The organism is Streptomyces sp. NPDC034049 (genome assembly GCF_055575575.1).
This window is the reverse complement of record NZ_JBVISJ010000003.1, coordinates 55,531-109,952: the sequence shown is the minus strand read 5'-3', so window position 1 is coordinate 109,952 and position 54,422 is coordinate 55,531. Positions and strand designations below refer to the sequence as shown.

Genomic DNA, 54,422 nt, shown 5'->3' with positions numbered 1-54,422 from the left:
AAGACGAGCGCGGCGACGGTGCCGTAGACGAGGAAGTCGTAGAACTCGACGGCGGTGCCGAGCAGCCCGGAGAGGGCGACCCGGCGCAGTTGTCGGGTTCGTTCGCGGGCCGTGGGCGGTGATGCGACGGGGGACGTGGGCATCGCGGTCTCCCTTGACCGGGGGAAGGACACCGTGAACTTAGGCGCTTGGCTTGCCATCGTCAAGAAACTGCACAACATTAGCCTCCCGGCTCCCGGCACTCGAAGAACCGGCGCACGGAGGAATTACGAACGGACGGACAGTGGGAGTACGTCTCGACGATTGCCGCCACCGAGGCCGCACATCGGCCGAAGGTGCAGGTCCTCGTCCTGATCATGTGGGCACCACCATTGATTCCTCATGTCGTCCGTCGAGCCGTGGCAGCGACGGACGGCGTGAGTTCGTGATCACAGCGGACAGCGGAAAAGGCCCGGGTCGATGACCTGGGCCCTTGTCGCGGAGCGGGTGACGAGTGCTGTGGAGTGGGTGACGAGGATGGTGAACGCGGAGACGGTCGTCTCCGCAACCGCCTCGGCTTCCGCGGCCACTTCTCCACCAAACCCGCGCCTGCTCCGTCACCCTCGGCGCCCCCCGCCAGGAACGCGCCGACCACAACGAAGCACTCACCCGCGAACGCGCGGCCTTGGCCGGCCACCCCCTCCCGGCCCCGCACACCGTCCTCGTCCTCTCGCACTGGCGCTTCGCCCACGCTCTCCACGCGCTCCGGGGCCACGCTCAAGGACACCGGGTTCGCGCCGGGCAGTCCTCGGAGAAGGCGGCGCTGATCTACCAGCACTCCGACGACGAGCGGCAGGAGGTGGTGGCCGCCGGGCTGGATGCGACCGTGCGGAAGGCGCGCGCTGCCACCAGGGACAGGGGGCCCGACGCGACGGCGCTCGTGGGGGTGCATGGTGTCTGACCTGCGTCTACGCGGTTTGAATCTCCGTGCCGTCAGCCCGGATCGCACCGTGATCGACCGTGGTTCTCCGTGCTTACGGGCGCGCCAAGGGCACGACATCCGGCAGACGTGTTCGCGGGCCGCGGGGAACTGTTGCCTCTCCGCTCGCGCGCCGACGACGCACGGGCCGGCCGGGTGCCTTCGCTCATGCGTATCCGGAGAGTCGTCCAGGAGAAGCTGTCGGCGGGTGTGTCAGGCGAGCGCCGCTGACCGGGCCCTGCCGACACGCGTAGGCAGGACAAGGCCACCTTGGCGGTCTGTTGCCGCATCTGAGCTGGTGTCAAAGGCTGGTGTCGATCAGGATCTGCTCGGCCTGCTTGGGGCTGCCGGATCGGACCGCTTCGGTCATCGCGGCCCGGGCCGCCTCGGGGGGCGTGTCGGGTGGGACCACGAGCAGGGAGAAGTGGTCCTGGTCCCCTCGGGTCACGAGCGCGGTGTCGTCGCCCACGGAGAAGACGTCGATGTGCACCACACGGTCGTCGACGGTCATCCGTGTCGGTATCTCGTCCCAGGCCGCGGAGTCCAGGCCGATCCGTGTGATCGGCCCGAGGCGCTCGGTCAGTGCGCTGATCAGACCGGGCAGTTCGGCGGTGAGATCCCTGGAACGGGGCCACCACGCGCCGTCGAGGATGCTCCGGCGTTCGTGAGTGGTGGTGAGCCGCAGGAGTGCCGTTCCGGGACGCACGGATTCGTGCGCACCGTCCGCCAGAATTCCTGCCGGAGGCGCAGAGTCGGGATCGGGCATCGTGCTCACCTGCCTGTTCGGGGCCCTCCTCGCGTCCACGCTACTCCTGCCGGGTCAGGCGCGGTCGCTGAGCGCGGCGGCAATGATCGGCTCGGCCGCCTCCTCGGTGGTGCCGGGCGGCACGACCAGCAGGTCCCAGCGGCCGTGGCCGGGGGCGAGCAGGACAACGGTGTCCGGGACGTGCACTGCGACCGTCTTCCGTAGCCGTACGACCTGGTTGGCGACGAGCATCCGGCCAGGAGCCGCGGACCAGGCCGCTCCGTTCACCGTGACTCCGGAGATGTGCCCCCAGGCGCGCGGCAAAGCGGCGAGCAACTGCGGAAGCTCTGCCAGGAGGTCGTAGGAATGCGGCCACCACACGCCGTCGAGGCGACGTGACAGCGCGCTGTGGGGCGCGAGGCGAAGGCGGAGGAGAGGGCGGGTGGGCGGTGAGGGCAGTGAGGGCAGTGAGGGCAGTGAGGGTGGCGCTGTGGTGATCATGGTGTTTCCTTCGACGGGTTGTGGAGAGCGGCTGGTTCGGGTCAGGCCCGGCGGGCGGCGAGCCGGTCCGACGTGGGCCAGCGCACGTCGTGCACCCAGCCGAGGTGTTCGAGGAGGCGGATGACGGCGGCCGACGGGTCGATCTGGCCCCGGTCGACGCCGTGCCGGGCGCTGGTGGGGTCGGCATGGTGGAGGTTGTGCCAGCTCTCGCCGAAGGAGAGCAGGGCCAGCGGCCACAGGTTGGTGGCCCGGTCGTGGCGCCGGGTACGGAAGGGGCGCTTGCCCAGCACATGGCACAGGGAGTTGACGCTCCACGTCACGTGGTGGAGCAGGGCGATGCGGACGAGCCCTGCCCACAGCGCGGCGGTCAGCGCGTGGACCCAGGTGCCGCCGATCGCCCAGCCGATCGCGAACGGCAGTGCGAGCGTGAGGACGGACAGGGCCGGGAAGGCGCGGGCGACAGCGCGTATGTCGCGGTCGGCCAGCAGGTCGGGGGCGTACCGCTCGGCGGGCGTGGGGTCGTTGCGGAACAGCCAGCCGACGTGGGCGTCCAGCAGTCCGCGCAACTGGCCGCGCAGCTGGGTGCCGTAGCGGTACGGGGAGTGCGGGTCGCCGGGCCGGTCCGTGAAGGCGTGGTGGCGGCGGTGCGTGGCGACCCAGCTGATCACGTCGCCCTGGAAGCTCATCGACCCGGCCACCGCGAGTGCGATGCGCACCGGCCGGACCGCCCGGTAGCCGCCGTGGGTCAGGCCGCGGTGGAAGCCGACGGTGACGCCGAGGCCCGTGACCGCGTAGAACACCAGCGCGAGGACGATGTCGGCGGGACGGATGAGGCTTCCCCACAGCCACCAGCCCGCCGCGCCGAGCGCCAGGAACGGCAGGACGACGATCGCCGCCGTCACCGCCACGTACACGCGCTCGGCGCCGCTGCGGGCGGGCGCCGGGCCGTCGGACGGGAAGGGCACCGTTGCGTCGTAGGCATGAGGCGGGCGGGCGGGGCCCGGCGGGGCCTCTGCCGGTGAGGGAACGGTGGCGGAAGAATCGAACGGCATGACGGGGGCTCCTCGGCCTCGGTGAAGGAAGTTCCTCTACCGGGCCGAGACGAGAGGCCGGGGGAGGCGCGGCCGGGTGCTCGGCTGCCGTGGTGACGTGGAGGGGCGGGTGTCAGGTGAGGCCACGCTCTCCTACGCCGCTGGTGGATGGGGTGGCGTTCCGGCTGCGTGCCGGTCGCCTGCGGATACGCGGTGCCACGACATCTGTGTCGAGGGCGGGCGGCAAAGGCTGCGCTGACGCGGAACCTGTCCGGGCGCTGAACCGCCCGGTGTCGTGGTGCGCCGGGAGTGAAAGCCGGTCCGTCACCGGTGTGCGTCGTGCCCTCCTGTCCCTTCAGCGTACCTGGCGGGAAGTGAAAAGGGGGTCACGGACCGTAACAGTTGCGGGATGGGAGAGCGCGTGGGGCGGGGGGCGCCTCAGTTGCTCCGCCCTCGTCTTCCCACTGCTCCGTCCGTCCCGGCTCGCGTTCGGCCTCGTCCTCGGCGTGGAGGCGTCGCTCGGCCGCCAGGAGCTCGCTCGCGGTGAGGTGGAGCGCGGGGTCGGCTGCCGCGGCCATGAGCCGCGCGGCCGTGGCGGTATCGGTCTGGGGCGGGACGACGAGCAGGTCCCAGCGTCCGACGCCGTACGAGAAGAGCCGGATCATGTGCGGGTCGAAACCGGCCGAGAACCACGCGGCCTTCACCGTGTGCCCGGTCACCGGCAGGTCGCAGGGCGCCGCCGGCCAGGTGTCGCGGTGGGACGCCATGCGCGACACGCGTCCTCGCGTCGCGTCGAACGCCTCGGTGAGCGCGGGCAGTTCGGTCATCAGGTCGTCGGTACGGGGCCACCAGGCGCCGCACACCGGACCGGGCGGGAAGGTCGGCGGGCGCAGGGCGAGCCGGGCAGGGCGCGGTGAGGTGCGTTCCGGGCGGGCCGGGGCGCGGTCGTCGGCCCTGGGCGGTGGGCCTGGGCCGGTGGGCGGGTTCATGGTCACGGTTCCTGTCCTCGGGCGGCCGTCGTACGACGGCCGGTGCTGCGGTGGGGCCGGGGGTCAGCCCGGCTCGTCGGTGTGGGCGCGCCGTGCCTGGGTGTGGCTGGTGGTCAGCCAGGGCGACTCGGCGGAGGGTTCGTCGGCGACGTGCCCGGTGTCGACGGTGAGATGGAGCAGGGTGTCGCGCCCGTCGGGGCCCGCGGGGTAGCTGCGCGGCTCGTCGCAGCGGAAGTGCCGGCGCAGCAGCTGCGCCACCCGTTGGGCGATGTCGGGGCCGGCGGCGATGATGCGGACCTCCGCGAGTCCGCCTACGGGGGGATCGCCGTCTCCGCCCACGGGGATGTCACCGTCCGCGGTCTCGTACGCCGGCGGATCTTCACCTGTGCCGCGTGTGCTGCCGGTACCGGTGCCGGTGCCGGTACTGGTGCCATGGCTGCGGCGGGGCGACGCGTGCATGGATGTGACCTCTGTCCTGTGGGGCATCCCGGCCTCAACGCCCTGCGAGATTCGGCTTGTTGTGCGTGGCCCGGTCCCGGTGGCGGCGCGGCCGGAAGCGTCCCCGGCCGCCGTCGCGATGGTCACGACGCTCGTGCGCGGCGGGCGGGGCGGAGTGCGGTGGGGGCGGCGCGGTGTTGTCGGCGGCGCGGTCGGCGGAGGCTGGGCGGCCGGGAAGGAAGCGGCTGTAGGAGTGCGAGGCGATCCTCTCGCCGTGTGCGGAGTTGAGCCGGCGGATCACGTACGCTCCGCCGGCGATGAGCACGAGGAACGCGGCGATGGTGAGGACGATGTCCATGGCGGTCACGGCCTGACGGATAGTCGAACGCGAGAAGCGCTCGGGAGAAGCGGACCCGCCGTCCCACGGGCGCGTGATGTTCGTGGCGCAGTGGTGCCGGTGGTGCCGGTGGTGAAGAGCAGCAGTACGGCCCTGCACGGGTCGGGCTCTGGCCACGCGTCGGCGGCGGGGAACGTGTCGAAGGCCGAGGCCATCGCGCTGACCTGTCTCCGGAAACCGCCGCGCTGTGCGGGGTTTCCGGCGAAGTGTCTCGCCGAGGACGAGACCGGCGCGGGAGCCGGTGTGCGACATGCCCTCGGTACGTCCACCGTACTCCCGCGCGCCCCCGTCCGACGGGGAGCGGACGCACCGCCGTACCCACCTCGGCCTCCAGGCCACCGTCGGTCCACAAGGGGGGCGCGGCCCCGGGAGTACGGTTGAAGACACCGAGGGCATGTCGCACACCGGCTCCGACACCGGTGCCGCTCTCGGCGACCGACGACGCCGGGCCGGATCCGCCCGTGCCCGGGGCAGGGCTTGCCTCATGATCGTGAACGTGCCGTTTCCGCCGACGACCACGGAGCTCCCTGGGCGGCCCGCCGGCCCGGACCGGCGCGGTACGGGTACGGGGAAGCCCAGCCCGTCAAGGCCGGAACGAGGCTCCTCGCCCCGAGAGGGGCAACGTGTCCGTCCGCTGTCCCGGCGTCAGATCGAGGACCATCTGCAGGAGCTGGGCGATCTGTACGCGGAGACGTCCGGCGGCGGCCCCTGGGCGTGGAACCAGGCCCGCGGCGCCTTCCTGCGGCGGCTGGCGGCCGACGTACGGCGGCCGGGATTCGAGCTGCTGGTCGCGGAGACCACCGCGCTGACGGGATGCGCCTACGGTTTCCCCGTGCGCGGCGACGGTCCCTGGTGGGAGGGCTTCGACGGATACCTTCCGGGGCGGCTGCTCCGGCTCGCCGCCTCCGGACGCCTCTTCGTGATCTCCGGGATCCACGTCCCGTCCCGCGTACGCAGGCAGAACCAGGACCGTGCCTGGAACCTCGCCAGGCGCCTGCAGAAACGGCTGCTCGCCGATTACGGTGCCGCCGTCGGCGTCACGCTGGTGAACCGTTCCGACCACAGGACTGTCGACGCGTTGCGGTCCTGGGGGTGGCGGTACATCGAAGGCGACACACCTCGGACGGCCCCGCTCGGCCCGTTCCGCGTCCTGGTCCTCGAGACCTGAGCACCTGAGAGCCTGAGCACCACGTCCCGCGTCACGGCTCTCACGGCTACGGCAGGCGCAGGGCGAGGAGGGCCACGTCGTCGGTGCTGCCGGGCGGCATGCGAGCGGGCAGCTGGTCGCACAGCGTGTCCAGCGGTTCGTGGGCGAGAGCGAGGGCGTGGCGGCGCAGACGGGCGAGGCCGGTGTCCAGGTCGCTGCCGGGGATCTCGATCAGGCCGTCGGTGTAGAGCAGCAGGGTGGAACCCGGCGGCAGGGACTGCGTGGCGCTCGGCCGGCTGCCGCCGGTGCCCGGAGGGGCGCCGAGGAGGAGTCCCTGTCCCGCTTCGAGGTACTGCGCCTGTCCGTCCCCCGTCAGCAGGAGGGGCGGCGGATGTCCCGCGCTGGTCCACCGCAGCGTCCACGGACCGGTGTGCGGGTCGCCTTCGAGCACGCCGAGGACGAGAGTGGCCATGGGGACGGTGGTGATGGCGGGCATGGCGTCGTCGAGGCGGTCGACGACGGTGCCGGGCGGGCCGCTGCGGTCCCAGGCCAGTGAGCGCAGGATGCCGTGCAGTTGCGCCATGCCGGCCGCCGCGGTCAGGTCGTGGCCCACGACGTCGCCGATGACCAGCGCGAGTGTGCCGTCCTTCCGCTCGAACGCGTCGTACCAGTCGCCCCCGACCTGCGAGCCGGCCGGAGCGGGCTGGTAGCGGGCGGCCAACCGCAGCCGGCCGGGTTGCGGCAGCGGGGCGAGCAGGTTGCGCTGCATGGCCTCGGCGACGGCGCGCTGGCGGCCGAAGCGGCGGGCGTTGTCGATGACCAGGCCGACCCGGCGGCCGATGTCGCTCACCACTGTCAGGTCGTCGGCGTCGAAGGGGTGCGCCGGGTCCGTGCGCACCAGCGTCAGGGCGCCGGTGACCTGCCGCCCGGAGCCCAGCGGCACCGTGACGGCGGACGCCGCGCCGGCGGCGCGCAGGAAGCCGCTGTGGACGGCGGCCAGGGCAGAGGCGGCCGGTGCGGCCACGTCCGCCTCGCGCTGCAGGACGGGATCACCACCGTTCAGCACCTGGACCAGAGGGGAGCGGTCCTCCTCCCCGGCCTCGGGAAGGCGCTCGCGCCAGTCCTCCTGCGCGGCGTCCCGGCCCTCGGGACCCGTCGCCGCCACACGGTGGACCTGGCCGGAACCGACCCGGAGGTCCACCGCCGCCCAGTCGGCGAGGCGGGGAACCAGCAGGCGGCCCAGCCGGGCGAGGGCCTCATCGGTCTCCAGCGTCTGACCGAGCACGTCGGTGATCTCCGCGACCAGCGTCAGCCGCTCGTTGAGGTCCTCCAGAGCACGTGTATAGGCCGCACGCTCCCGACGCGCGCTGCGGTCGCCGGCGGTGTCGGTGACCAGCACGGTCATGCCCATGAAGGCGCCGTCGACCGTCAGGGGAGAAGCGGACCAGGAGATCGCGACCAGGCGACCGTCACCGCGCAGACAGATGTCGCCCTCCCCCCGTGCCTCGGCCCTCGCGGCCACGGCCCGCAGCAGGGGGCACCGCTCCCGGGGGATCGTGCCGCCGTCCGCGTCCCGGTGCAGCAGGTCGTGTGCGTCCTCTCCGCGCATCGCCGCAGCGGAGCGGCCCAGGAGCCGCTCGGCTGTCGGGTTGGCCGCGAGGATACGTCCGGCCGGATCCGTCACGATCAGGGCTGTACTCAGCTGCTCGACGACCTGCCGCCAGAAACCCGACTCGGCCGCCGACCACCACCGCCCCTCGTCTCCCACATCCTCCACAACGCCGCCCCTCCAGTCATGGAAACCCTCGTCGAAGACCGCGGGGGCATCGGCAGACCGACACGCCGGTCGATCGATGGTTCCCCGACTTGGCTCGATCAACTCGGCGACCTTGCCTCCGGCCCATGGTGTACCACGGGTACGGGTAGCGGTCGTCGCCGAGCCGGTCGGCGGCGTACGGCGGCCTTCGGCGTACGACCTGCTCCGGCGCGGGCGGTGCCGGTCAAGGCGCGGCGCCCGGCCTCGGCCGGAAGGGCGATGCGTTCCCATGGCGCGAGGTGCTGCTCCCGCAGCACGGGCCTCGGAGGCCACGAGCCCAGATGACCGTGTGCCCTCATTGCTCCTGAGTGACAACGAGGAGGGCGGTTCGCCCTCGCTCGACGCGTTGTCGGGTTCGTCGAGGAGTTTGTGGTGCGGTGAGCACAGGCGCGGACCGTTGTCGACGTCGGCCGGGCCGCGAAGGCCCACCAGCGCACGTGCGCGGCTTCCAAGCCGACCGGCACCGCGCCGATCTTGCCTCTGTGGTCGCAGCAGGCCCCTGGTACTCGTAGGCGGTCAGCACCGGCTCTCGCCTCCGCTGGTCCCGCTGCCTCCGTGCCGTTGAGGGGTGTTGGACCTTCCTCGGCTCCAGTTCCAGGCCGACGGATTCGCGCAACTCGTCGTGGAGCGCGGGCGGGAAGCGAAGGCCTAGGGGTGTTTCGAAAGTCCCGTGGGTGCTGTGCGGGACTTTCGAAACACCCCTAGCAGTAACCGTGCGATCCGGGTGAGCAGTTGGCGGTCGCGTCGCAGCGCTGACCCCGGTTCGGGTGCGAGCTGTCCGGCGGCCCCCGCTTCCCGAAGCTCCCGGAGCGCGGAGCCCGGAGCTTGGTGCCAGGACTGCCGGGCCCGCCGTGTCCCAGACTGTGGTGAGACCGAGCCACGCCCGTTGCTCCCTACGGCTCTCGACCGGGCGGGTGTGCGCCCTCCGCTACACGTCACTGCCGCCGATGGCTGCCGCACGCTCCTGGGCCCGGACGTGGGCGTGCCGGAGCGGTGCTCCGGCCTGATGGAGACTGGCGAGGGCCAGGCGGTAGGAGGTGAGCAGCCCGGTCTCCACGTAGTCCAGACCCAGTTCCTGGCAGTGGCGCCGCACGACGGTCCGGGCCTTGCGCAGGTTGGGGCTGGGCATGCTGGGGAACAGGTGGTGCTCGATCTGATGGTTCAGCCCGCCCAGTGCGATGTCCGTGAACAGGCCGCCGCGCACGTTGCGTGAGGTGAGCACTTGGCGGCGCAGGAAGTCCGGGCGGTCCTCGCCTGTCAGGATCGGCATGCCCTTGTGGTTGGGCGCGAAGAGGGAGCCCAGGTAGATGCCGAACAGGCCCTGGTGGACGGCGAGGAAGGCGATCGCCATGCCGGGCGGCAGCAGCCACAGCAGGACGGTCAGGTAGAGCGCGAAGTGCGTGAACAGCAGGGTGCCGTCGAGAGTTCGGTGTTTGAGCGAGCGGTTGGCCAGCGCCTTCACGCTCGACACGTGCAGGTTGAACCCCTCCAGGGTGAGGAGCGGAAAGAACAGGAACGCCTGCCAGCGGCCGATCAGACGGGGGAGCCCCTTGGCGGCCCGGGCCTGATCCTGGGACCAGACCAGCAGGTCGGGGTCGAGGTCGGGGTCGAGTTCCTCATGGTTGGGGTTGGCGTGGTGGCGGGTGTGCTTGTCCTGCCACCAGCCGTAGCTCATCCCGACGCCGGCGCCGGCGATCCGCCCGGATGCTTCGCTGGCCCGGCGGCGGCGGAACACCTGACGGTGGGCCGCGTCATGGGCGAGTAGGGCGACCTGGCCGAAGACCACGGCCAGAAAGGCGGCGACCGCCAGGGTCCACCAACTGTCGCCGACGAGTGCGACGGCGGCCCACCCACTGACGTAGAGCGCGGCCACCCCCGCGATCCGCAGTGCGTAATAGCCGGGACGGCGCCCCAGCAGGCCGGCATCAGCGATCTTTCGCGACAATCGGGCGAAGTCGCTGCCTGACGTCTTCGGGAGAAGGGGGCGAACCGTCGGATTGCTGCTCATGATGAGACTCTCTCCGCAGGAGGCAGTGGCTCGGCGCCGCCTGGGGAGCCGCTGGGACCGGGCCGCAGTTGGGAATGCGCTGCCCTCCGCAGCGGGAAGCGCATCGCGCGACCGCGGAGCGAGGACGACGTTTGCTTCGTCAGCCGGCGGCCGTGCAAACCTCCTGTCTGGCTGCGAGTGCCCTGCCGGGCAGGTCTTACACCGTGACGGGGCAGGCTTCTGCAGCGAGAGGTACGGGCGCCTTCATGGCGAACGACGCCGGCCGGTGATGCGCGTCCGGCTGATCGCTGAGGGACGCTCAGCGCGGTGACCGTACAGGTCCGTACAGGTCCGTGCGGCTCCGCACGAGTCGTTTGCAGCCGGTGGAGCGGGGTGGGCAGACCGGGGCTGACGCCATTCGCGGTCGAGACACCGTCACCTCGGCACCGGCGGCCCTTGACGCCCGGGCGGCCAGGCCGCGGTTTCTGTGATGAGGACGGCGGCGGTAACCGAGCCCGTGGTGGCAGTGGCGCTGGTGATGACTGCGTCGGCTACGGCGTCCCGGACGGCGCGGGCCACTGCCAACGGATGGTGTCCGGGGGCGACCGCGAGTTGGATCTCGACGTGCCGGCCGGGTGGATCGTCATGGTCCTCCATCTTGACCGGGCGGCTACCCGGCACGGCGGCGAGGCGGGCGACGCCCGGAACACCCGTCACGACGTCCGCGAGCTCCCCGGCGGGCCCCCGCATGGATCCTGTTCCGGTCACCGGGGGCGAGCTTCGCGTGGCTGTGGCTGTGGCTGCGGCTTTCGGCGCCGGCCTCATGGGCTCCGCTGTGGTCCGCGACTTCACGACTGCCTGCGGACCCTCAAGGAGATCCGTCACCCGCAGGTCGGCCGTCACGGTGACCAGGCCGAGCCGTTCGGAGGCGCAGTTGAGCAGTGCGCTCCTCAACTGGTCGGCGGTGTGAGGCAGTGGCTCCCCGAGTGATGCCGCGAAGGTGGCCTCGATCCTGAGCGGGCCGGGCGGTAGCGCGCTGGCCGGCGGACGGACAGCCGGCTCGGACACGGGCTCGTGCGGTGCCGACCCGATGCGCAGGGTCTCCAGCCGGACACCGGGAATTTCGTCGGCCGCGCGCCCGAGGTCCCGGACGGCCGCTTGCTCGGTGATCCATGTCCCGTCGTCGGGCCCGCCGAGCGGGAGCAGTCTGCCCAGGGCGAGCTGATGTCGTACTGCCTGCGTCCACGCCTCGATTGCCACCGTCCCCTCACCTCCTCCGCAGCCCGAACTAGGGCGAAATGCACTAGAATGACTTTAATCATACCGGTGAGTGCTGTGTGCGCCTCAGAGGGAGGAATCCCGATGACCGAGAACACCGGCGTAAGGCAGGGCCAGGCGCCCGGTTCGCGCGGCCGGACGACCATCGCCGACGTGGTGGTGGAGAAGATCGCCGGAATGGCGGCACGGGACGTGCCCGGCATCCATGCCCTGGGCAGTGGATTCGCGCGCTCGATGGGATCCATGCGGGAGCGCATGCCTGGCTCCGACAGCGGCAGATCCGTCACGCGCGGGGTCAGTGTCGAGGTCGGAGAGCTGCAGGCGGCCATCGATCTGGAGGTCGTCGTCGACTACGGCGTCTCGATCACGGACGTGGCCGGTGCGGTGCGGGAGAACGTGATCTCCGCGGTGGAGCGGATGGCGGGTCGTGAGGTCGTGGAAGTCAACCTCATGGTCAGCGACGTGAAGCTGCCGGACGAGGAGGACGAAGGGGAAGAGCGGCAGCGGATCCGGTAGCCGGGGCGGAGCAGCCCGCTTGAGTGAGGAGCACGTGATGAGCAGGGCCGTGGTGGGCTTGATGGCCGGAATGGCGCTGGGTTTCGCCGCGTATTTCGGTGACTTCTGGGCTTTCGTGCTGGTGCTGGGGCTGGGTGTCCTCGGTCTCGTGGTCGGGCGGTTCATGGAAGGTGACCTCGAGCCGGGCGACTTCGTCCGCCGCCGGGACCGGCAGGAGCGGATCCGCGACGACCGGCGACGCACTCGGGGAGACTGGCGGCAGTGACCGGTGAAGCAGATCGGCGTACGGGCGTCCCCCGCGGGGAGCGCGGCGCGATCACCGTCGCCGACCGGGTCGTCGCGAAGATCGCTTCCCGGGCGGCGCGCGAGGCGCTGACCCGGTTCACCGAGTCGACCGGCCACGTACCACCCGGCCGCCGGCCGCCACACGTGAACACATCCGTGCGGCGGGCACCGGAGCGGAACAGCGCGGGACGAGACGCCGAACCCGCCGCCGAACAGCAGGCGGTGCTCGGCGAGGCGCGGGTGCGCATCACCGTCGAGCTCGGCTATCCGTCCGACATCGGGGCGCAGTGCGCCGCGGTGCGCCGGGAGGTCACCGAACGGCTCAGCACATGGGCCGGCATGGAGGTGTCCGACCTCGTGGTGTCGGTCGAGAGGCTGCACTCGGTGCACACGCGGCACACGGACCAGAAGAGGGTGAGATGAGCGCGCACACCTGGCGGCGGCCGACCGGCGACAGCGCCCCTTCCTCCGACCCTGGACCGGCGGTGCCGTCCGCCGATGGCTCTCCGGGGCCGGGCGCGGATGCGACGGAGGCGAGAGACGGATCACGCCGGTCGGCGCGCCGTTTCTGGTCGGCACGGCGGATCCCCGCGGCCCTGGTGGCCCTGCTGTCCGCCGCGGCCACGGGACTGCTCCTGTACGACGTGGTCTCGGTGCGGGCGGGCCGAAGTGCGATGCGCTGGCGGCGGCGGCTCGCCGAGGAGCTGGCCACACGGCCGCTGGACGACACCTGGATGATCGTCGGGGCCGCGGTCGCGATGGCTCTCGGCCTGTGGCTCTTCCTGCTGGCGGTGACGCCGGGTCTGCGCAGGCTGCTGCCCATGCGGAAGCCCACCGGTGCCCCCGGGACAGAGGAGGTCCGCGCCGGACTCGACCGCCGTGCGGCCGCCCTGGTTCTGCGCGACCGGGCCATGCAGGTACCCGGTGTCCAGTCGGCACGGGTCACTGTCGGCCGCCGGAAGGTCAAAGCCCTGGCGCGGGCACATTTCCGCGACCTTGAGGAGGTCCGCACCGACCTGGACGCCACGCTGGGGGAAACCGTGACGTCCTTGCGTCTCGCCCGGCGACCCAAGGTGACCGTGCGCGTCCGGCGCCCCAAGAAGGACTGAGGCGATCTTGATGCTCAAGACAGTGAACCGGGTACTGCTGGGGCTGCTCGGCCTCGGACTGTTCGCTCTGGGCGGCGGCGTACTGCTGGGCGGCCTGGATCTGCAGCGGCACTGGGATTTCGGCGTGCCGGGCTGGTGGCCCTTCCGCGGGCCGGGCGATGTGGTGCTGGGCACCGAGGGACGCACCCGGTGGCGAGAGGAAGGCTGGTGGTGGCCGACCGTCATCGCGGTGCTCGCCGTGCTGCTGGTCCTGCTGCTGTGGTGGCTCCTCGCGCAACGCAGACACCGCCTGGGCCAGGTCCTCGTCGACATCGAAGACGGCCCGGCGGCCCGGCTCGACGGCCGCACGCTGGAGCACGTCATCGAGGAAGAGGCGCAAGCCCTGGACGGGGTCTCACGGGCGCATGTACGGCTGGCGGGCCGACGTACCGCTCCCACCGCACGCGTACGGCTGCTGCTGGAACCTCACGCCGATCCCGCGCGGACTCTGGGGCGACTGAGCCGGGAAACGCTCGCACACGCACGAGACTCGGCCGGCCTGGACCGCCTTCCGTCGAAGGTGCGGCTACGGGAAGCCCGCCACCGCGCCCGACGCGCCGCCTGAGATCCCTGGGACGACGCCCCGCGGGGGTACCGGCCGCGAGGCGTCCCGGACTCCTGAATCCGACGTCCGGCATGCGGAAGGCCAAACCCGACGCACGCAGCCCGGCGCCTTCACTTCGCGTTCGGCGTGCTCGAAGACCCTGGCCCTGACGGGTCGTCGTCGGCATCATCCTGAGAGCCCCGGGGGGCGGGGGCACACCGTCGGCGGACGCCGCCGACTCGTAGCGGCCTTGTGCACCGAGGGCCGTCACGTACCGCTCCTCGGCCGGCGCGACATCGAGTACGGGATCCGCGTGTCCCGCCGTAGCCGGGAGAACACGCGGATGCCGTACGGTCCCTTTCCAGGAGGCATCCCGCCATGATCGTCTTCCTGACCCTGCTCATCGCCGGAATCGCTCTGGTCGCCATCGGCGCGGCCGTCGATGGCATGCTCTCTCTGATGTCCACCGGCGTACTGCTTCTCATCGCCGATCTGCTCTACCTGGCGGCCCGCTCCATCTGGCGTTCCTCCGGCCCCCGGCCCGCTGACCATTCCTGAATGCCCTGGACCAGTCCGGGCCCCGCCCGCTCCTCACGTCACTGGCGGACCTCGAACAGTTTGACGACCACGAAGTCCTGTCCGGTCACGGCTGTCGATTCCCCGGCCTGCCCCGGCCTGCCCTGGTGGCCACGGCACTCTCATCCGACGTTGCCCCCTCTCCCGCCCTCAGGGAGACAGGTACGAGCCTGATCGCATACGCGACCATGAGTACGAACCCCGGGCAGCGGCAGGCTTCAGTGAGGGAGCCGGTGCGTCGCGGGCTCAGTCGAGGGCAGCCAGATGATCGGCGTCGCCGCCTCGCCACTCGACGAGGAAGATGGTCGCGTCGTCGGTCGTGGCGCCGCCGCGTTCGTGTTTGAGGGCGTGGGAGAGGGCTCGCACCACCGCCCGTACCTGCGTGCGGTCCCGGAGGATCCGGTTGGTCCACTCGATGAGTTGTCCTTCTCCGAACTGTTCCCCGCCGGTGTGGTGCTCCTCGATCAGGCCGTCGGTGAAGCACAGCAACCGGTCGCCGGGTCGCAGCATCCGCTCGCTGACCACCGGCTCCTCACCGCCGAAGCCGACCGGCAACGTGGTCGGGCTCTCCAGCCGGTCCACCACGGCGCGGTCCCGGATCAGGAACGGGGCCGGATGCCCTGCGTTGACCCACTGCAGTCGGCCTGTGGCGATATCGAGGATCATCATCTGCGCGGTGACGAAGTGGTCGGGGCCGAACTGCTCGTTGATGGCCCGGTCCATGAACGCGTACACCTGGGACAGATCGGTATGGGCCCGTCGCGTGTGGCGATAGGCACCGATGGCCACCGTCGCCATGGTCGCCGCGTCCAGCCCGTGGCCCATCGCGTCGATCATGGCCACGTGCAGGATGTCGCCGTTGAGGGCGTAGTCGAAGCTGTCGCCGGCCACGTCATAGGCGGGCTCCAGGATGCCGGCCACCTCGACCTGCGGAATCGTCATCGACAGCGGGGGCAGCAACGACCACTGGATCTCCGCGGCCACACTCATCGGGGCGCTGCGGCGGGCCTGGAAGAACCGGTCGGTGTAGGCGTCCTTGGTGACGATCATGTCCGCGACCAGGCCGGCGAGTCTGCGCAGCAGCCGCCGGTCGTCGTCATCGACGCTGTCCAGGGTGACGGCCATCACCCCGATCTGGTCGCTGCCGTCCAGCAACGGCAGGTACATCCGCACGCTGCCGTCCCTCGGCACCTCCACCGTTCTGCGGCTCAGGAACGCCTCGCCGGCGGGGGAGTCCTCGACCCCCTCGGGGCCGCCTACCTTCAGTCCTCGGCCCGGCAGCGGCACCAGGAGCACCTGTTCGTAGTCCTGCAGGAGGATGGAGACCTCCCGCCCCCCGACCCTGGCCACCTCTTCCGCGACGAGCGGGGCGATCAGCTCCGGCGGCATCTCGTGGGCCCGGTCCAGCAGCACACCCAGCAGCCGTTCGCCGAATCCCTCCGACCGGTCCACCCCCACCCGGCCCGGCTTGTGCTCACCGTCCGTCATCGCTGTCCGCTTCCCTTCCTCCCGGGGCATCGGGAAGTGGTCGGGGTGGCCGGCCGCGTCCACGCCGGGGTTCGCCGGGCGGCCCGATGCCCCGGCCTCGTCGCACCGCAGCCGGCGCGGGGCGGTGCCGGCCGGAAACGGCGCCGGGTGCCTCCAGCCCCCGACCACGTATCCGGACGTGGTGCCCGCCGCGACGCGCACCCCGCCCCTCTCGGATGTATCGCAGGCAACCGAGATCGGCGCGGGACTACGCCGCCGCCCGGCACAGGCTCGCATCGCGGCCGGCCCGACGAGCCGATTGCGCCAGCGGTGTCCGGGGGACCCGCTTCCACCGTGCCGATCCTGCCCCCCTCCGGGTCCACGATTCGTCGTCGCGCCAGTCCGACATCGACGGAACAGATCACGCCGTGCTGCGGGTGGCCGCGTCCGCGGTGCTCCAACGACCCCGGCGTATACACACCGGGGTCGCCCTTCCGGGCCGGTCGCACGTGAGAGTGTGCCGACCCGTTTTCATCGTACGTCTGGTGGACATGTCGGGCATCCGGTGTTTCGTGGCTCTCGTGCCACAGTGAGCACGTCACAGCCTTCCCCAGGGCCGCTCCCGCACGACCGCGCGGGGATTCCTGGTTCCGACGTACGGTCACGGCTTCGCGATCACCAAGACGGCGGCTCACCCACACACGGACGCCCAGGGCCTCGCCTGCCACCTTCGCAGCACCGGCTCGCCAACCATCACTCCTCGCTCAGGGTGACGTTGTCTCACGCGGACCGGTCCCAGCGCCCTACTGACGCCGACGCAGACCACGCCCGTCGACCGACCGCTGCCTCCGCTGCACAGGAGCGCCCGTTGTGAGGGCTGGTGCTGGGGACTGTGCGCTGTGCGCCGTGGTCCGTCGGAGGACGGAACTTTCTCCGTCCCTTCGCACCCGCTCCCCCGGCATGGGGAACACGCAATGACCGAGTCGGAGGATCCAGCCGGATCGAACCCGCCCTTCCGCAATTCATCACGATTCCAGCCCGCGGTCGAAATCGCGTCGACCTGGGACGCGGCCCCTGAATGTCCGGGCGAAGCGCTTATGGCCTGCGACTTCCGCTCATATGAATTGTGCGGTGTCGCGCCCTTGGCTTTATATGATATCCCGATTTGGGTGTGACTGTGTCCGCCGAAGGCACTCGAATGCGTCGCGTATTGGCGGTCTACACGGTGCCCTGCCGGTTAATCTGAAGCGAATCCCTTTTCCTGAGTGCCGCCGGCAGCCCATGGAAAACCTGCGGCGCTTGCCGGAGGGGAGGGGTTCCAGCTCGCGGAAACTCGACAAGGACAACAAAAACATTCACCGTACCTCCCTTGAGGAGTAGTCCCCTCGATGACGCAGAACATCTCTGGTGCGTATCGGCGGCGCGCAATGCCCGCCTGGATCGCGTCGGTCGTCACGGTGTTGATCGCTGCTACCGCAGTGGTAATGGTGCCGACGCATGCAAATGCCATCACAACCCCCGTTCCCCTTGGTGCTGCTGAGAGCTTCGCGGTGTTGGGCGGCGAGGCGGTCACCAATACCGGTTCTTCCCTGATCAGTGGCGACGTTGGGGTGTCACCAGGGACTTCGATCACCGGGTTCTGTAACCCGCCACCGCCCGGGATCCCCGCATCTCCGCCGTGTGCCAATGTGATCAACGGAACCGTTCACGTGACAGACGGGTCGGCCAACGCTGCCCACGCCGCGCTGCAGAACGCGTACGGCGTCGCCGCAGCCCGGGGCCCCGTCGATGGCACCCTCAACTCGGAGCTCAGTGGCGCGGGTGGCCCGACGGGGCTGGGTCCGGGCCTGTACGACTTCGTTCCTGGTGTGGTCACGAACTCCGGTGTTCTCACGCTGAACGGCGGCCCCGACGCTGTCTGGGTGTTCCAGGTCCCCTCCGGACTGACGCTGGCATCCGGCAGCCGCATGGAGTTCACCGGCGGCGCCAACGCATGCAATGTCTTCTGGCAGATCGGAAGTTCCGCCAGCTTCGGCAGCGACTCCTTCTCCGTGGGCACCTTCATGGCCCACACCTCGATCACCATGGAGAACAGGGCCGTGGTCGAGGGTCGGGTACTGGCCGGCGCTGTGGCTGAGTCCGGGATCGTGTCGATGATCACCAACACGATCACCCGGCCGACCTGCGGGACCGGCACCACCACCACTGGCACGACGACCGGCACGACCACTGGCACGACGACCGGCACGACCACCGGCACGACCACCGGCACGACGACCGGTACCACCACCGGCATCACCGGTGGGGGCCTCGTCAACGGTGGCCTCGTCAGCGGTGGCCTCTTGGGAGGGCCCATCCTCTCGCCCGGCGCGACCTCGGGCAACGTCGCCGGCACCACGTCCGGGAACACTGAGGGCAACACCTCCGGGAACACCTCCGGGAACACCGCCGGGAACTCCACTTCCGGGAGCACCGTGGGCAACACGGCCGGGAACACCTCCGGCGGTAACGGCGGCGGGCACGACGACGCGCCGGCTGGGCCGGATCACGGTGGCAACCCTGGAGGACCGGGCCACGACGGTAACCCTGGAGGACCGGGCCACGACGGTAACCCTGGAGGACCGGGCCACGACGGTAACCCTGGAGGACCGGGCCACGACGGCAAGCCTGGAGGACCGGGCCACGACGGCAAGCCCGACCACGGGCAGCACGTCCACCACGGCAAGCCCGACCATGGCAAGCCCGACGAGAACTACGGCTACGACGAGGTGCCGAAGGGCTACGAGAGCTAGGCATCGCACTGCGGTCGGTCCGTTCACCGGATGACGGCGCGCGGCGGAGTTCACATCGAGTCCGCCGCGCGCCGTCGGTGGCAGTCAGCGAAGAAGCCAGGCGCGAGCAGCTGATAGAGAAAGACAGAAAGACAGGTAGGCGGTGTCGAGCGGAATCGACTCAGCGGACGTGGAGGAAATCCAGCAGTCCGACTCCGGTCCGGCCAGGCAGGAACGTCCTGACACCACGGCCGCGCCGCGCACGTCGCGGAGGGGTGCACGGGCGCTGATGAAATCCGGACTGTGCGCCGCCGTGGTCCTGTGCTTGGCGACGAGCGTCGTTCACGTGATTCTCGTGTTCCTTCACGTGGCACCGGCCAACACCGTCTCCAAGCGGTACAGCCCGCTGATCCATTCATGGGTGTACCCCCTCTTCGAACAGAACTGGCGGCTCTTCGCTCCGGACCCCGAATCCATCAACCGGCGGATTCTGGCGAGAACCGCGCACACCGGCTCCGACGGATCCGTTCAGGTGAGTCCCTGGTTCGACCTGACCGCCGTCGACAGTTCCGCGGTCGAACATCAGCCGTTCCCGAGCCACACGGCGCAGAACATGCTGCGCCGCGCCTGGACCGGCTACGTCGACACACACGGAGGAGACGACAAGGCGCCAACGGAACGCGCCCTGATGATGCGGAAGTACCTGACCAACATCGCCGCCGACCGCGTCGCCGCCCACAACAACGGCACCATCGACTTCATTCAGCTGCGTGTGCTCACCCTGTCCATCGGCGCGCCCGGCCCCGCCGCCGACAAGCGCCCGCCGACGCCGGTCGGGAACCGGCTCCTGCCCTGGTGGAAGGTGACCCGCCATGGAAACTGAGGCGCAGAGGACCGCGTCCGCCGACGCCGCCCGGTGGATCGCCGCCCGGATCAACGCGGCACGGGGCCTCCTGACCGGCCACCCCGTGTCCCTGTACGCCGCGTCGGTGCTGCGCATCGGCTACGGACTGCTCTACCTGCTCCTTCTGCTACGCGAGTTCCCGCACCGTGCCGAGATCTGGGGCCCCGGCTCCGCGTGGACGCCCGCCTTGGCGCGCCAACTCTTCGAGCAGACGGGCTGGTTCAGCATCCTGACCCTGTCCGACAGCCGTACCTACTTCGAGCTCTGCTATGTGCTGGCCCTCGTCACGGCCGCACTGTTCATGCTGGGCTGGCGGACCCGCGTCCTGTCCGTCCTCTTCGCCGTCATGGTGACCTCGTTCCATGCCAGGGCGATCTTCATGACGGACGGGGGCGACAACCTGGTCCTGCTGATGTCTCTCTACCTCGTCCTCACCGCCTGCGGCCGGCGCTGGTCCCTGGACGCGCGCAGAAACAGGCTGAAGCCGGTTCGTGCGGGCAACGCGCCGGAACGTCCGAGGAGCCCCTTCGCGAGGCAACTCCGCGATGCCCGCACCACCTTGGTCACGGTGGTGCACAACTGCGGCATGTTCGTCATCGCGGCACAGGTCTGTTTCCTCTATGGATCAGCCGGTCTGTACAAGGTCCAGGGACCTTCCTGGAGCGGTGGCACCGCGCTCCACTACGCCCTGAACCTCGAACTCTTCCGGCCCTGGCCCGCCCTCTCCCACTTCGTGGACGAGCGCACGCTCGTGGTCGCGATCGGCGGCTACCTGACCGTGCTCCTGCAGGTGGCCTTCCCGTTCGTGCTCTTCGGCAGGCTCAAGTACCCCGTTCTCGCCATGCTGTTGGGCATGCACATCGGCATCGCGGTGCTCATGGGGCTGCCTCTCTTCTCCGGCGCGATGATCGTCGCGGACGCCGTGTTCCTTCCCGACCGCTTCTACACCTTCCTGCCCCGCCTCTGCCGACAGGTGATCCGGCGGACGGACAGCCGGCGTCCGGCACCCGGGCGAGCGGCAGGATCCGGAACCGTGCCTGCGCAAGGTGGGCCCGGCGGCGCAGTCGGCTCGAAGCGTCGAGTCTTCCTCCCCGCCAGACGGAACGACGCCACGCCCGTGCCCGAGCCGGTGTCCCCCGAGGTCCCCCCGAAGTCCGGGTGACTCGGCACGGCACGCCAGAGAGCTGCGGCCGTGCCGTAAGAGTCCACCGGCCATAGCGGTCGACCTGCGCGGATTGATCATGCGGGCGCCGTGGTGCGGGCCTGGCCGCACCGCTGTTGACCGTGGTTGTCCGCTCTTGCGGGCGCGGATAGGGCACGGCCCCGGCTCGAGCGGCATGACAGCAGTGCCGTGGCCGTGGAGAGCCGTACCGGATGTCGACTCGGCGATGTACACAGGAGATGTTGTACGCGCGAAGAGTTCGGCGCAGTTGCCGTCCGACGTGAGGCTCTCGCCGGACGGACACTCATCGGTACCGCTGCCGGCAGCGGTCCATCCGGCGGTCTGACACGTGGGCTGCCGACCGAGTCCGGGGCGCCGAGAAGTCCGCGCTTCCCGGGCGGGGACGTCAGAGGCGGGCGTACTGCTCCGTCTGTTCGGCGAACTCCTGGGCCGCGGTGGCGCTGACCGTGGGCTGTGTGTCGCGGATCGTGTCCAGGTAGTCGTGCGTGGAGGGGGGGAGGCGGGTTCCGGTGTCGAAGGTACGCTCGAATCCGGCCTGGGAGACGGTTCGTGCCACGTGGGCGATGTCGGCCGGTGTGAAACCTTCGCTGGCGGACGCGAGCGCCTCTCTGTCGGCCTTCGCGCCCGCTCGTGTCAGGTAGCTCTCCCACAGCGCGGTCCTGGCGCGGTGGTCGGGTGGACCGAGCGGCAGTACGTAGTCGAAACGGCCGTGCCGCAGGAACGCGGAGTCGAGCGTGGTCACGTTGTTCGTGGCGCAGACGAGCAGCCGCCCGTCCTGCCTGCGGAACCGGACGATCGCCTTGAGCAGCTCGTTGACGACGCCGATCGCGGTCGCGTCCGCGCCGCTACGGGCGCCGGCGACCTCCTCGACCTCATCGATGAACACCAGGACGTGGTCGAGCCGGGATATCTCGTCGAAGCGCCTGCTCAGCCCGCTCGCCAGGCCGTACTCGGCGGCCAGACGTGCGGGGAACAGCTCGAGGAAGGGCCATCCGAGGCGGCTGGCGATCGCCTGCGCGAAGGTGCTCTTGCCGGTCCCGGGCGGACCGAACAGCATCACCGCGCGCGGCAGCTCCACACCGTGCTCCGCGGCCAGTTCGGGATGGGCCAGTGGCAGGACCAGACGGCGCTCGATGAGCTGCTTCTCCTTCTGCATGCCCGCGACCTTCTGCCACAGTCCGCCGGGCGGCAGCTCCGCTCCGAGCGAGGAGAGCATGTCGGCCGCCGGCCGGGGCGCCGGTCTGCGCTTCTCGAAGAGGACCAGGCCGGATCGGGCGCCGAACTCGCAGTTGCGCAGCGCGGTGGCACCGGTCTCCCCCTCGGGCAGGGCGGCGTGTACCGCGCGGACACCGTCGGTGAAGAGCCGTCGCTCAAGGGCCGTGATCAGGGAGCTGCCCAGCCCCTGGTGCCGCCAGGCAGGTGTCATGCAGATGCGCAGGATCCATGCCCGGTCACCCTCCACCCTGCTCACCGCGGCGCCGACGACCACGTCGTTCGCCGTGGCCACCACAGCGGGGTGGAGGGCCTGGAGGGCCGTCACGGCGTCCGAGAGCGGGAAGAGGGCCGGTTCTTCGGTCGTGCCGCTCTCCACGTCGACACGGAGGACTCCCTCGAGATCGTCCGGGGAGTAGTCCCGGACCCGCCAACCCGTCATGACCAGCTCCGTGTGTTCGGCCGTGTTCCCATCATCGGCCGTAGCGTGGGGTACGCGCGCGGCAAGCCCCGGCCCGGTCGAGCGGGACCGCGCCACTCGATCAGCAGGAGATTGAGATGACAATTATTTGTGTCATCTCAGTCGCAGGATCAGGAGCGGCCGGTCAGGAGAGGCCGGAGGCCCTCAGGACCGCTCGCGTGGTCTCGTCGTCGATCCGGTGCCCGAGCTGCACCAGGACGTCCGCGCCTTGGAGGAGCGTGCCGCGTTCGACGGAACGGCGGACGCCGGTGTCGAGTTCGTGCCAGATCAGAGGGTTGGCGGCGAGGACGTCAGGGTCGACTTCCAGGCGGTGGCCGTGTGCGTCGTGCAGGACCAGGCGGGAGGAGACCACCCCGTACTGGCGTGCTGCCACCAAGGCGTCCGTACATACCGTGTGCTCGCGCCAGAGGCCGCTGACCGTCAGCCGGCCCGGGCCCGCGGTCACCCGGGGTGGCAGCAGGACGGCGAGGACGACGGCGGCCAGGGTGATCCACAGCAGGGCGCGGGGGAGTGTCAGGCTTCCCGCGTCCCGGTCGACCAGCAGGGACATGGCGCAGAACAGCAGGGCGCAGGTCGTCGCGAACCGGGCGCTGCCGCGCCAGTGGCGGTCACCGGCCGCGCTCGGAGGTCTGTTCCGCTGCATGCCGGCGACGCTAGGCGGCCGGGCGGCGCCGACGACTGCCGCTGACGGGATCCTGACGGCGTAGCGGTGAATCCTGACGGGGTCCTGACGGAGTCCGGATGGGGCTCTGACGGGGCTCTGGCGAGATCTTGACGGGGCCTGAGGGGCCGAGAGAGGGCTGCGAGGTCGCCCCGGTGTCAGCCGGTGTGGACGCGGGGGCGGCGGGCGCGGTCTGGTTCGGCCTCGCGCAGGACCTCGCGGGTGACGGGGGCGACCTCGCCCTGGCCGAAGAGGAAGAAGCGGAGGAAGTTGGCGAAGGGGTTGCCCTCGGTCCACTCGAAGTAGATGTGCGGGGTGCGGCCCGTGGAGTCGCGGACGTGGAGGAGGAGGGCGGCCAGCGAGTTGGGGACGGAGGAGGAGTCCAGGGTCAGGACCCGGTAACGGTCGTGCAGCACCTCTCCGCGTACGGTCAGGCCCGCCTCGAACTCGGAGGGGTCGGTGACCGTCACCTCGACGAAGACGAAGTCCTCCTGCTCCGGCACGGCGTTGTCCTGCCGGATCTGTTCGATCTTGTCGCGGTACTCGGCCATGTCGCGCCGGTCCGGCTCGTTGGCGATGAAGCGGATACGGCGATGGGCCATGTCCCGGACGAAGCGTTCCGCCGTGTCGTCCAGCTCGACGCTCGTCACGCGGAGTTCGAAGGCGCGGGCCAGGCGGGAGAGCAGGGAGACGAGGATGATCGCGGCGATGAAGCAGGCGCCGATCTTCACGCCGTCGGGGCGCTCGATGACGTTCAGGACGGTGGTGTAGAGGAACACCGCCGAGATCACTCCGAAGGCGATGGTCCAGCCACGCTGGCCGGCCTTCCGCGCCGCTATCGTCACCGCGATCGCCGCCGAGCTGATCAGGACCAGGACACCTGTCGCGTACGCGCCGCCCTGGGCGTCCACGTCCGCGTCGAAGATCCAGGTGACCAGGAAGCCGACGAGGGTGAAGACGATGACCATGGGGCGGACCGCGCGGGCCCAGTGGGGGGCCATGCCGTAGCGGGGGAGGTAGCGGGGCATGAGGTTGAGCAGGCCCGCCATGGCGGAGGCGCCGGCGAACCAGAGGATGGCGATCGTCGAGACGTCGTAGAGGGTGCCGAAGGCGTTGCCCAGGTACTCGTGTGCCAGGTAGGCGAGGGCGCGGCCGTTGGCGTCGCCGCCGTCCTCGAACTCCTTCTCCGGGATGAGGAGGGTGGTGATGAAGCTGGTGGTGACCAGGAAGACGCTCATGATGACGGCGGCGGCGGTGAGCAGCTTCTTCGTGTCCCGGATACGGCCCTTGGGGTTCTCCTCCGTGTCGCCCTCGTCGCCCTGCACATGGGGCATGACGGCGACACCGGTCTCGAAGCCGGAGAGGCCGAGCGCGAGCTTGGGGAAGACGATCAGGGCCACGCCGACCATGACGAAGACGTTGCCGTGTTCGGCGGTCAGCGCGGTCGACCAGTCGGTGATCACGTGGCCCTCGGTGATCACGTGCCACAGGCCGACGACTACGACCACGACGTTCAGTGTGAGGTAGGCGCCCACCAGGGCCACCGCGACGCCGATCGCCTCCAGGAAGCCCTTGAGGAAGACCGCGCCGAGCAGGGCGATCAGGATCAGGGTGATCAGGAGTTGCTGGTCGTGCAAGGCGCTGTTCAGATGCGGGTTTTCCACCAGGTGAGTCGAGGCGTCAGCGGCGGAGAGCGTGATGGTGATCAGGAAGTCGGTGGCCGCGAAACCCAGCAGGGTCAGGACGAAGAGCTTGCCCTTCCAGAACGTCAGCAGGCGTTCCAGCATCGAGATCGAGCCCTGGCCGTGGGGGCTCTCCTCGGCCACGCGGCGGTATACGGGGAGCGCGCCGGCGAGGGTGACGATCACGAGGACGATGGTCGCCACGGGAGAGAGGAGGCCGGCGGCGAGGGCGGCGATGCCGGGCTGGTAGCCGAGGGTGGAGAAGTAGTCGACGCCGGTCAGGCACATCACCCGCCACCAGCGCTGGCCCTTGTGCGGCGGTTCCGGTTCTGCGTGCGGACCCTTGTGGCCGCCGGGCTTGCCCATGTCGGACAGGCCCTGAAGCATCCAGGTCCGCAGTCGGCTCGGCGGTGGGTGCTCGGTGGTGGCCATAGGCGTGCTCTCCCGTCGTGCGGCTCAGGATGGGTTTCGAGCCATCACGGCGGACGGCCGCATCAGCGTAAGCAGAGCGTGACGTCTGGGCCCATGGGATGGGTCACGTGAGCGCGTCAAGCTTCCGTTAAGACCTGCCGTGAGAACGCCGGGGGCGCATCATGATGAGGGCGTTTGCACGGCACGAGCGGAGACTGGCCCGTACGGGGACGCATGCCGGCAGGTCTCGGCGACGGGCACTCAGCGTCATGTCGTACGCGGCTCCCCGGCCGCTTCGCGTGAAAGCCAGGCGCCCGGAGCACGTCTGTTTCCGGAGCTGTGCCGTCCCCCGGGGGCTTCGAGGGAGTCGCGGCGGGCTCCCCGCCGGCCGGGCTTTCCGACGCACCGTCTTCACCCTGTCCGGCCAAGAGGTGCCAAGACCGTGTCAAGGTCCCGGGCGCAGGCGCCAAGGAAGCGCTGACACGCGCCCGTTCCCTCCCGGGAAGCGATTCCGTAGGGATCTGTGGGGAGAAGCAACCCGCCTCCTGAGGGAGTTGAACCCGTGTGCGGAGCGCGTCGGCGGCGATGAGTGACGTACGGCCCGGACGAATGAAGGTCTACCTGGGGGCGGCCCCGGGAGTGGGCAAGACCTACCGGATGCTCGACGAGGGGCGGCGGCGTGCCGAGCGTGGGGCGGATGTGGTCGTGGCGTTCGCTTCGGCGCAGCACCTTCGGACGGAAGTGGCGGCGGGCGCGGGAGGCCGTAGGGATGCCGGAGGGCTTCCGGTTCTACGACCTACGGCACACCGGGCACACGCTTTCCACGCGCTCCGGGGCCACGCTCAAAGACACCATGGTCCGTGCCGGGCAGTTCTCGGAGAAGGCGGCGCTGATCTACCAGCACTCCGACGACGAGCGGCAGGAGGAGGTCGCCGCCACTCGCGCTTTCCGGGGGGTGTCGTCAACATAGCCACACTCAGGCCGCGCAAGTCCAGCCCGACCCGGCGCAATCTCTTACGGCAGAACGTCTGCCGAAAAGCAGGCTGGAGAGGGTTGGGCCAAAACCGTGAGCCACGAACGCCGGTTGACCAAATAGTTGTCCCGGAAGCCGAGCCAGAAGGATCACATCGGCAAGTGTTGACGCGCTGCCGACGGTGAAGCTACAACACAACACCCCACGTCAGTGCACTGTCAGAGCACCGATCGACGTGTCGGTTTCCGACCCTTCCCGGCCCCGGGAATCCGCTTCGCGGCCAACCGTGCGAACGGAACATAGACCACGATCGCCGGTTAACCAAACCGGCGAATGGACGCTTCAATTGGAGTCATGCCCGCACGCTCACTGGAAATCGGACCCGCAGGAATACGAGCCGCCCGCACCATCGAAATCCTCCGCACCGAACGCGGTTTGTCGCAACGCCAGCTCGCCCGACGCGTGACCGCACTCGGCCACCCGATGTCCAACACCATGCTGTCCCGCATCGAACGCGCCCAGCGCCGATGCGACGTCGACGACCTCATCGCGATCGCCGAAGCGCTTCACGTCTCCGCCCCCGTGCTGCTGCGCGGCGGGCCCGTCGCCTGAACCGCCACCTGCGCCGCCATACCGCGGCTCGCATCGCTCCTACCGCTCCAGAGTGAGGACCCACCGCTCTTGCACCGACCCGAAATACCCCCTGCCGTCGCCCATACCCAGGACCGCGCCCCGAAGGTGGTGATCGTGAATGGCTGACCGCCTCCTGACCGTCGCCGAGGCCGGCGAACTGCTCGGCACGGGCGAGCGCTTCGTCCGCCGCCTCATCGCCGAGCGCCGCATCCGCTACGTCAAGCTCGGCCGCCCGGTGCGCATCCCGGAGAGCGCGGTCGCCGAGTACGTCGAGGCACGTACTGTCGAGCCGGTCCGCTGTGTCCGTGTCCGCTACGGGAAGGCGGCCTGATGGCGGGACGCAAGCCGCAGCGGCGGCGCGAGTTCGGCACGACGCGCAAGCTGCCATCCGGCAGGTGGCAGGCCCGCTACATCGGTCCGGACGGCCAGCGATACACCGCCCCGGAGACGTTCGAGACCAAATCCGACGCCCAGGACTGGCTCAACCTCGCCCGCGCCGACATCGAGCGCAACCACTGGCGCGACCCGGACGCCGGCGCCGTGAACTTCGAGAAGTACGCACTCCGTTGGACAGGGGGACTTGGCCGCCGGGTCACCAGCCGGTCAGCAACAGATGGTTGAGGAGGAGGGCCAGGACCGCCTGCAAGGTCAACCAGGCGCGGCGGCGGTCCAGGAACGCGCCGGCGGAGAGCAGCCAGAGCGCGAACGGCAGCCAGATCCGTTCCGTTTCCGCCTTGCTCATCCCGGACATGTCGGCCGCGAGCAGCATCGCCAGGGCCGCGCAGAGCAGGAGCCCCACGGAGCGCTCGGCGACGGGCGTCGCGTGCCATCGGGCGAGGCGGGCGCCCGCCCTGCGCAGCCCCGCCACCGTGGCCGGTCCCACGACGAGGACCGTGCAGGCGAGGTTGGCGAACAGCCAGTAGCCGTACGGGCGGAAGCCTCCGGCGCCCTGGTGGTACCGCTCGACGAGCAGGTGATACGCCTCCCACCAGTTGAAGCCTGCCACGGTGAAGGCCACCGGGACGACGAGGAGGCCGGCGACCGCGTAGGGGAGGCCCGGCAGCCGTCGGGACCCGAGCAGCAGGACGGTGGTGGCCATGGCGGCGAAGAGGGTGAGGCCGTACGACAGGTAGACGGTGAGGCCGAAGAGGAGTCCGGCGGCGAGCGCGGTGGCCGCCGGGCGGTGGCCCGTCACCGCGAGCGCGAGGAGGGCCGTGGCCCAGGCGGCGACCGCCGCGAAGTACCCGTCCGCCGATGTGCCCATCCAGACCGCCGCAGGGGCGAGGACCAGGAAGGGGGCAGCGCGGCGGGCCAGGGCCTCGCTCGCCAGCGTCCGTATGGTGACGAGGACCGCGACCGCGGTGGTCGCCCCGACCGTGATGACGAAGATGCCCGCCCAGGCTCCGCCGGCCAGGCCGATCCGGTCGAGGAGGACGAAGGTGAGGGTGGCGCCCGGCGGGTGGCCGGCGACGTGCGGGGGCCAGTGGTCGGGGGAGCCGAGCAGGATGTGGTCGGTGAAGCTCCGCAGGGTGGCGGGGATGTCGTCAAAGCGGTCGATGACCTGGAGGTACTCGTACTTGGTCGTCAGGCGGCGGGCGATGCCGCGGTGCCAGCCGTCGACGAGGGCGAGGGAGAAGGTCCATGCCAGGGCGGTGGCCCACGCGCTCCACAGCAGCGGACGCCAGGGCAGCCTGGCGGCCAGCGGAGGGCCGTACGCCACGACGGCGGCGGCGACGGTGATCGCGGCGGGGGTGCCGGGGCCGGTGTGGGGCAGCCAGTTGGCGTACAGGGGCGGCCAGCCGACGTGCAGGACGTCGTCGGCGCGCTTGATGGCGACACCGACCAACGCGGTCACCACCACGAGCAGTGCGGCGGCCGAGACGGCGTAGAGGTCGCGGCGGAGATCGCGGCGCGGATCGCGGCGAAGATCACGGTTCACGCTCGGAGACGTTAGGCCGGGCGGTTGCCCGTGGGCTCCCGACAGGCGCGGACGTCAGCCTTTCGTCATGAGTCGCGCACCCTCTGACCGGGTGCTCCGGGCCTAGCGTCGGGGCATGGCACGGTCTCCCTCCTCTCCCGCCTTCTGGCGCAGCCCGCTGCGCGGCCCCTGGTTCACCTCCGTCCTCGGCGTGGTGCTGCTCGCCGGTGTCACGGCGCTGTTCGTGACGGGGCTGCTGTCTTACGCCGCCTACAACCCGAACCTGTCACCGGTGAACGACAAGACCGGGAACAAGGGGATCCTCGGCTTCTACCTCTTCGCCTGGCCGACGAATCCGCACTGGCTGTACCGGCTCACCCAGGGCGTCCACGTCACGCTCGGGATCGCCCTGGTCCCCGTGGTGCTGGCCAAGCTGTGGTCGGTGGTGCCGAGGCTGTTCCAGCTGCCGCCGGCGCGTTCGCTCACCCACGCCCTGGAGCGGGTCTCGCTGCTCCTGCTGGTCGGCGGAGTGCTGTTCGAGTTCGTGACGGGGCTGCTGAACATCCAGCTCGACTACGTGTTCCCCGGCTCCTTCTATCCGCTGCACTTCTACGGGGCGTGGGTGTTCTTCGCGGCGTTCGGGGTCCATGTGGTGCTGCGGGCGCCGACGGCCCTCCGCAACCTGCGCCGGATGCGGGGGAGCGGAGAGGAGCGGGCCGAGGACGCGGAAGCGGACTCGCGGTCGGCGCCCGGGGGAGCCGTTCCGCCACCGGTGTCCGCGGAGGAACCCTCGCTCGTGGCGCCGGACCCCGCCGAGCCCACGGTGTCGAGACGCGGTGCCGTGTGGTTGGTCGGGGGTGGCTCGCTGCTGCTCCTCGCCACGAGCGCGGGGCAGAACTTCGACGGGCCGTTGCGGCGTACGGCCCTGCTCGCCCCGCACGGCGGTGCCGAGCCGGGCAGCGGGCCCGGCGGCTTCCAGATCAACAAGACGGCCGCGTCCCGGGGGATCGACCCGGCCGAGACGAGGGAGGAGGCGTGGCGGCTGGTCGTCACCGGGCCGTCGGGGACCGTCCGGCTGAGCCGCGCCCAACTGCTGGAACTGCCGCTGCACAGCGCGGCGCTGCCGATCGCGTGTGTCGAGGGCTGGTCCACCTCCGACCAGTGGTGGCGGGGCGTGCGGCTGCGTGACCTCGCCGCGCTCGTCGGGTACGAGCCGGGCTCGGCGCCCGACGTCCTGGTGGAATCACTCCAGCGGCGCGGCGCCTTCCGCCGGGCCGCGCTGCGCGACAACCAGGTACGCGACGCGCGTTCCCTGCTTGCCCTGGACGTCAACGGCGAGCCCCTGACCCCCGACCACGGCCATCCGGCGCGGATCATCGTGCCCGCCGCGCCCGGTGTGCTCAACACCAAGTGGGTGGCCCGGCTGACGTTCGGAGACCTGTGATGAGAGCACCTGGGACGACAAGGCTTCGGGCGCGGGTCGGCAGTCCGTTCCAACTGCTGCTCCTGGCCTGCTCGTTCGCGCTGGCCGGATACGCGGGTGTGCGGCTGCTCTCCGACGACTGGTTCGCGGTCGCGCTGTGGTTCGTGGGCGCGGCGGTGGTGCACGACCTCGTGCTGCTGCCGCTGTACGCGACCGCCGACCGCGCGCTCGTCCGGGCGTCGGGTGAGGCCGGCGACCGGGAACTGGTGGCGTACGTCCGTGTGCCCGCTGTCCTGTCCGGGCTGCTGCTGTTGGTGTGGTTCCCACTGATCAGCGGCCGGGTGGCGGACCGTTACGAATCCGCCACCGGCCTCTCCGCGCACGGCTTCGCCGCCCGCTGGTGGCTGATCACAGCCGTGCTGTTCGGTGGTTCGGCGCTGCTGCTGGCGCTACGGGTGCGGCGGCGGGCGCGGCTGCGCAGCACGACGAAGGAGCGCCCGCCCGCCGTCCACTGATCGACCACGCGCCAGCCGAGCCGACGGGCGTGGCGCAACAGCGCCGGCGTACCGAGCCGGGCCCAGGGGAAGGCGCCCTCGTCCGCGCCTGCGGCCTCGGCGCCGCCCACGAGGCGGACCTCGACACGCTCGTCCACGTCCACGGGGACGGTCTCGGCGATCAGGAGGCCGCCGGGACACAGCAGTTCGTTCACGCGGGACAGGAGGGCGTGGGGGTCGCCGCCGATGCCGAGGTTGCCGTCGAGAAGCAGGACGCTGTTCCAGCGGCCCTCTCCGGGCAGCGGTTCGAACACGGAGCGCCGCAGCGCCTGGCCGCCGAGCCGCAGGGTGTGCGCGACGGCGGCCCGACTGACGTCGATGCCGAGCACCGGCCGCCCCCGGGCGGCGAGTTCCGCGACCAGCCGCCCCGGCCCGCACCCCACGTCGAGGACGGCGCCCTCGCACCTCCCCAGGGCCTCCAGATCGACGGCGTCGGCACGGGCACACCAGCGCTCCACCTCCAGCGGCAGCAACCAGCCGTCGCCGCGGCGCAGATAGAGCGGCCCGCGGCCGGCGCGCAGGGCGTCGGCGTACGGATCACCGGACCAGGTTCGCCGCACGGGACTGCGCCGCGTGCCGCTCGTCGGCCGGTCCTCTGCCACCGGCAGGCCCCTGTTCCCGTGCGTACCGTTCACCGGCGCGGTCCTCTCGCCCGTGCCGCTCATCGGCCACTGACCGCTCGCAGCCGGGCCAGTTCCGCCGCGAACCGGGTGCGGGGCGCGAGTGTGGCGACGGCCTCGGCGTCGGCGGCGGTGTCGACGTCCCTCAGACGCGGCAGGTCGCGGACCCGCAGCCCGGCGGCCACCAGCCGGGCGCGCTGGACGGCTCCGGTGACGGGCGTCGACATGGGCACCCCGCGCAGCAGTGCAGGGTTCGGCTCGGCGAGTCCGAGGGCCCAGAACCCGCCGTCCTCGGCCGGACCGAAGCACGCGTCGCATCCGGTGAAATCCAGGGTCAGCAGTTCGGGGGTCACCTGCGGGGTGTCCATGCCGATGAGCAGGGCCGGCCCGTCGCATCCGGCGAAGGCTGCGGCCAACCGCTCGTCGAGGCCGCCCGCGCACTGCGGTACGACGTCGAAGCCGGGCGGCAGCCAGGGACCGGGCCGGCCGTCCAGCACCAGGACGCGTCGGAGGGCGGGCGTCGCGGCCACTACCCGCAGAGTGTCCGCGAGGGCCGCCTCGGCGAGCGCCGCCGCCCCCGCCGGGGTGAAGGGCGGGGTGAGCCGGGTCTTCACCCGGCCCGGCCGCGGCTCCTTGGCGATGACGAGGAGCGTGGTCATCGACGTACCCCTCCCGCCGTGTCGTCCTGCCGTACGGCTGGTTCGTGCAAGACGCGGCTCATGTCCCGCACCGCCTGCCAGGTGCCCCGCCAGGTGCCGGTGACCTTGGAGGCGCCGGTACGCGGCAGGTACGGCACGTCGTGCTCGGTGACGCGCCAGCCCGCGTCGGCCGCGCGCACCACCATCTGCAAGGGATATCCGCTGCGGCGGTCGGTCAGCCCGAGGGCGAGCAGCGGTTCACGGCGGGCGGCGCGCAGCGGGCCGAGGTCGTGCAGGCGCAGGCCGGTGCGGCGGCGCAGCATGCGGGCGAGCGCGAGATTCCCGGCCCTGGCGTGCGCGGGCCACGCGCCCCGCCCCTGCGGGCGGCGTCGGCCGAGCACCAGATCTGTACGCCCGTCCGCCAATTCGCCGACGAAGGGGATGAGAAGCGAGGGATCGAGTGAGGCGTCGCAGTCGCAGAAGGCCACGATGTCGGCGGTGGCGGCGGTCAGTCCCGCGTGGCAGGCGGCGCCGAAGCCGCGGCGCTCTTCGTGGACCACGGTCGCGCCCAGTGCGCGGGCGATGTCGGGCGAGCCGTCGGTGGAGCCGTTGTCCACGACCAGGGCGCGCCAGCCGGCCGGGATATGGGCGAGTACCCAGGGCAGGGCGTCGGCCTCGTTCAGGCAGGGGAGCACGACGTCGACGTGGGGGCGGGGACGCACCGAATCGACGTCCGATGGTGGAGGAGAGGTCGTCACGGCTTTCACCCTACGAGGACGAAGTTCGCAAAACGGTCAGAGTGTTCTTACGGAACGCGGACGTCAGGAGCTGGGGGTGTCCGCCGGGCGGCACGGGGGCCGGGCTTGGTGCGACGCTGGGCCGCATGGAACAGCAGCCACACGAGCCGGGGCGACGGACGGCGGCGCGCGTCCTGGTGGTCGACGACGACCCCACGGTCGCCGAGGTCGTCGCCGGATACCTCGACCGCGCCGGACACGCCGTCGACCGCGCGGGGGACGGACCGACCGCACTGGCCCGCGCCGCCGAGCACTGGCCGGACCTGGTCGTGCTGGACCTGATGCTGCCCGGCATGGACGGCCTGGAGGTGTGCCGCCGCCTGCGGGCACAGGCCCCGGTGCCGGTCATCATGCTCACCGCGCGCGGAGACGAGGACGACCGCATCCTGGGCCTGGAGGTCGGCGCCGACGACTACGTGACCAAGCCCTTCAGCCCCCGCGAACTGGTCCTGCGCGTCGAGTCCGTACTACGCCGCGCCCGGCCCGCGTCCGGAGCGGCCCCTCTGGGCCCGCTGCGCTCGGCGGGCCTGACCGTGGACCCGGCCGCTCGTCGCGCCACCAAGGACGGCGTCGAACTCGCCCTGACCTTGCGCGAGTTCGACCTGCTCGCTTTCTTCCTGCGCAACCCAGGCCGTGCCCACAGCCGCGAGGACCTGATGCGTGAGGTGTGGGGCTGGGACTTCGGCGACCTGTCCACGGTCACCGTCCACGTCCGCCGACTGCGCGGCAAGGTCGAGGACGACCCGGCGAGCCCGCGGCTGATCCAGACGGTCTGGGGAGTCGGCTACCGCTTCGACACCGCGGCCACCTCGACCGACGGTGCTCCCGCCGGACTACGAGCAGCCGGCACCCCTACCCGAACCCCGGTCGTCGCGCACGAACCGCCCGCCCCCCACCGGAACGGGGAGGCGTGAACATGCGTGACACCCTGCTCATCGCCCTGTTCGCGTTCCTCGGCGCCGTCGCGGCCGGACTGCTGGGCGCGGTCGCACTGTGGCTGCTGCGACGCCGCTCGCTCATCGCGTCGCTCGCTGTGGTGGCAGCCGTCGCGGTGACCGCGATGCTCGCCGGCACCCTGGCCGTGGCGTGGGCGATGTTCCTCTCCTCGCATGACCTGTGGGTCGTCACCACGGTCGTGGCGATGGCGGCGGTCGTCTCGCTGGCCACCGCGCTGCTGCTCGGCCGCTGGGTCGTCGCCCGCAGCCGCGCCCTCCAGCTCGCCGCCCGCTCCTTCGGCGACGGCGGCTCGTTCACCGCGCCCGCCGGCCCTGCCACCGCGGAACTCGCCTCCTTGAGCGCCGAGTTGGCGGCGACGAGCGCGAAGCTCGCCGAGTCCCGACAGCGGGAGCGCGCCCTGGAATCCTCGCGGCGCGAACTCGTCGCCTGGATCTCGCACGACCTGCGCACCCCGCTCGCCGGGTTGCGCGCGATGGCCGAGGCCCTGGAGGACGGCGTCGCCGCCGACCCCGCCCGCTATCTCACCCAGATCCGCACCGAGGTCGAACGCCTCAACGGCATGGTCGGCGACCTCTTCGAACTCTCCCGCATCCACGCCGGAGCCCTCTCCCTCACACCGTCCCGGGTATCCGTCTACGACCTGGTAGGCGACGCCCTCGCCGGGGTGTACCCACTGGCGGACGAGCACGGGGTCCGGCTGGTCGGCGACCATGTCGAGCCCCTGCCCGTGGAGGTGGACGGCAGGGAGATGAGCCGGGTGCTCGGCAACCTCCTGGTCAACGCGATCCGCAGGACCCCCGCCGACGGCACCGTCATGGTGGCCGCCGAACGCTCCCCCGACGGCGTGCTGCTCTCCGTGTCGGATGGTTGCGGAGGCATCCCCGAGGAGGACCTGCCCCGCGTCTTCGACACGGGCTGGCGTGGCACCCACGCCCGTACACCCCCGGCGGGCGCCGGACTCGGCCTCGCCATCGTGCGCGGGATCGTCGAGGCCCACCAGGGCCGCACCACGGTCCGCAACATCCCCGGCGGCTGCCGATTCGAGGTGGTGCTGCCCGCAGCCGCTTCCTGAACACGGGCAGCACCACCGGTACTTGGTCGTTCACGGGCCGGCGCGGTTCGCGCCGGCCTACGAGCCCCGCATCCCGGCACGGGCGAACTCCCGCATGCCCTCCGTGAACCCGACCTCCGGTTTCCACCCCAGCTCCGAGCGCAACCGCGACGAGTCCGCCGTGATGTGCCGCACGTCCCCGAGCCGGTACTCCCCGGTCACGACGGGCTCCGGACCGCCGCAGGCGTCGGCCAGCGCCGCCGCCATCTCCCCGACGGTGCGCGGCTCACCGCTGCCGGTGTTGTACGCCGTGAGCGTCCCGGCCCGCACATCGGCCTCCAGGGCCATGACGTTGGCACCGGCCACGTCCCGTACGTGCACGAAGTCCCGCCGCTGCCGACCGTCCTCGAACACCCGGGGCGCCCGGCCGTCCGCCAGGGCCGAGCGGAAGAAGGAGGCCACCCCGGCGTAGGGGGTGTCGCGGGGCATCCGGGGTCCGTAGACGTTGTGGTAGCGCAACGACACCGCCGACCCGCCCGTCGTACGCGCCCACGCCGCCGCGAGGTGCTCCTGGGTGAGCTTGGTCGTGGCGTACACATTGCGCGGGTCGACCGGTGCGTCCTCCCGCACCAGCCCCGGCGCCAACGCGTCCCCGCACACCGGGCACAGCGGCTCGAAGCGGGCCGCGGCGAGATCGTCGAGCGCGCGGGGCCCGGGCCGCACCACGCCGTGCCGACCGCACTCGTACCTCCCCTCCCCGTACACGACCATCGACCCCGCCAGCACCAGCCGCCACACCCCCGCGTCCGCCATGGCGGCCAGCAGCACAGCCGTACCGAGGTCGTTGCGGGAGACGTATTCCGGCGCGTCGGCGAAACCGGTGCCGAGACCCACCATCGCCGCCTGGTGGCACACGGCGTCCACCCCGTCCAACGCCCGGTCTACCGCCTGCCGGTCCCGTACGTCAGAGCCCGCGTCCACGGCCACGTCGAACACGACGGGCTCGTGCCCGCCCTCCGCCAGCACATCCACGACATGGGACCCGATGAATCCGGCACCGCCGGTGACCAGTACACGCATAGGGCCACGCTAGGGCGCCCCGGCCGGACCTCCCGCGCCCACGCCCGGCACGTCACGCTTCCGTAAGAGTGTGCGAGGCCGAGCCGGACGTAAGGATTTCGTCATCGGCCGTCCCCACCCGAAGGGCTGTCCCTTGCGTTGTATGGACGGGGACGACAAGGCTCACGGAACGGGAAGAGGGACGACATGGGGCGCGGGCGGTTGGGGCCTTTGGCCGTAGGGGTGTTGGTGGCTGTGGTCGCGGGGGTGGGCGTCGGCCTGTACTGGTTCCAGCCGTGGAAGCTCTGGCAGGACGAGACGGTGACGGAGTCCCTGCCCGCCGTCGCGGAGCCCACCGGAACCCCGGCTGCGACCCCTGACACGGAGTCGTCACCCTCCCCGTCGGCACCGGTCTCCGGACCCGTGACGCTGGCGAGTGGCGATCTGATCAGCCACGAGCACACGACCTCGGGCAGTGTGAAGCTCGTTCGGCTGGCCGACGGCGCGCATGTGGTCCGGCTGGAGAACCTCGACACCAGCAACGGCCCCGATCTGCGCGTGTGGCTGACCGACGCACCGGTGAAGGAGGGGCGGGCCGGCTGGCACGTCTTCGACGATGGCGCATACGTCAGCCTCGGCAAGCTCAAGGGCAACAAGGGCAGCCAGAACTACGCCGTGCCCGAGAACGTCGACCTGTCCCGCTACGGCAGTGTCAGTATCTGGTGCGACCGCTTCGACGTCTCCTTCGGCGCCGCCGAACTGGCCGACGCCTGACGGTTCCCACTCATCGCACGACGCATGCACGGGAAAGCCACGGGAGAAACCGGGCTCCCCACGAGACGCTGCCTGTTGCTCGCCTTCAGCAAGGGAGACAGCCATGGCAGAGTCACCTGCCCTTGCCCCGGACACCCTGTACCGCTTCGACGATCTCACCGCCCTCTACATCAACTGCACCCTGAAGCCCTCCCTGCAGCTCAGCCACCCCCAGGGCCCGAGCGACGCTCGGTGCCCCTGGGGGATCACACGCCCGCCGCCGTGGCGGCCTGTTCGTCGGGTTCGCGGAGCATCCGCATGACGGTGGCGGGCGAGGGGCTCTGGCCCTTCTCCGCGCCCGTGGTGATGACAAGCCGCTTGGCGATGTCGCGCAGACACATCTCTTGGTCGCGCAGGTGCAGGGCCATGGACAGCGTGGACTGGTCGGTGACGCCCGCGCCGGCGATGGTCCTGCCGCGTTTACGTGCGGACTCGTGGCCTTCGAAGGTGCGGTCGCCGATGTACTCGCGCTCCATGCCGGACACACCGTGAACACGATCCCGGAGGGTTGTGCGAGCCCTTGAGCTCCCCGGTGAGGAATTCCAGGCCGACGCCGCTCGCCTTCAGCTCCTCGGCGAGCATGGCGAGTTCGATGCCGCGGCCGAGCCGCTTGTGCTCGTGGACGACCAGGGTGACGGCGACACGGGAGGAGCGGATCTCCCCGGCGAGCTCAACGGCTGCCTCCAGCTCGTGGCGCCGGGTGGCGCGAGTGGAGATCTTCTCCGAGAAGACCCGGGTCACTCCGGCCTCGGAGAGGGAGTCGAGCTGTGCGTCGAGGGACTGCCGGGCAGTCGAGGCGCGGGCGTAGCCGAGGCGCGACGTGTCCGCCCGGTTCGGCGTCGGCGCTCACTGGCCGGGGCAGCTCGGTCCAGACCGACCCCGGCTTGCGTACGGCGGGGGTCGGCACACTGAGTGCCTTGGCGAGTTGGGGCACGAGGCGAAAGCGGGCGGTGTGGTACTGGATGGCAACCTTGCCGGTCCGGCACGGCCGGGGTCACCACTGGGTGATGAGCGGAGCGTCCGGTTCGTGCTGCCGCCAGGCTTCGGTGAGACGGGCGAGGCGGTTGGGCGCGGCAATGCCGTGCATGGTTGCGATCTTGCCGTTGATGATGTCGAACATCGTGGAGCCGACGACCTGGTCGCCGAGCACGAAGAGGATGGCGGGGGCGCCGTTGACGAGCGCGTAGTGGATGGCCGGCGTGCCACCGGCCAGTCGCCGCTTCGCGTCTGTGGGTTTGAAGCCGGCCCGTACGACGGCGGCGATGCGCTGCGGAGTGTCGTACCGCAGCAGCGTCGTGGCCAGGCCGCCGGCGCCGTCGGAGACCGCGGTCGCGTCGTCGGTGAGTAGCGCCACCAGCCGTTCGGTGCGGCCCGACGTGGCGGCGGCGAGGAATTCCTCGACGATCCGGCGGGCGGATGCGGGGTCGGCTTCGGCGCCGCCGTTGCGGGCGGCGGTGATGCGGCGCCGGGCCCGGTGGAGGTGCTGCTGGCTCGCGGACTCGGTGATGTCGAGGATCTCGGCGATCTCGGAGTGGCTGTAGGAGAACGCTTCGCGCAGGACATAGACGGCCCGTTCGACGGGGGACAGGCGCTCCATGAGCGTCAGCAGGGCCAGGGAGACCGATTCGCGCTGCTCGAAGGTGTCGGCCGGGCCGAGCATCGGGTCGCCGTCGAGGAGCGGTTCGGGCAGCCAGGCGCCGGCGGTGCGTTCGCGGCGGGCTTGTGCCGAGCGGAGCCGGTCGAGGCACAGGTTGGTGGTGACCTTGGTCAGCCATGCTTCCGGCACCTTGATCCGCCGCCGGTCGGCGGCCTGCCAGTGCAGGAACGCGTCCTGCACGGCGTCTTCGGCGTCGGTGGCGGAGCCCAGGAGCCGGTACGCCAGCGAGGCCATCCGGTTGCGGCTGACCTCGAACCGACTGGTGTCGAAGTGATCAGTGGCGGCACTGTCCATGTGGACCACCCTAAGGACGCCTTCCTGCGGTGGTGGGCGGGGAACGTCCCAAGCCGGTAGGTGCTGTGGAGTCAGACCGTCGTGTGCAGGGCCGGCTGTACGGCCCCGTCTTCGACGGTAGCGGTAGGACGATGGCGTAGGTTGCCGGCCAGGCACAGCACCACGCCGAGCATGAGCCACGCCGCCAGGACGGTGGCAGAGTGGGCAGCGCCGTGGCCGTCGAAGAACGCGGTGGAGCGCAGCAGCCGGCCTCCGGCCCCGGGGGGCAGCAGTTGGCCGAGGGGGCCGGACCAGCCAGGCAGCATCTCGGGTGCGGTCGCTGTGCCGGACAGGGGGTTGCCGATGAGCATCATCGTGGCGGCGCCGAGGCCGAAGCCGACGTACCCGAGCAGTGACTCGAGGCCGAGGATGCTCAGGGAGGTGGCTGCGATGGTCAGGGCGACGGCGCCGCTGTTGGCCCAGTAGGAACCGTCGAGTGAGCCGAGCCAGAACTGCAGGATCGCTGCCACGGCAAGTCCGCCGGTGACGGCGAAGGCGAACGCTCCGGTGACGCGGCGGAGGTTGCCGCGGACGAGCCTGGTCAAGAGCAGGGCGGCGAGCAGGCCGCCCATGACCAGCGGCAGGGCTCCGGCGGACAGTCCGGCGCCGCGCGGGTCACCGTCCGGCAGCGGGACGAGGTCGCGGGTGGTGACCGCAGTGCTGCTTCCCTGTCCCTGGCTGAGACCGGCCACGATGCTGTTCAGGGTCTGCGCGACCGCGGTGCTTGCGGCGGACGCGGTAATGACCTGTGGGGTGCCGGAGGTCAGGTCGATCGCCCCGTACACCTTGCGGTCGCGGATCAGTTGTTCTGCGGCGGCCGTGTCGGCGACCTGGGTGACCTCGAAACCGTCGGGAAGCCGTTGGTCGAGTAAGGGCGTGATCTGCTTGACGGCGGGTGCGGGCCCGGCGACGGCGATCGGCACATCGTGCACCGAAGAGCGTACTGACGGCCAGGCGAAGGCGGTGAGCAGCAGGCTGATGCTGACCGTGAGCAAGGCGACGGCCCTGGCCACGCTTGGCCAGGGTGAGGGCGACGCGTTGGCCGGGGCTGCGGCTTGAGTGGACATGCTTCTCCTTCCGAGGAGGGGGTTCATCGCCGGGCGAGCGGGGTTTCGGTCTCGTCGCGGGTCAGCTCTTCCCGATTGCGGTCGCAGCAGAAGCCGCTGATAGGGGCCTTCTCGACATGGACTGTCAGGACGCCGTCGAGTTCACCGGCCAGGCAGGGGATGAGTGCCGGGTTCACCACGGTGATTTCGCTGGATGGGCACGGCACGTCGAGTGGCTCAAGGTCTTGAAACAAAGCCTGGGTGTATTACCCAGTGAGCTTGGGGGCGCGGCTACGCGACCGACTTCTCGGCGAGGGACACGTTCGAGGCGGCAGCGGCCAGGCGGCGCTTGCGCTTGGGCAGGCCGAAGGTCGGGTGCGAGGTGGCCCACAGCGACATCTTCACGATGCCCGCCTTGATCCGGGCGGCCTTGCGGCCGCCCATGTACTTCGGCTTTGCCTGCCCTTCGTGGTCGACCATCTGCAGGATTCCGTCCCGCCGCCCGAGGCTGATGTGGTTGCCCGGGTACTCCAGCTTGGTGTTCGCGATCTTGCTGCCGGTCAGGCGCCCGACGATCGCGTCCGTGGCCTGTCGGCCGGTGTAGCCGGCCGAAGCACAGGACATCGGCAGTGGCCGGCCGTTGTCGCCCACGGCGTACGCGCTGTCACCGGCGGCGTAGACGTTCGGGTGCGAGACCGACCGCATGGTGCGATCGACGACGATCCGGCCGTCCTCGGTGACCTCCAGCCCGCTTACGGCGGCGATGGGGCTGACCGCGAACCCGGCCGTCCACACGGTCGCATCGGACGCCAGGACGGTGCCGTCGGCACACAGCACCCGCGTCGCTTCGACGGCTTCGACGCTGGTGTGCTCCAGGACGGTGATGCCCAGCCGGTCGCAGGTCTGGCGCAGGTGGCTGCGGGCTCCCGCGGAGAGATGGGCGCCCAGCTCTCCGCGGGCGACCAGCGTCACCGACAGGCCGGGCCGGGATTCGGAGATCTCGGTGGCGGTCTCAATGCCGGTCAACCCGTCACCGACGACGAGGACACTCCGGCCTTCGTCCCGATTGCTCAGGCTGTCCAGGCGCTCGCGCAGGCGCAGCGCGGAGGGCCGGGCGGCGACATCGAAGGCGTGCTCGGCCACGCCGGGGACGCCGTGGTCGGCGCCGTGGCTGCCGAGCGCGTAGAGGAGCGTGTCGTAGCCGAGCTCGCCGCCGCCGTCGGCATCGGCCACGGCGACGACCTGGAACTCGGGGTCGACTGCGGTGACACGGGCCCGGCGCAGCCGTATTGCTGTGCCCGCGAAGACCTCGGCGAGCTGTGGAGCCTCGATCTCCTGGCCGGCCGCGAGCTGGTGCAGCCGCAGCCGCTGGACGAAGTCCGGCTCTGCGTTGACGACCGTGATCTCGGTGTCCGCCGGGGACAGCCGGCGGGCCAGGGTCCCGGCCACGTACGCCCCGGCGTAGCCGGCACCGAGGACGACGATGCGGTGCTTCATGTCTCGCTCCTGTCGGTCGCTTGCTTCCGGTGACTTGAGCGAAACAACGGCCCGATTCCTGACAAGAACTGGATGTGATGCGGGTCATAGTCGACAGGGCTGATGCGAGGCTGGCTCGGGGGCGGGGGCACGGTCGATGAAGCCCGGCAGCCCTCAGCGTGTCTGCGCTTGTGATCGATCGGCGGCGCCAGCAGATGTACGGGGGCGGGGCACGACGGCAACGGCCCCAGGTCGATTCGGGCGTCCCTGTCCAGACGGAAGGTGCCGTACACGTTGACGTTGGACCGGAACAGCGCGGCCAGGCCGCGCCGGTCCTCGTCGCTGAGCTTCTTCCCCATGCCATCACCGCCGTACGGCGCAGCGACCGCCGGGCGCCCCTGCTTGCTGCCCAAGCATCGCGATACCGTTCAAGCTCTGAGCGGGCCCCTGTTCAGGCTCTGAGCGGTCCTCCGTTCAGGCTCTGAACAAGCAGTCAGGTGCGTTCACTCAGTGAACAGAACTCCGTTCGCTGAGTGAACGCCGCTTACGTTTCCTGAGTGAACGGCCGGGCAGCGGTGGGAGCGGAGTGTGCTGCTGGCGATGGTCGACCCGTCCGGCTCATCCCGATCGGCCTGCGCGTCGATGGGCGTACGTAGAGTGCACCAGCCGGACCTTGAACGACGACACGCAGCCACCAGCCCCTGCTCCGGTGTGCGCTCTTCGTGCACGGCGAGGCAATCGCGCGAGCCTTCCTCGGCCTCGCCGACTGGTACCCGTTCCTTTCAGGCTGACGCATCGTCAGGAATCACCTTCGACGCCTCTCCTGGTGGCGCATTTGCGCGACTTAGGGCAAGCGGAGGGCGCGTACCCCCGAATTGGACTAGACAACAAGAAAACCCCAGGCCGCTGACCTGGGGTTTCATCATGGAGCGGATGACGAGAATCGAACTCGCGCTCTCAGCTTGGGAAGCTACGGCGCTTGGGTGGGCGCTATGGATCTGACCTGCAAGAGATGCCCCGTTCTGAAGAGGCTTCCCTGGTCGGTTCGCACCTCTGTTGACCGTGGTTGACCGCTCTTACGGGCACGCTAAGGGCACGACGCTACGGATCGACGGGAAATTGCCGGACGCGTTGGCAGATGCGTCGGGTTCGGTTCGCCTTGCTGCCTACTCCAGCCGCCTCGTCGCGAGTGCACACGCCGGATGCATTGAGACTGATGCCATGGCAGGCGCGGCTGGACAGGATCCCTTCGCCCGTCTTCTCGGCCGAACGTGCCCTGACGCGCACTTGTGGGCCGACCGCACCCTCAGACATCGGACTCGCTGCCGGGCACGGGTGGACCGCTTGCGGCCCTGGCAGAGGGCTGGAGCGCCCAACCTCCCGGTGGGTGACTGCGCAGCCAGTCGTAAGCGATTTCTATCGACTGGCTGGTTTTGGACAGCCGCGAGCCGCTCGCCGACGGGCAAACCAGAGCTTGCCGCGTGATTCCGGCCGTTCAGACATCAACAAGTGGAACGTGGGAAGAGGGTGGCGGTGTGCCCGTACCCCCTCCCGTCGGGGAACTGGTGTGCGGTCTGTGGTGAGCTGCCTCATCCGAAATACCGTACGGTCCGGTGTCGCTCGTTCGGCCGTCGGCTGCGTGTTGGCGATCGTGTTTCTGGAGGCTGCACGCCACGAGTCCGGCCTGACTTGTGTGCCTCCTGTGAGTCTGACCAGATAGCGCGTTCCCTGCCTGTTGAGTCCCGTGGAACAGTGATCCATCGTCCAGCTTGCTGGCTTTCAGCCAAGGCGAGTGGCCACGACGCGACGGAGTCAGAGATGTTCGCACGGCTGAGTCGACCGATCCTTCTTCGCTCGGAGGGCTTTACCGTCCCTGGTTCCCTGATCGCGCTCATGGCAGCTGTTGTCCTCGCAGCTAGCGGGTGCAGCGCGTCCGGAGACGATCCCAAGGACGCGAGGGCGACGAAGCCCACGAACACCGTGGCCGCGTCGAAGGCGGACGGGAGTTGTCGCCCCGCGGTGGAGCAGGGCCCTCTTCCCGCCTGGGCGCGAAAGGAACTTCCGCAGGCCGGTTCCCAGCGTCACATCATCGGGAACAAGGGCGAGATCGCCGCGGTGCTCTTCGGTTTCCCGTACCACGCGCCGGCTGCCAAGGGGCGGCAGAACAAGATCCTCTGGGTGGCGAAGGACACCGAGGGTGCGGCCGAGATGGGGCCTGACGACCGGTTGGTCATCAAGGCCAAGCTTGTCGGCACAGACCAAGTGGTGTCCCGTTCGGTCGCGGGAGGGCCCGGCCCCTCTCTCATCGACATGCCGAAGCCGGGGTGCTGGGAATTCTCCCTCTCCTGGCCGGGGCATTCCGACAGCCTCGACGTCGAGTATCTGGCCGGCTGAGCGCGGGCCTTATCGCGTACGGCAGTCGGCGGGGGACAAGCAGGGAATGAACGGGGATACGTGACATTTACTGATGCTTTATTCGTGTGCGCTGACGCGGCCGTCGCGGCACTGCTGGTACGGGGCGGAGCAGCAAAGGTGGTCGCACCGGCGCTCGGGGCGGCAGCCGCGGGAGAGCTTCGTCCCGGCAGGCGTCCTGTGCCCGTTGCCGTGATCCGACTCTTGGCGATCGGGGAGATCGCGGTGGCTCTGGCTCTGGCGATCCCCGCCCTACGCGGTCCGGCGCATGTGTCACTGGTGCTCTTCGGGGCCCTCTTCTTCGGCGCCGGGCTCCTCGGGCTGCTGCGTGGCAGCACCGAGCCGTGCGGTTGCTTCGGTGCGGACAGCACCCGGCCCCTGGGCGTCGGCAACGCACTGATGGGTCTCGCCATCCTGGCCGACGGAGCGGCCGCACTGTGGGTGCATGGCGTGAGCATGCCTCAGGGCGGTTCCTTGTCCGCCGGCGTCGCAGCCCTGGCGGCGATCACGACGTGTGGCTGGCTGCTCTTCTCGCATCGCGAGCGCGCGTACACGGTGCTCGGAAATCTCTTCAAACAGTCGGAGTCCGCTGCCTAACGAAGGTAGGGCCGCATGACCGTCTTGCTCTCGGTGGCACTGCTTGTGCTGACCGTTGCCGTCGCCCTGCTCTTCGCGATGATGGGCGAACTCTCCTCACGTGTGCCCGACCCGGGTGACGAAGAATCCGTCGTCCCGTTGAGGGACGTCACATTGGGTGTCGCGCCGGCCGACTGGCCGGACGCGCTGCGTGCGCACGTGGACCGGGGCCGGAGTGTACTGCTGGTCCTCAGCCCGGTGTGCGCCACGTGCACCAAGGTGGGGGAGGAACTGTCCCGACTGGCGCCGGGGGAACTCGGCGACCGGTACGGGCTGATCGTCTCCTCCGGCAGCGCCGACGCGGGCGCGGAGTTCGTCGACCGCCACGCGTTGCGGAAGATCCCTCACTACGTCGACGAGGGCGGTATGTGGACCATCGGAAGTCTCGGTGTGAACAGCAGCCCCGCAGCCCTGGTCTTCGAGGAAGGAGTGCTCACCGACGCCTACACCTTCGGTACGTTCCGCGCGATCCAGCAGAAGGTCCAACCCCTGGTGACAGGAGGAGTCAAATGAAGTTCCTCAGAAGAGGCGTGTCGGCGGCGGACACCGCCGAACCCAAGAAGGGTATGGGGCGCCGTCGGCTCATGGCCCGAGTCGGCGCCACCGGCCTCGCGGCCTCGGCGGGCGTCTTCGCCGGAGCGCAGCAGGCGGCGGCCGCACCGGCGTGCTGCAACCTGGCCAACTGGCCGGAGAACACCACGTACAGCTACTGCAAGGCACACGCGTCATACATCTGGTATTGCGAAACCGCCAGCGGCGCCCTCCACTGCGCCTGCTGCGAGACCGCCGGTAACAGGCTGTCCGCAGCCCAGTGCCTGCACGACTGACGGCGGTCCCACGATGACGACATGGCTGGTGATCGCCGGCATCGCGGCGGTCCTGCAAGTCTTCAGTCCTTGAGGCCAGTCCATGGCCGGGGTCGCCGGTCCCATGCTGCGCCGCAACAAACCGCAGGGCACCAGGTTCCTGACGGGGCTTCTCGTCGGCGGATCCGTCGCCTCACTGCTCCTCGCCGCGGTCCTGTTCGGACTGGGCACACTGCTGGAGTGGTGGCTGCCACCGCATGCTCGGCTGGTGGTGGTCGCGGTGACGCTGGTGGTGTTCGGTCTGGCCGACATCACCAACCGCACACCGCACATCTGGCGCCAGGTACCTCAGGCGTATGTCCGCAGCATCCCCCCGGGGAGGCTCGGCCTGGTCTGGGGATTCGACCTGTCCTTGCTGTTCACGACGCAGAAGAGCACTTCACTGACCTGGGCGGCTCTCGCCGGAACGGGGCTGCTGGTCCCGTCCGCCGCGGGGTATGTCCTGGTCGGCATGACCGTGGTCGGTGTGCTGACGATCGCGGTGCGGAGTGTCTACTACAGCGTCAGAGGAATGCCCGAACACGGAGACAGGATTCGGCCCTGGTTCACCCTGATCCGAAGGACGTGCGGTGTCGCGCTGTTGCTGGTCGCCGCGGTCGTCGTCCTGGGGAGCTGGTGAGATGAGCGGACATCAGCGTGCCAGTGATCCGCGGGGGCAGGTTGTCCTCACTCGTTTCGAGTGCCGCAACCTGTTCTCCCTGCTGCTCATCCTCGCCCTGCACCACAGGGTCAAGCGCGAGGTGCGCCGGGTGGCCGACGGCTACCTCGGTCACACCACGCTCGTCCAGTGGCACAGCCGGACCCTGCTGAGCTTCTCGCTCTGGGACCGGCTGGACAGTGTCTACGCCATGGGCGAGTCCCAGCGTCACATCGCGGCGTCGCGGCTACCGGCTCGTCTGCGGGCCACCACGTCCTGTGGGATCTACGCCTACAGCGGCGAGTGGAAGCAGGTCATGTTCGGTACGCCGACCGCCGCACCGGAGCCGCTGTTCGCCACGGAGTCCGTTCCGCACACAAACCCTCACACAGACAGGAGGAACCACTCGTGATCACTCGTACCCCGACGGATCGGGGCGTCGCCTTCATCAAGAACAATCCGGACGGCACCTCGAACGTCTACGTGGCCGCCGATGTCGCTGCCGACGGCAGCCCTCAGGACGTCATCTCCATGCATCTGAACCGTCCGGGAGTCGACATCGACGACGCCATAGGTCTGGTGTCCGTCGGCTCCATGCAGCGTACGGACGGACAGGTGCGCGTCACGTCCGGACCTGAGGACGTGGTCCTGGTCAAGCCGGGCCGCACCGGTGCGGGACCGCTGCTCGGCTGAGCAGTGTCAGGGAACGGTGCCGGGCCGAGAGAAGCGGCCCGGCACCGGTCTGCGGAGCGGCGAAGCCGCTCGGTCTGGCGGAGGCGGACGGGAATCGAACCCGCCGGGCGAGGATGCCTCGCCCCACCCGCTTTGAAGGCGGGGAGGCCCACCAGGAACCCTGACGCCTCCGTCGCCACCGTAGCCGACTCGTTCCTCGGTCGGCAGCCGAATCGATCACCGAGGCCACTTCTGACATGGGAAGCATGAACACCGACACCCAGCCCCAGCTGAAGCGTTCCGCCCCACGGTCCCCCGGCATACGACTGACGCAATACGCCCGCGGTGGAGGTTGTGCCTGCAAGATAGACCCAGGTCGGCTGGAGTCCATGGTGGCTCAACTTCCTTCCCCTTCAGGAGAGTTCGGCCACGGGGAACTGATCGTCGGACTTGACGGCGGCGACGACGCAGCCGTCGTACGGCTGCAGGGCAACCAGGCCACGATCCTCACCACCGACTTCTTCACCCCGGTCGTCGACGACGCCTACGACTGGGGCCGCATCGCGGCCGCAAACGCCCTCTCCGACGTCTACGCAATGGGCGGCACACCCCTCGTCGCCGTGAACCTACTGGCCTGGCCGATCGACACACTGCCCATGGAACTCGCCGGGGAGGTGCTGCGCGGCGGGCTCGACATCACCCGTGCCGCCGGCTGCCACCTCGCGGGCGGACACAGCATCGACGACGCCGATCCGAAGTATGGCCTGGCGGTGACCGGGATCGCCGACGCCGACCGCCTTCTGCGCAACGACGCCGGCCGGCCCGGTCTGCCCCTGTCTCTGACCAAGCCGCTGGGCATCGGTGTCCTCAACACACGCCACAAGCGCACCGGGGAGAACTTCCCCCAGGCTGTCGCGACCATGACCGCCCTGAACCGGGACGCCTCGGCGGCGGCCCTCGCCGCGGGCGCCGTCTGCGCGACCGACGTCACCGGCTTCGGACTGCTGGGGCACCTCTACAAGCTGGCCCGGGCGAGCGGTGTCACAGCGAGGGTGGACCCGGCTGCCGTTCCCTACCTCGACGGTGCTCGTGAGGCGGTTCGAGCCGGATTCGTCAGCGGCGGCAGCAAGCGCAACCTCGCCTGGGTCGACCCCCATACGTGGTGGGGAGCGGCCGTCGACGAGGAGGAGCGTCTCTTGCTGGCCGACGCCCAGACATCCGGCGGACTGCTGATCGTCGGCGAGATTCCCGGGGCGCCTGTCATCGGCGAACTGGTGCCCGCCCAGGACGACATCCTCGTCGTCGGATGACGACGGCCAAGCCCGCCACGGGCGATCCACGCCGGCGCGTCCCGGGCACCGATCTCGTGCTGGCGGATCGCCGTCTCGCCGACGCGGGCCGCCGGCTCGGGCGCGCCGTCGTCAAGGAAGCCGTGCACGAGGCCCAACGGCGAGCGCGCAGAGGAGAGATACCGCCCGAAGCCGTGGCCGACCTCGCCTCGGCGTTGTTGCCCCGGACCACCACGACGTTGCGTCCGGTTCTCAACGCCACGGGCGTCGTCCTGCACACCAACCTCGGCCGCGCCCCGTTGTCCCCGGCCGCTGTCGAGGCCGTACGGGCGGCCAGTGGCTATGTGGACGTGGAGTTCGACATTTGGAGCGGGACACGGGCGCGCCGGGGCCGAGGTGCTCTGGCGGCGCTGCGCGCGGCCGTGCCCAGAGCCGAAGAGGTCCATGTCGTCAACAACGGCGCCGCTGCCCTGGTCCTCGCCGCCACGGTCCTCGCCGCGGGCCGGGAGATCGTCGTGAGCCGGGGGGAGTTGGTCGAGATCGGGGACGGCTTCCGCCTACCCGACCTCCTGGCCAGTACCGGAGCCCGACTTCGCGAGGTCGGGACGACCAATCGCACCCACCTCGACGACTATCGCCGTGCGATCGGCCCTGCCACGGGCTTCCTCCTCAAGATCCACCCTTCCAACTTTCGCGTCGAGGGCTTCACCAGTGCCGCTTCCGTCGCCGACCTGGCCACACTCGGTCCACCGGTGGTCGCCGACATCGGCTCCGGGCTGCTCACCGCCGACCCACTCATCCAGGAGGAGCCGGACGCCGACGGCTGGCTCGCGCAGGGAGCGAACCTGGTCACCGCCAGTGGCGACAAGCTCCTGGGCGGCCCGCAGGCGGGCCTGTTGCTCGGCACCCGAGAGATCGTCGCCGCCCTGCGTGCCCACCCACTCGCCCGGGCCCTGCGCCTGGACAAGCTCACACTCGCCGCCCTGGAGGCGACCCTCGTGGGATCCCGGCCACCCGTCCAAGAATTCCTGCACGCGGATCCCGAGGCACTGCGCACCCGCGCCGTGAGGCTGGCCGGTCGGCTCAACGACCAGCGCGTCCCCGCTGCCGCGGTGGCGAGTGAAGGCATCGTCGGTGGCGGCGGCGCCCCGGGGGTCCGGCTCCCCGGCTGGGCGGTCCAGCTGTCCGCCGACTGCGCGGAGGCGCTGCGCGCGGGCGAGCCGTGCGTCGTGGGGCGCGTCGAACGCGGGTACTGCCTGCTGGACCTGCGGTGCGTTCCGCCCGAACGCGACGACGACTTGGCGGAGGCCGTCCTGCGGGCCACCGGCTCCCAGGGAGGAGACGGGGCCACATGAGAGTGATGGCGACCGCCGGGCATGTGGACCACGGCAAGACCGCACTACTCAGGGCTCTGACGGGGATGGAGACCGATCGGCTGCCTGAGGAGAGGCGTCGTGGCATGACCATCGACCTCGGATACGCCTGGACCACCCTCCCCGATGGCGAGACCGCGGCCTTCGTCGATGTGCCCGGGCACGAGCGGTTCGTCACCAACATGCTGGCCGGCGCGGGCCCCGCCCCCGCGGCGCTTCTCGTGGTGGCGGCCGATGGGGGATGGGCGAGGCAGACCGAGGAGCATCTCGCCGTACTCGACGCCCTCGATGTGCGGCATGGCGTCGTCGCCGTCACCCGTGCCGACCTGGCGGACCCCGCGGCGGCTGCCGCCGCGGCTCGCGAGCGCCTGGCCGGCACCTCGCTGTCGGCCGCGGAGATCGTGGAGACCAGCGCGGTCACCGGACACGGCATGGGCGCGCTGCGGGCGGCTCTCGCGCGGCTGGCCGGCCGGATGCCCGTGCCGGACTCCGGGCGGCCCGCACGGCTGTGGGTCGACCGGGTCTTCACCGTGCGAGGCACGGGCACTGTGGTCACCGGGACGCTCGGCAGTGGCAGCATCGCAGTGGGAGACGAGCTTCGGATCGCCCCGACAGGCGGTATCGTCCGCGTTCGCTCGATGGAATGCCTCAAGACGAGTGTGAGCGGCGCGGCGGCGGTCTCCCGCGTCGCCCTGAACCTCCGCGGCAGCGACTGCTCCACGATGAAGCGGGGGCATGCGTTGATCTCCCACGGAGGATGGACGGTCACTGACCAGCTGGACGTCCGCCTGACCCGGGCGGAGGAACGGATGCCGAAGGAACTCGTGTTCCACCTCGGCTCCGCCGCGATACCCGTACGGGTCAGACTCCTCGGCCCGGACACGGCACGCCTTGTACTCGCCTCCCCGATCGCGGTGCACCAAGGAGAGCGCGCCGCGCTCCGCGCCCCGGACGATCGGATGATCACCGTCGGGGCGGTCGTCCTCGACGTCCTGCCGCCACCCCTGAACCGGCGCGGAGCGGCGGCGGCTCGCGCCACGGCGCTCACCGAAGTGCCCGACCGTCCCGACCCCACCCTGGAACTCGCCCGTCTGGGCGTCGTCACCCGAAGCCGACTGACGGCCACGGGCGTACTGCCCCCCGGCGGCGAACCGCCGCCGGAAGCCGTTGTCGTCGGGGACTGGCTGGTTCACCCGGAGCACTGGGACAAATGGACCGCACGACTGCGCCGAACCACGGATCAGTGGGCGAAGAGCCACCCGCTGGCGCCCGGCATGCCACGGGAGACGGTCGTACGGGAACTGGCGCTGCCCCACCCCAAGTTGCTCGACGCTCTGGTCGGCGAGGCCGACTTGGTCCAGGACGCCACCGGTGTCCATCGCGAGGATGCGAGGCCCACCTTTTCGGAAGCCGTCGAACGCGCTCTGCAGGCCGTCCGCGATCGCCTCGTCGAGGCGCCATTCGGCGCTCCGACGACGGATGAGCTTCAGTCGTTGGGCCTGGCGGAACGACAAGTGGCGGCGGCCGCCCGCTCCGGTCTGCTGCTGCGCCTGCCGGGAAACGTCGTGCTGCTCCCCGACGCACCCGAGAGGGCTCGGCAGCGCCTGGTCGAACTGCACGAGCCGTTCACGCTCAGTCAGGCGCGGCAGATTCTGGAGACCACCCGCCGTGTCGCAGTGCCGCTGCTGGAACTGATGGACCGGACCGGTCTCACCAGACGCGTCGACTCGACACACCGACGATGTACCGAGCCCACATGACAAGGGCGGCACCCGAAAATCCTGCCCGCACATCAAGCAAACCTCGGAGAAGCAGCATGACCCCCGCGCACCCCGGACTGTGGGGCGAGCCGGTCTACCTGGACTACAACGCCACCACTCCCGTCGACCCCAGGGTCGTCGAGGCCATGCTGCCTCACCTGGTGCATTACTTCGGCAACCCCTCCAGCAGCCATTCCTACGGCGATCAGCCCCGCCGCGCGCTCGATCGGGCACGCGCGCAGGCCGCTGCCCTGATCGGGGCTCGGCCCGGCGAGATCGTCTTCACCGGCTCCGGCTCGGAGGCCGACAACCTCACCCTGCGCGGCGCCGTGCTGTCCGCCAAGGCCGATCGTCTACCGCTCCGCAGCCGTGCTGGCGGCGATCATCGCCTGGTTACGGGAGTTGAGAGACACGACCTAGGGCACACAGAGGGCACGCCACCCTCAAATTGGACTAGACAACAAACAAACCCCAGGTCGTTGACCTGGGGTTTCATCATGGAGCGGGTGACGAGAATCGAACTCGCGCTCTCAGCTTGGGAAGCTGCGGGCATTTGGAGCTGGTCTGGGCGCTGACCTGGGCCAATGACTGAGCCATCGCCTCGTCTGGCTCAGCTGCTTTCACCGTGATTCCCCGCTGCTCCCCTCTCTATCTGGTGCGCTTGTGGTGCGGCGTCCGCGTCCCTGCCTGACGCCTCTGGTCCGTCGGCATCGCCGTAGAGGTCGACTCGGAGCCGCTCCTTGGCTGCGTCGAGTCGCTCGGCGTAGTCGGGCATGAAGATCTCGCTCAGCGTCGTGTCCAACGTTCCAGAGATCGTGTAGATCGGTGACCATACGGCTCGGTCGCGCACGATTCCCTCAAGGTCGTCGGACTGGAACATGACTTGGTAAAGCCAGTCCGACAGCACGAACGCTTGATCGCGCGTGAGCCTGATGGTGATTGCTTCTTCGTCCACGCCCTCAACGTAGCCGTCTCGACACTGGGCCTTCTTCGGTGCCCCGGCGAGACTCGAACCTGCGCCACTCGCTTCAGGATTTCGATTTCCTCTCGTCCCGGATGAGGCACACCTCAGTTACCGGTGCCACGCGTAGGTGCTGAGTGTCGTCGCCGTTCGGGGGCGTTGATGGCAACGTTGGATGTCAGCGGAAGAGCTGCGGCACGGGGCAGGGCTCCAAAGGCTCATCCGGACGGTCGGCCCAGTTCCACCAGACATGCCGACCGCTGCATCTCCACAACGTCCGGCAGGTCCGCCGGCCATCGTCCTCCCGCCTGGCGAGGACGAAGCCACCAGACTTCATGGGCTGGCTGCACTCGGGACAGGCCGTGGCGTCGTCGGTCATGCCGCGCACCTTAACGGAGCGACCGCTTCGTCCCGAAGCAACCTGGGCGAGCGTCCGGCCCCGGAGCGGTGAGCCATTGGCCTGCGGTGTTAGTCCACAGCCGTCCGCACCTGTCTGTCGCTGTGCGTGTGCGTTGTCACGCAGTTAGACACTCAGGCGGGCGGAGTGTCTGTGGCGTCGCCCTCCTGCTCTGGTTGCTCTGTCACATCGTCCAAGTCGAGCTGGGGACTGATCCTGTACTTCGCGTGTTGGCCCTTTCCTGCCTGGGTGGGCTCGATCTTCCCTTCGTTCTTCAATGTTCGAATCCAATGCTCTGCCGTCTTGTGAGTAAGATTAAGCAGCTCACTGATTTGCGCCTTAGAGAGCTCGCCGTGAACGGAAAGCAGTTGAGTGATCTGGCGGCGCCGATCCAGGCGGATGCGATGCTTTCCCTCTGCCGTTACCGACGCTGCATAGTCGGACAGGGTATAGCGCGCACCACCGCGTGTCCCAGTCTGATCGACGAACTCGCGCGCCACGAGATCCTGTAGCTCAAAAGTCGCCGCTCGACTGTCGCTTACGCCGGTAGCTGATCGATACTTGGAGTTGTCCAGTACCTCGCCGCGGCGCATTAGCGAAAGAGCGATGCACTGACTGTCCCGAAGGCCTTCTCGACCGAGCGCCATTAGCCATTTCACTGTGTCGTCATCAAGCAGCGTGTGATTCGGCATGATAACTTCGAATGAAGTGGTCCGGTCAATGAAATTAGGCGGGCTCATCCCTGCTTGCCTAAATGCAATATTCATAGCCCGAATGCCAGATCCGCGGTTCTCGCACACGGTCCGATCTTCGCCAGGCACGGTGACATCTTCGAGAAGCTTCATAAGTAGGGAGTTTCGCGCCGACGAACGCCCCTCCTCCCCGAGGCGCGTGATGTCTAGCGCTCCAAACAATCCGCCAGGGTTAAGAATCCGAAGTCGATCGGGGTACATCTCTACTTGCACCTGTGAGCCCCTGGACCCGGGGCTCAAATCTCGGTGCACCAGAGCATTTACGATTGCCTCTCGTAGCGCTTCGGGTGGGTACTCCCAGACGTCGCGACGCCCCTCGCCAACGATCAAGGCTCGCTTCGACATGTTCCGCTGGATCGCCAGCAGCGCTTCCTTGGCCATGACAGGGATAGGGCCATTAACGCTGACGTTGTCCAGGAATCGAACTCCCGTAGACGTGGACTCGCCGCTCACTGTCGGAAAGTGCACGAACGTTAGGTTGAGTTGAGGGAAATGTTGTTGCGGATAGAGTCCAAGTGCAAGGAGTCCGCCCAGCGTGAGTAGATCCTCGCTGCCGGACTTGACGGTGACCTTAGTCATCCGCAGGATTATGTCTGGAGAAGCATCGCCGAAGATCCGCGGGTTCGATAGACGCATTCGCTTGACATAGTCATTGACCGCACTCTCGTCCAGGTCGCTGATACTTGACCCGGGAACTGTCTCGTGGTCGAAGAGAGGCTGACCGCGGTCGGCAATGAGCTGCTGCACTTCCTCCGGTGTAAGCCTTCTATCTCCTTCACCGACCCGGATGAAGGAGCCTCGATTCATCCCAAGACTTGTGCAATATGCAGGCTTCTGCTCCCGAGGTAGCTCGCTCACCTCGGCGACAACGACGCTTTTTCCGTCAATGGGAATAATGGTAATTGCGGGTGAGATTGGCGGGGAAATTTCCGTTCGACACATGGCGGCCAGGTCGGACTGGATTTTTCCTGGGTCTCGGGTACCGGTCACCGAAAATCCGGAAGCCTCGTCGACTCCGAGAATCAATGTTCCGCCGCCGGGAGTATTGGAGAAGGCTGAGAGGGTTTCCTTGCAGGATTTCGGAAAAGCGGTTTCCGCCTTCTTGGCCTCGATGTCTGCTGCTTCGGCACCGAGGGTTCGAGCTGATGTGAGTATGTCGCGGAGCTCTTCTGGTGTCATCCGTCCACTTCAATCTAGTTCGGGATGTTCTTATTGCTTGCTCGCACGCCATGCCGCGGTCTCTCGGATGCCAGATCGGGCTTGGACTGCTTTCCTCAATGCTGTCCCTGATCTTAGCGGAGCCACTTGGCCTACTGAATGGCTTGCCGTCTGACTGAGCCGGCCTGCTTCGTTGGGTGCTTTGGGTGCTGCTAGCTGGGGTGATGCTGGGTGTTGGTGTGGTGTGCTGACCTGCTGGTTTGCCCGGTGGGGACCTCCTAACGACCTCCTAAGTGCGGGGGAGCTGCGCGGTTGGCATTGCGCGGTGGGGCTGTCGGTTGGGTGCTTTGGGTGCTGCTAGCTGGGGTGATGCTGGGTGTTGGTGTGGTGTGCTGACCTGCTGGTTTGCCCGGTGGGGACCTCCTAACGACCT

54 protein-coding genes, 1 tRNA gene and 8 pseudogenes (1 of these 63 running past the window's edge) are annotated in these 54,422 nt (G+C 69.8%); 33 read left to right on the top strand and 30 right to left on the bottom strand.

What is annotated here, in order from left to right:
* Positions 1-143, bottom strand: the beginning of a protein-coding gene (locus ACZ52C_RS10150) for an MFS transporter (protein WP_469074279.1). 1,210 nt of this gene lie to the left of the window's left edge; only the first 143 of its 1,353 coding nucleotides appear in the window; the start codon lies at positions 141-143; its stop codon lies beyond the left edge, outside the window.
* Between the two features lie 285 nt (positions 144-428).
* Positions 429-569: a hypothetical protein gene (locus ACZ52C_RS10145; protein ID WP_469074813.1), complete on the bottom strand. Its 141-nt coding sequence runs from the start codon at positions 567-569 to the stop codon at positions 429-431.
* Here ACZ52C_RS10145 and ACZ52C_RS10140 point away from each other — a divergent pair.
* Together ACZ52C_RS10140 and ACZ52C_RS10135 are read left to right on the top strand one after the other, a co-directional pair.
* Positions 522-727 (top strand): annotated as a pseudogene (locus tag ACZ52C_RS10140) (replication initiator); the annotation flags it as partial. The gene ACZ52C_RS10145 and the pseudogene ACZ52C_RS10140 sit on opposite strands and share 48 nt — an antisense overlap.
* Position 728: 1 nt before the next feature.
* A pseudogene (locus ACZ52C_RS10135) lies at positions 729-940 on the top strand (tyrosine-type recombinase/integrase); the annotation flags it as partial.
* Between the two features lie 319 nt (positions 941-1,259).
* Here ACZ52C_RS10135 and ACZ52C_RS10130 read toward each other — a convergent pair.
* From ACZ52C_RS10130 to ACZ52C_RS10105, 6 genes are all read right to left on the bottom strand, one after another.
* A complete protein-coding gene (locus tag ACZ52C_RS10130) occupies positions 1,260-1,724 on the bottom strand; it encodes a DUF5994 family protein (protein ID WP_469074278.1) in 465 nt (154 codons plus the stop codon).
* Between the two features lie 54 nt (positions 1,725-1,778).
* Entirely contained in the window at positions 1,779-2,204 is a 426-nt protein-coding gene (locus ACZ52C_RS10125; RefSeq protein WP_469074277.1) for a DUF5994 family protein, read from the bottom strand.
* A 41-nt stretch (positions 2,205-2,245) separates the two neighbouring features.
* Complete coding sequence (locus ACZ52C_RS10120; RefSeq protein WP_469074276.1) at positions 2,246-3,256, bottom strand: acyl-CoA desaturase; 1,011 nt, start codon at positions 3,254-3,256, stop codon at positions 2,246-2,248.
* A gap of 365 nt (positions 3,257-3,621) precedes the next feature.
* Entirely contained in the window at positions 3,622-4,224 is a 603-nt protein-coding gene (locus ACZ52C_RS10115; RefSeq protein ID WP_469074275.1) for a DUF5994 family protein, read from the bottom strand.
* A gap of 63 nt (positions 4,225-4,287) precedes the next feature.
* Entirely contained in the window at positions 4,288-4,683 is a 396-nt protein-coding gene (locus ACZ52C_RS10110) for a hypothetical protein (RefSeq protein ID WP_469074274.1), read from the bottom strand.
* Between the two features lie 34 nt (positions 4,684-4,717).
* Entirely contained in the window at positions 4,718-5,020 is a 303-nt protein-coding gene (locus ACZ52C_RS10105; protein WP_469074782.1) for a hypothetical protein, read from the bottom strand.
* A 535-nt stretch (positions 5,021-5,555) separates the two neighbouring features.
* Here ACZ52C_RS10105 and ACZ52C_RS10100 point away from each other — a divergent pair.
* Positions 5,556-6,227, top strand: a complete 672-nt coding sequence (locus ACZ52C_RS10100) for a hypothetical protein (RefSeq protein WP_469074273.1) — start codon at positions 5,556-5,558, stop codon at positions 6,225-6,227.
* A 46-nt stretch (positions 6,228-6,273) separates the two neighbouring features.
* On the opposite strand, the gene ACZ52C_RS10095 is transcribed toward ACZ52C_RS10100, so the two are convergent.
* The 4 genes and pseudogenes from ACZ52C_RS10095 to ACZ52C_RS10080 all read right to left on the bottom strand — a co-directional run bounded on the left by ACZ52C_RS10095 (position 6,274) and on the right by ACZ52C_RS10080 (position 11,269).
* Complete coding sequence (locus ACZ52C_RS10095; RefSeq protein ID WP_469074781.1) at positions 6,274-7,983, bottom strand: SpoIIE family protein phosphatase; 1,710 nt, start codon at positions 7,981-7,983, stop codon at positions 6,274-6,276.
* A 393-nt stretch (positions 7,984-8,376) separates the two neighbouring features.
* Positions 8,377-8,847 (bottom strand): annotated as a pseudogene (locus ACZ52C_RS10090) (hypothetical protein); the annotation flags it as partial.
* Between the two features lie 103 nt (positions 8,848-8,950).
* Positions 8,951-10,030 carry a fatty acid desaturase family protein gene (locus tag ACZ52C_RS10085; protein ID WP_469074272.1) on the bottom strand — a complete coding sequence of 360 codons (1,080 nt, stop codon included), beginning with the start codon at positions 10,028-10,030 and terminating at the stop codon, positions 8,951-8,953.
* Between the two features lie 414 nt (positions 10,031-10,444).
* A complete protein-coding gene (locus ACZ52C_RS10080; RefSeq protein ID WP_469074271.1) occupies positions 10,445-11,269 on the bottom strand; it encodes a hypothetical protein in 825 nt (274 codons plus the stop codon).
* A gap of 102 nt (positions 11,270-11,371) precedes the next feature.
* On the opposite strand from ACZ52C_RS10080, the gene ACZ52C_RS10075 reads away from it, so the two are divergent.
* The 6 genes from ACZ52C_RS10075 (at position 11,372) to ACZ52C_RS10050 (ending at position 14,338) form a co-directional block, all read left to right on the top strand.
* On the top strand, positions 11,372-11,803 hold the full coding sequence (locus ACZ52C_RS10075; RefSeq protein ID WP_469074270.1) for an Asp23/Gls24 family envelope stress response protein: 432 nt from the start codon (positions 11,372-11,374) through the stop codon (positions 11,801-11,803).
* Between the two features lie 37 nt (positions 11,804-11,840).
* On the top strand, positions 11,841-12,068 hold the full coding sequence (locus ACZ52C_RS10070; RefSeq protein ID WP_045558792.1) for a hypothetical protein: 228 nt from the start codon (positions 11,841-11,843) through the stop codon (positions 12,066-12,068).
* A complete protein-coding gene (locus ACZ52C_RS10065) occupies positions 12,065-12,511 on the top strand; it encodes an Asp23/Gls24 family envelope stress response protein (protein WP_469074269.1) in 447 nt (148 codons plus the stop codon). Before ACZ52C_RS10070 ends, ACZ52C_RS10065 begins: the two co-directional genes overlap by 4 nt.
* On the top strand, positions 12,508-13,197 hold the full coding sequence (locus ACZ52C_RS10060) for a DUF6286 domain-containing protein (protein ID WP_469074268.1): 690 nt from the start codon (positions 12,508-12,510) through the stop codon (positions 13,195-13,197). Before ACZ52C_RS10065 ends, ACZ52C_RS10060 begins: the two co-directional genes overlap by 4 nt.
* A gap of 10 nt (positions 13,198-13,207) precedes the next feature.
* Positions 13,208-13,801, top strand: coding sequence for an alkaline shock response membrane anchor protein AmaP (gene amaP / locus ACZ52C_RS10055; RefSeq protein WP_329911388.1), 594 nt, complete (start codon positions 13,208-13,210; stop codon positions 13,799-13,801).
* A gap of 357 nt (positions 13,802-14,158) precedes the next feature.
* Positions 14,159-14,338 (top strand): hypothetical protein, encoded by a 180-nt coding sequence (locus ACZ52C_RS10050; protein WP_329911390.1) that lies wholly within the window; start codon positions 14,159-14,161, stop codon positions 14,336-14,338.
* A 264-nt stretch (positions 14,339-14,602) separates the two neighbouring features.
* Here the strand turns inward: ACZ52C_RS10050 and ACZ52C_RS10045 are convergent, their stop codons facing one another.
* The gene (locus tag ACZ52C_RS10045; protein WP_469074780.1) at positions 14,603-15,844 is read right to left on the bottom strand and encodes a PP2C family protein-serine/threonine phosphatase; all 1,242 of its coding nucleotides are present in this window, start codon (positions 15,842-15,844) and stop codon (positions 14,603-14,605) included.
* A 1,367-nt stretch (positions 15,845-17,211) separates the two neighbouring features.
* Here ACZ52C_RS10045 and ACZ52C_RS10040 point away from each other — a divergent pair.
* The 3 genes from ACZ52C_RS10040 to ACZ52C_RS10030 all read left to right on the top strand — a co-directional run bounded on the left by ACZ52C_RS10040 (position 17,212) and on the right by ACZ52C_RS10030 (position 20,660).
* Complete coding sequence (locus tag ACZ52C_RS10040; RefSeq protein WP_469074267.1) at positions 17,212-18,615, top strand: ice-binding family protein; 1,404 nt, start codon at positions 17,212-17,214, stop codon at positions 18,613-18,615.
* Between the two features lie 169 nt (positions 18,616-18,784).
* Positions 18,785-19,477: a DUF5819 family protein gene (locus tag ACZ52C_RS10035; protein WP_469074266.1), complete on the top strand. Its 693-nt coding sequence runs from the start codon at positions 18,785-18,787 to the stop codon at positions 19,475-19,477.
* Positions 19,467-20,660 (top strand): HTTM domain-containing protein, encoded by a 1,194-nt coding sequence (locus tag ACZ52C_RS10030; RefSeq protein WP_469074265.1) that lies wholly within the window; start codon positions 19,467-19,469, stop codon positions 20,658-20,660. Before ACZ52C_RS10035 ends, ACZ52C_RS10030 begins: the two co-directional genes overlap by 11 nt.
* A gap of 406 nt (positions 20,661-21,066) precedes the next feature.
* Here the strand turns inward: ACZ52C_RS10030 and ACZ52C_RS10025 are convergent, their stop codons facing one another.
* The 3 genes from ACZ52C_RS10025 to ACZ52C_RS10015 all read right to left on the bottom strand — a co-directional run bounded on the left by ACZ52C_RS10025 (position 21,067) and on the right by ACZ52C_RS10015 (position 25,149).
* Positions 21,067-22,335, bottom strand: coding sequence for an ATP-binding protein (locus ACZ52C_RS10025; RefSeq protein ID WP_469074264.1), 1,269 nt, complete (start codon positions 22,333-22,335; stop codon positions 21,067-21,069).
* A 163-nt stretch (positions 22,336-22,498) separates the two neighbouring features.
* On the bottom strand, positions 22,499-23,017 hold the full coding sequence (locus tag ACZ52C_RS10020) for a hypothetical protein (RefSeq protein WP_469074263.1): 519 nt from the start codon (positions 23,015-23,017) through the stop codon (positions 22,499-22,501).
* A 176-nt stretch (positions 23,018-23,193) separates the two neighbouring features.
* Complete coding sequence (locus tag ACZ52C_RS10015; RefSeq protein ID WP_469074262.1) at positions 23,194-25,149, bottom strand: APC family permease; 1,956 nt, start codon at positions 25,147-25,149, stop codon at positions 23,194-23,196.
* A gap of 564 nt (positions 25,150-25,713) precedes the next feature.
* Here ACZ52C_RS10015 and ACZ52C_RS10010 point away from each other — a divergent pair.
* From ACZ52C_RS10010 to ACZ52C_RS09990, 5 genes and pseudogenes are all read left to right on the top strand, one after another.
* Positions 25,714-25,845: pseudogene (locus ACZ52C_RS10010) on the top strand (sensor histidine kinase KdpD); the annotation flags it as partial.
* Positions 25,838-26,065, top strand: a pseudogene (locus ACZ52C_RS10005) (tyrosine-type recombinase/integrase); the annotation flags it as partial. The pseudogenes ACZ52C_RS10010 and ACZ52C_RS10005, both read left to right, overlap by 8 nt.
* 390 nt (positions 26,066-26,455) lie before the next feature.
* On the top strand, positions 26,456-26,713 hold the full coding sequence (locus ACZ52C_RS10000; RefSeq protein WP_469074261.1) for a helix-turn-helix domain-containing protein: 258 nt from the start codon (positions 26,456-26,458) through the stop codon (positions 26,711-26,713).
* 139 nt (positions 26,714-26,852) lie between these two features.
* Complete coding sequence (locus ACZ52C_RS09995) at positions 26,853-27,065, top strand: helix-turn-helix domain-containing protein (RefSeq protein WP_469074260.1); 213 nt, start codon at positions 26,853-26,855, stop codon at positions 27,063-27,065.
* Positions 27,065-27,334, top strand: a pseudogene (locus tag ACZ52C_RS09990) (tyrosine-type recombinase/integrase); the annotation flags it as partial. The gene ACZ52C_RS09995 and the pseudogene ACZ52C_RS09990, both read left to right, overlap by 1 nt.
* Here ACZ52C_RS09990 and ACZ52C_RS09985 read toward each other — a convergent pair.
* Positions 27,327-28,673 (bottom strand): hypothetical protein, encoded by a 1,347-nt coding sequence (locus tag ACZ52C_RS09985; protein WP_469074259.1) that lies wholly within the window; start codon positions 28,671-28,673, stop codon positions 27,327-27,329. The pseudogene ACZ52C_RS09990 and the gene ACZ52C_RS09985 sit on opposite strands and share 8 nt — an antisense overlap.
* 115 nt (positions 28,674-28,788) lie before the next feature.
* On the opposite strand from ACZ52C_RS09985, the gene ACZ52C_RS09980 reads away from it, so the two are divergent.
* Positions 28,789-30,096 (top strand): molybdopterin-dependent oxidoreductase, encoded by a 1,308-nt coding sequence (locus ACZ52C_RS09980; protein ID WP_469074258.1) that lies wholly within the window; start codon positions 28,789-28,791, stop codon positions 30,094-30,096.
* 331 nt (positions 30,097-30,427) lie between these two features.
* On the opposite strand, the gene ACZ52C_RS09975 is transcribed toward ACZ52C_RS09980, so the two are convergent.
* From ACZ52C_RS09975 to ACZ52C_RS09965, 3 genes are read right to left on the bottom strand one after another with little or no spacing between them, the layout of a single operon-like run.
* On the bottom strand, positions 30,428-31,294 hold the full coding sequence (locus ACZ52C_RS09975) for a class I SAM-dependent methyltransferase (RefSeq protein ID WP_469074257.1): 867 nt from the start codon (positions 31,292-31,294) through the stop codon (positions 30,428-30,430).
* Entirely contained in the window at positions 31,291-31,908 is a 618-nt protein-coding gene (locus tag ACZ52C_RS09970; protein WP_469074256.1) for a TIGR04282 family arsenosugar biosynthesis glycosyltransferase, read from the bottom strand. Before ACZ52C_RS09970 ends, ACZ52C_RS09975 begins: the two co-directional genes overlap by 4 nt.
* Positions 31,905-32,654 (bottom strand): glycosyltransferase family 2 protein, encoded by a 750-nt coding sequence (locus tag ACZ52C_RS09965; protein WP_469074255.1) that lies wholly within the window; start codon positions 32,652-32,654, stop codon positions 31,905-31,907. Before ACZ52C_RS09965 ends, ACZ52C_RS09970 begins: the two co-directional genes overlap by 4 nt.
* A 116-nt stretch (positions 32,655-32,770) precedes the next feature.
* Between ACZ52C_RS09965 and ACZ52C_RS09960 the strand changes: the two genes are divergently transcribed.
* Together ACZ52C_RS09960 and ACZ52C_RS09955 are read left to right on the top strand one after the other, a co-directional pair.
* On the top strand, positions 32,771-33,598 hold the full coding sequence (locus tag ACZ52C_RS09960; RefSeq protein WP_469074254.1) for a response regulator transcription factor: 828 nt from the start codon (positions 32,771-32,773) through the stop codon (positions 33,596-33,598).
* 2 nt (positions 33,599-33,600) lie between these two features.
* Entirely contained in the window at positions 33,601-34,713 is a 1,113-nt protein-coding gene (locus ACZ52C_RS09955) for a sensor histidine kinase (protein WP_469074253.1), read from the top strand.
* Between the two features lie 57 nt (positions 34,714-34,770).
* On the opposite strand, the gene ACZ52C_RS09950 is transcribed toward ACZ52C_RS09955, so the two are convergent.
* Positions 34,771-35,772, bottom strand: a complete 1,002-nt coding sequence (locus ACZ52C_RS09950) for an NAD-dependent epimerase/dehydratase family protein (RefSeq protein WP_469074252.1) — start codon at positions 35,770-35,772, stop codon at positions 34,771-34,773.
* A gap of 186 nt (positions 35,773-35,958) precedes the next feature.
* On the opposite strand from ACZ52C_RS09950, the gene ACZ52C_RS09945 reads away from it, so the two are divergent.
* Both ACZ52C_RS09945 and ACZ52C_RS09940 read left to right on the top strand, forming a co-directional pair.
* The gene (locus ACZ52C_RS09945) at positions 35,959-36,525 is read left to right on the top strand and encodes a DM13 domain-containing protein (RefSeq protein ID WP_469074251.1); all 567 of its coding nucleotides are present in this window, start codon (positions 35,959-35,961) and stop codon (positions 36,523-36,525) included.
* A gap of 103 nt (positions 36,526-36,628) precedes the next feature.
* Positions 36,629-36,751: pseudogene (locus tag ACZ52C_RS09940) on the top strand (flavodoxin family protein); the annotation flags it as partial.
* A gap of 19 nt (positions 36,752-36,770) precedes the next feature.
* Here ACZ52C_RS09940 and ACZ52C_RS09935 read toward each other — a convergent pair.
* From ACZ52C_RS09935 to ACZ52C_RS09910, 6 genes and pseudogenes are all read right to left on the bottom strand, one after another.
* On the bottom strand, positions 36,771-37,040 hold the full coding sequence (locus ACZ52C_RS09935) for a hypothetical protein (protein WP_469074250.1): 270 nt from the start codon (positions 37,038-37,040) through the stop codon (positions 36,771-36,773).
* A pseudogene (locus ACZ52C_RS09930) lies at positions 36,985-37,317 on the bottom strand (recombinase family protein); the annotation flags it as partial. The pseudogene ACZ52C_RS09930 and the gene ACZ52C_RS09935, both read right to left, overlap by 56 nt.
* Positions 37,318-37,558: 241 nt before the next feature.
* Positions 37,559-38,515, bottom strand: coding sequence for a sigma-70 family RNA polymerase sigma factor (locus ACZ52C_RS09925; protein WP_469074249.1), 957 nt, complete (start codon positions 38,513-38,515; stop codon positions 37,559-37,561).
* A gap of 71 nt (positions 38,516-38,586) precedes the next feature.
* Positions 38,587-39,621 carry an ABC transporter permease gene (locus tag ACZ52C_RS09920; protein WP_469074248.1) on the bottom strand — a complete coding sequence of 345 codons (1,035 nt, stop codon included), beginning with the start codon at positions 39,619-39,621 and terminating at the stop codon, positions 38,587-38,589.
* Between the two features lie 23 nt (positions 39,622-39,644).
* Positions 39,645-39,797: a hypothetical protein gene (locus ACZ52C_RS09915; protein WP_469074247.1), complete on the bottom strand. Its 153-nt coding sequence runs from the start codon at positions 39,795-39,797 to the stop codon at positions 39,645-39,647.
* A gap of 94 nt (positions 39,798-39,891) precedes the next feature.
* Positions 39,892-41,097, bottom strand: coding sequence for an NAD(P)/FAD-dependent oxidoreductase (locus tag ACZ52C_RS09910; protein WP_469074246.1), 1,206 nt, complete (start codon positions 41,095-41,097; stop codon positions 39,892-39,894).
* 1,797 nt (positions 41,098-42,894) lie between these two features.
* Here ACZ52C_RS09910 and ACZ52C_RS09905 point away from each other — a divergent pair.
* The 7 genes from ACZ52C_RS09905 to ACZ52C_RS09875 all read left to right on the top strand — a co-directional run bounded on the left by ACZ52C_RS09905 (position 42,895) and on the right by ACZ52C_RS09875 (position 46,320).
* The gene (locus tag ACZ52C_RS09905) at positions 42,895-43,470 is read left to right on the top strand and encodes a hypothetical protein (protein ID WP_469074245.1); all 576 of its coding nucleotides are present in this window, start codon (positions 42,895-42,897) and stop codon (positions 43,468-43,470) included.
* Between the two features lie 60 nt (positions 43,471-43,530).
* Entirely contained in the window at positions 43,531-44,085 is a 555-nt protein-coding gene (locus ACZ52C_RS09900; protein WP_469074244.1) for a MauE/DoxX family redox-associated membrane protein, read from the top strand.
* 15 nt (positions 44,086-44,100) lie between these two features.
* A complete protein-coding gene (locus ACZ52C_RS09895; RefSeq protein ID WP_469074243.1) occupies positions 44,101-44,637 on the top strand; it encodes a hypothetical protein in 537 nt (178 codons plus the stop codon).
* The gene (locus ACZ52C_RS09890; protein ID WP_469074242.1) at positions 44,634-44,951 is read left to right on the top strand and encodes a hypothetical protein; all 318 of its coding nucleotides are present in this window, start codon (positions 44,634-44,636) and stop codon (positions 44,949-44,951) included. The genes ACZ52C_RS09895 and ACZ52C_RS09890 overlap by 4 nt, the downstream gene beginning before the upstream one ends.
* An 82-nt stretch (positions 44,952-45,033) precedes the next feature.
* Positions 45,034-45,609 carry a hypothetical protein gene (locus ACZ52C_RS09885; RefSeq protein WP_469074241.1) on the top strand — a complete coding sequence of 192 codons (576 nt, stop codon included), beginning with the start codon at positions 45,034-45,036 and terminating at the stop codon, positions 45,607-45,609.
* A 1-nt stretch (position 45,610) separates the two neighbouring features.
* Positions 45,611-46,039 (top strand): hypothetical protein, encoded by a 429-nt coding sequence (locus tag ACZ52C_RS09880; RefSeq protein WP_469074240.1) that lies wholly within the window; start codon positions 45,611-45,613, stop codon positions 46,037-46,039.
* Positions 46,036-46,320 carry a hypothetical protein gene (locus ACZ52C_RS09875; protein WP_469074239.1) on the top strand — a complete coding sequence of 95 codons (285 nt, stop codon included), beginning with the start codon at positions 46,036-46,038 and terminating at the stop codon, positions 46,318-46,320. Before ACZ52C_RS09880 ends, ACZ52C_RS09875 begins: the two co-directional genes overlap by 4 nt.
* Positions 46,321-46,395: 75 nt before the next feature.
* On the opposite strand, the gene ACZ52C_RS09870 is transcribed toward ACZ52C_RS09875, so the two are convergent.
* Positions 46,396-46,491, bottom strand: a tRNA-Sec gene (locus tag ACZ52C_RS09870).
* Positions 46,492-46,565: 74 nt separating this feature from the next.
* On the opposite strand from ACZ52C_RS09870, the gene selD reads away from it, so the two are divergent.
* Genes selD through ACZ52C_RS09850 form a run of 4 tightly spaced genes read left to right on the top strand, consistent with a single transcriptional unit; the run spans position 46,566 to position 51,296 of the window.
* Complete coding sequence (selD, locus tag ACZ52C_RS09865; RefSeq protein ID WP_469074238.1) at positions 46,566-47,609, top strand: selenide, water dikinase SelD; 1,044 nt, start codon at positions 46,566-46,568, stop codon at positions 47,607-47,609.
* A complete protein-coding gene (gene selA, locus ACZ52C_RS09860; protein WP_469074237.1) occupies positions 47,606-48,943 on the top strand; it encodes an L-seryl-tRNA(Sec) selenium transferase in 1,338 nt (445 codons plus the stop codon). The genes selD and selA overlap by 4 nt, the downstream gene beginning before the upstream one ends.
* Positions 48,940-50,721 carry a selenocysteine-specific translation elongation factor gene (gene selB, locus ACZ52C_RS09855; protein WP_469074236.1) on the top strand — a complete coding sequence of 594 codons (1,782 nt, stop codon included), beginning with the start codon at positions 48,940-48,942 and terminating at the stop codon, positions 50,719-50,721. Before selA ends, selB begins: the two co-directional genes overlap by 4 nt.
* Positions 50,722-50,777: 56 nt before the next feature.
* Positions 50,778-51,296, top strand: a complete 519-nt coding sequence (locus ACZ52C_RS09850) for an aminotransferase class V-fold PLP-dependent enzyme (protein ID WP_469074235.1) — start codon at positions 50,778-50,780, stop codon at positions 51,294-51,296.
* Positions 51,297-51,331: 35 nt separating this feature from the next.
* Here ACZ52C_RS09850 and ACZ52C_RS09845 read toward each other — a convergent pair whose 3' ends face one another.
* Both ACZ52C_RS09845 and ACZ52C_RS09840 read right to left on the bottom strand, forming a co-directional pair.
* Positions 51,332-51,676 (bottom strand): hypothetical protein, encoded by a 345-nt coding sequence (locus tag ACZ52C_RS09845; protein ID WP_469074234.1) that lies wholly within the window; start codon positions 51,674-51,676, stop codon positions 51,332-51,334.
* A gap of 537 nt (positions 51,677-52,213) precedes the next feature.
* Positions 52,214-54,010 carry an ATP-binding protein gene (locus ACZ52C_RS09840; RefSeq protein WP_469074233.1) on the bottom strand — a complete coding sequence of 599 codons (1,797 nt, stop codon included), beginning with the start codon at positions 54,008-54,010 and terminating at the stop codon, positions 52,214-52,216.
* Positions 54,011-54,422 lie beyond the last annotated feature (412 nt).

Excerpts from the sequence above, each read along its gene's own strand:
- ACZ52C_RS10020 (WP_469074263.1), bottom strand. The coding sequence starts at position 23,017 with ATGCAGCGGAACAGACCTCCGAGCGCGGCCGGTGACCGCCACTGGCGC.
- ACZ52C_RS10015 (WP_469074262.1), bottom strand. The coding sequence starts at position 25,149 with ATGGCCACCACCGAGCACCCACCGCCGAGCCGACTGCGGACCTGGATG.
- ACZ52C_RS10045 (WP_469074780.1), bottom strand. The coding sequence starts at position 15,844 with ATGACGGACGGTGAGCACAAGCCGGGCCGGGTGGGGGTGGACCGGTCG.
- ACZ52C_RS10040 (WP_469074267.1), top strand. The coding sequence starts at position 17,212 with ATGACGCAGAACATCTCTGGTGCGTATCGGCGGCGCGCAATGCCCGCC.
- ACZ52C_RS09995 (WP_469074260.1), top strand. The coding sequence starts at position 26,853 with ATGGCTGACCGCCTCCTGACCGTCGCCGAGGCCGGCGAACTGCTCGGC.
- ACZ52C_RS10120 (WP_469074276.1), bottom strand. The coding sequence starts at position 3,256 with ATGCCGTTCGATTCTTCCGCCACCGTTCCCTCACCGGCAGAGGCCCCG.
- ACZ52C_RS10050 (WP_329911390.1), top strand. The coding sequence starts at position 14,159 with ATGATCGTCTTCCTGACCCTGCTCATCGCCGGAATCGCTCTGGTCGCC.
- ACZ52C_RS09960 (WP_469074254.1), top strand. The coding sequence starts at position 32,771 with ATGGAACAGCAGCCACACGAGCCGGGGCGACGGACGGCGGCGCGCGTC.
- ACZ52C_RS09840 (WP_469074233.1), bottom strand. The coding sequence starts at position 54,010 with ATGACACCAGAAGAGCTCCGCGACATACTCACATCAGCTCGAACCCTC.
- ACZ52C_RS09920 (WP_469074248.1), bottom strand. The coding sequence starts at position 39,621 with ATGTCCACTCAAGCCGCAGCCCCGGCCAACGCGTCGCCCTCACCCTGG.
- amaP (WP_329911388.1), top strand. The coding sequence starts at position 13,208 with ATGCTCAAGACAGTGAACCGGGTACTGCTGGGGCTGCTCGGCCTCGGA.
- ACZ52C_RS09980 (WP_469074258.1), top strand. The coding sequence starts at position 28,789 with ATGGCACGGTCTCCCTCCTCTCCCGCCTTCTGGCGCAGCCCGCTGCGC.
- ACZ52C_RS09890 (WP_469074242.1), top strand. The coding sequence starts at position 44,634 with ATGAAGTTCCTCAGAAGAGGCGTGTCGGCGGCGGACACCGCCGAACCC.
- ACZ52C_RS09955 (WP_469074253.1), top strand. The coding sequence starts at position 33,601 with ATGCGTGACACCCTGCTCATCGCCCTGTTCGCGTTCCTCGGCGCCGTC.
- selA (WP_469074237.1), top strand. The coding sequence starts at position 47,606 with ATGACGACGGCCAAGCCCGCCACGGGCGATCCACGCCGGCGCGTCCCG.
- ACZ52C_RS10000 (WP_469074261.1), top strand. The coding sequence starts at position 26,456 with ATGCCCGCACGCTCACTGGAAATCGGACCCGCAGGAATACGAGCCGCC.
- ACZ52C_RS09905 (WP_469074245.1), top strand. The coding sequence starts at position 42,895 with ATGTTCGCACGGCTGAGTCGACCGATCCTTCTTCGCTCGGAGGGCTTT.
- ACZ52C_RS09975 (WP_469074257.1), bottom strand. The coding sequence starts at position 31,294 with ATGAGCGGCACGGGCGAGAGGACCGCGCCGGTGAACGGTACGCACGGG.
- ACZ52C_RS09910 (WP_469074246.1), bottom strand. The coding sequence starts at position 41,097 with ATGAAGCACCGCATCGTCGTCCTCGGTGCCGGCTACGCCGGGGCGTAC.
- ACZ52C_RS09945 (WP_469074251.1), top strand. The coding sequence starts at position 35,959 with ATGGGGCGCGGGCGGTTGGGGCCTTTGGCCGTAGGGGTGTTGGTGGCT.
- ACZ52C_RS09950 (WP_469074252.1), bottom strand. The coding sequence starts at position 35,772 with ATGCGTGTACTGGTCACCGGCGGTGCCGGATTCATCGGGTCCCATGTC.
- ACZ52C_RS10030 (WP_469074265.1), top strand. The coding sequence starts at position 19,467 with ATGGAAACTGAGGCGCAGAGGACCGCGTCCGCCGACGCCGCCCGGTGG.
- ACZ52C_RS10025 (WP_469074264.1), bottom strand. The coding sequence starts at position 22,335 with ATGACGGGTTGGCGGGTCCGGGACTACTCCCCGGACGATCTCGAGGGA.
- ACZ52C_RS10125 (WP_469074277.1), bottom strand. The coding sequence starts at position 2,204 with ATGATCACCACAGCGCCACCCTCACTGCCCTCACTGCCCTCACTGCCC.
- ACZ52C_RS09850 (WP_469074235.1), top strand. The coding sequence starts at position 50,778 with ATGACCCCCGCGCACCCCGGACTGTGGGGCGAGCCGGTCTACCTGGAC.
- ACZ52C_RS10075 (WP_469074270.1), top strand. The coding sequence starts at position 11,372 with ATGACCGAGAACACCGGCGTAAGGCAGGGCCAGGCGCCCGGTTCGCGC.
- ACZ52C_RS10110 (WP_469074274.1), bottom strand. The coding sequence starts at position 4,683 with ATGCACGCGTCGCCCCGCCGCAGCCATGGCACCAGTACCGGCACCGGC.
- ACZ52C_RS10130 (WP_469074278.1), bottom strand. The coding sequence starts at position 1,724 with ATGCCCGATCCCGACTCTGCGCCTCCGGCAGGAATTCTGGCGGACGGT.
- ACZ52C_RS10060 (WP_469074268.1), top strand. The coding sequence starts at position 12,508 with ATGAGCGCGCACACCTGGCGGCGGCCGACCGGCGACAGCGCCCCTTCC.
- ACZ52C_RS10085 (WP_469074272.1), bottom strand. The coding sequence starts at position 10,030 with ATGAGCAGCAATCCGACGGTTCGCCCCCTTCTCCCGAAGACGTCAGGC.
- ACZ52C_RS09895 (WP_469074243.1), top strand. The coding sequence starts at position 44,101 with ATGACCGTCTTGCTCTCGGTGGCACTGCTTGTGCTGACCGTTGCCGTC.
- selB (WP_469074236.1), top strand. The coding sequence starts at position 48,940 with ATGAGAGTGATGGCGACCGCCGGGCATGTGGACCACGGCAAGACCGCA.
- ACZ52C_RS10115 (WP_469074275.1), bottom strand. The coding sequence starts at position 4,224 with ATGAACCCGCCCACCGGCCCAGGCCCACCGCCCAGGGCCGACGACCGC.
- ACZ52C_RS10070 (WP_045558792.1), top strand. The coding sequence starts at position 11,841 with ATGAGCAGGGCCGTGGTGGGCTTGATGGCCGGAATGGCGCTGGGTTTC.
- ACZ52C_RS09925 (WP_469074249.1), bottom strand. The coding sequence starts at position 38,515 with ATGGACAGTGCCGCCACTGATCACTTCGACACCAGTCGGTTCGAGGTC.
- ACZ52C_RS10105 (WP_469074782.1), bottom strand. The coding sequence starts at position 5,020 with ATGGACATCGTCCTCACCATCGCCGCGTTCCTCGTGCTCATCGCCGGC.
- ACZ52C_RS09970 (WP_469074256.1), bottom strand. The coding sequence starts at position 31,908 with ATGACCACGCTCCTCGTCATCGCCAAGGAGCCGCGGCCGGGCCGGGTG.
- ACZ52C_RS09885 (WP_469074241.1), top strand. The coding sequence starts at position 45,034 with ATGGCCGGGGTCGCCGGTCCCATGCTGCGCCGCAACAAACCGCAGGGC.
- selD (WP_469074238.1), top strand. The coding sequence starts at position 46,566 with ATGAACACCGACACCCAGCCCCAGCTGAAGCGTTCCGCCCCACGGTCC.
- ACZ52C_RS09935 (WP_469074250.1), bottom strand. The coding sequence starts at position 37,040 with ATGGAGCGCGAGTACATCGGCGACCGCACCTTCGAAGGCCACGAGTCC.
- ACZ52C_RS09880 (WP_469074240.1), top strand. The coding sequence starts at position 45,611 with ATGAGCGGACATCAGCGTGCCAGTGATCCGCGGGGGCAGGTTGTCCTC.